54 protein-coding genes and 1 pseudogene (2 of these 55 only partly in view) are annotated in these 54,256 nt (G+C 71.4%); 21 read left to right on the forward strand and 34 right to left on the reverse strand.

Annotated features, from left to right (window positions below):
- Both nirB and LPC04_RS04750 read right to left on the reverse strand, forming a co-directional pair.
- Positions 1–284 carry the 5' portion of a nitrite reductase large subunit NirB gene (nirB, locus tag LPC04_RS04745; RefSeq protein WP_275681033.1) on the reverse strand. It extends 2,155 nt beyond the left edge of the window, so the window shows 284 of its 2,439 coding nt (coding positions 1–284); it begins with the start codon at positions 282–284; its stop codon lies beyond the left edge, outside the window.
- Positions 285–305: 21 nt separating this feature from the next.
- A complete protein-coding gene (locus tag LPC04_RS04750) occupies positions 306–1,580 on the reverse strand; it encodes an MFS transporter (protein WP_275681034.1) in 1,275 nt (424 codons plus the stop codon).
- A gap of 321 nt (positions 1,581–1,901) precedes the next feature.
- Here LPC04_RS04750 and LPC04_RS04755 point away from each other — a divergent pair, with 321 nt between their 5' ends.
- A complete protein-coding gene (locus tag LPC04_RS04755; RefSeq protein WP_275681035.1) occupies positions 1,902–3,185 on the forward strand; it encodes an ANTAR domain-containing protein in 1,284 nt (427 codons plus the stop codon).
- On the opposite strand, the gene LPC04_RS04760 is transcribed toward LPC04_RS04755, so the two are convergent.
- From LPC04_RS04760 to LPC04_RS04790, 7 genes are all read right to left on the reverse strand, one after another.
- Positions 3,182–4,297 (reverse strand): HPP family protein, encoded by a 1,116-nt coding sequence (locus LPC04_RS04760; protein WP_275681036.1) that lies wholly within the window; start codon positions 4,295–4,297, stop codon positions 3,182–3,184. The genes LPC04_RS04755 and LPC04_RS04760 overlap by 4 nt on opposite strands.
- Before the next feature lies 1 nt (position 4,298).
- A complete protein-coding gene (locus LPC04_RS04765) occupies positions 4,299–6,140 on the reverse strand; it encodes a chloride channel protein (protein WP_275681037.1) in 1,842 nt (613 codons plus the stop codon).
- A gap of 8 nt (positions 6,141–6,148) precedes the next feature.
- Positions 6,149–6,565, reverse strand: a complete 417-nt coding sequence (locus tag LPC04_RS04770) for a MarR family winged helix-turn-helix transcriptional regulator (RefSeq protein ID WP_275681038.1) — start codon at positions 6,563–6,565, stop codon at positions 6,149–6,151.
- A gap of 47 nt (positions 6,566–6,612) precedes the next feature.
- Positions 6,613–7,527, reverse strand: coding sequence for a CPBP family intramembrane glutamic endopeptidase (locus tag LPC04_RS04775; RefSeq protein ID WP_275681039.1), 915 nt, complete (start codon positions 7,525–7,527; stop codon positions 6,613–6,615).
- Between the two features lie 140 nt (positions 7,528–7,667).
- Complete coding sequence (locus tag LPC04_RS04780) at positions 7,668–8,162, reverse strand: hypothetical protein (RefSeq protein ID WP_275681040.1); 495 nt, start codon at positions 8,160–8,162, stop codon at positions 7,668–7,670.
- A gap of 49 nt (positions 8,163–8,211) precedes the next feature.
- Positions 8,212–8,628 (reverse strand): hypothetical protein, encoded by a 417-nt coding sequence (locus tag LPC04_RS04785; RefSeq protein ID WP_275681041.1) that lies wholly within the window; start codon positions 8,626–8,628, stop codon positions 8,212–8,214.
- Positions 8,629–8,656: 28 nt separating this feature from the next.
- Positions 8,657–9,244: a Crp/Fnr family transcriptional regulator gene (locus tag LPC04_RS04790; protein ID WP_275681042.1), complete on the reverse strand. Its 588-nt coding sequence runs from the start codon at positions 9,242–9,244 to the stop codon at positions 8,657–8,659.
- A gap of 190 nt (positions 9,245–9,434) precedes the next feature.
- Between LPC04_RS04790 and LPC04_RS04795 the strand changes: the two genes are divergently transcribed.
- The gene (locus tag LPC04_RS04795) at positions 9,435–10,394 is read left to right on the forward strand and encodes an FHA domain-containing protein (protein WP_275681043.1); all 960 of its coding nucleotides are present in this window, start codon (positions 9,435–9,437) and stop codon (positions 10,392–10,394) included.
- Between the two features lie 15 nt (positions 10,395–10,409).
- Here LPC04_RS04795 and LPC04_RS04800 read toward each other — a convergent pair whose 3' ends face one another.
- From LPC04_RS04800 to LPC04_RS04815, 4 genes are all read right to left on the reverse strand, one after another.
- Positions 10,410–11,450 carry a serine/threonine-protein kinase gene (locus LPC04_RS04800; protein ID WP_275681044.1) on the reverse strand — a complete coding sequence of 347 codons (1,041 nt, stop codon included), beginning with the start codon at positions 11,448–11,450 and terminating at the stop codon, positions 10,410–10,412.
- Positions 11,451–11,553: 103 nt separating this feature from the next.
- Complete coding sequence (locus tag LPC04_RS04805) at positions 11,554–11,700, reverse strand: hypothetical protein (RefSeq protein ID WP_275681045.1); 147 nt, start codon at positions 11,698–11,700, stop codon at positions 11,554–11,556.
- A gap of 53 nt (positions 11,701–11,753) precedes the next feature.
- On the reverse strand, positions 11,754–13,874 hold the full coding sequence (locus LPC04_RS04810; RefSeq protein WP_275681046.1) for a putative bifunctional diguanylate cyclase/phosphodiesterase: 2,121 nt from the start codon (positions 13,872–13,874) through the stop codon (positions 11,754–11,756).
- Between the two features lie 50 nt (positions 13,875–13,924).
- The gene (locus tag LPC04_RS04815) at positions 13,925–16,048 is read right to left on the reverse strand and encodes an HDOD domain-containing protein (protein ID WP_275681047.1); all 2,124 of its coding nucleotides are present in this window, start codon (positions 16,046–16,048) and stop codon (positions 13,925–13,927) included.
- 328 nt (positions 16,049–16,376) lie between these two features.
- Here LPC04_RS04815 and LPC04_RS04820 point away from each other — a divergent pair, with 328 nt between their 5' ends.
- The gene (locus tag LPC04_RS04820) at positions 16,377–16,745 is read left to right on the forward strand and encodes a hypothetical protein (protein ID WP_275681048.1); all 369 of its coding nucleotides are present in this window, start codon (positions 16,377–16,379) and stop codon (positions 16,743–16,745) included.
- A gap of 38 nt (positions 16,746–16,783) precedes the next feature.
- Here LPC04_RS04820 and LPC04_RS04825 read toward each other — a convergent pair whose 3' ends face one another.
- Complete coding sequence (locus LPC04_RS04825; protein WP_275681049.1) at positions 16,784–17,728, reverse strand: alpha/beta fold hydrolase; 945 nt, start codon at positions 17,726–17,728, stop codon at positions 16,784–16,786.
- Between the two features lie 291 nt (positions 17,729–18,019).
- Here LPC04_RS04825 and LPC04_RS04830 point away from each other — a divergent pair, with 291 nt between their 5' ends.
- Positions 18,020–20,575: a protease pro-enzyme activation domain-containing protein gene (locus tag LPC04_RS04830; protein WP_275681050.1), complete on the forward strand. Its 2,556-nt coding sequence runs from the start codon at positions 18,020–18,022 to the stop codon at positions 20,573–20,575.
- Between the two features lie 52 nt (positions 20,576–20,627).
- On the opposite strand, the gene LPC04_RS04835 is transcribed toward LPC04_RS04830, so the two are convergent.
- Together LPC04_RS04835 and LPC04_RS04840 are read right to left on the reverse strand one after the other, a co-directional pair.
- Positions 20,628–20,945 carry a c-type cytochrome gene (locus LPC04_RS04835; protein ID WP_275681051.1) on the reverse strand — a complete coding sequence of 106 codons (318 nt, stop codon included), beginning with the start codon at positions 20,943–20,945 and terminating at the stop codon, positions 20,628–20,630.
- Positions 20,942–22,225: a PQQ-dependent sugar dehydrogenase gene (locus LPC04_RS04840; RefSeq protein ID WP_275681052.1), complete on the reverse strand. Its 1,284-nt coding sequence runs from the start codon at positions 22,223–22,225 to the stop codon at positions 20,942–20,944. The genes LPC04_RS04835 and LPC04_RS04840 overlap by 4 nt, the downstream gene beginning before the upstream one ends.
- Positions 22,226–22,479: 254 nt before the next feature.
- On the opposite strand from LPC04_RS04840, the gene LPC04_RS04845 reads away from it, so the two are divergent.
- Entirely contained in the window at positions 22,480–24,342 is a 1,863-nt protein-coding gene (locus tag LPC04_RS04845; RefSeq protein ID WP_275681053.1) for a sigma-54-dependent Fis family transcriptional regulator, read from the forward strand.
- Here LPC04_RS04845 and LPC04_RS04850 read toward each other — a convergent pair whose 3' ends face one another.
- The 4 genes from LPC04_RS04850 to LPC04_RS04865 form a co-directional block, all read right to left on the reverse strand.
- Positions 24,343–26,496: a TonB-dependent receptor family protein gene (locus LPC04_RS04850; RefSeq protein WP_275681054.1), complete on the reverse strand. Its 2,154-nt coding sequence runs from the start codon at positions 26,494–26,496 to the stop codon at positions 24,343–24,345.
- Positions 26,497–26,600: 104 nt separating this feature from the next.
- Positions 26,601–26,888, reverse strand: coding sequence for a GIY-YIG nuclease family protein (locus tag LPC04_RS04855; protein WP_275681055.1), 288 nt, complete (start codon positions 26,886–26,888; stop codon positions 26,601–26,603).
- Positions 26,888–27,283, reverse strand: a complete 396-nt coding sequence (locus tag LPC04_RS04860; protein ID WP_275681056.1) for a GFA family protein — start codon at positions 27,281–27,283, stop codon at positions 26,888–26,890. Before LPC04_RS04860 ends, LPC04_RS04855 begins: the two co-directional genes overlap by 1 nt.
- A gap of 25 nt (positions 27,284–27,308) precedes the next feature.
- The gene (locus LPC04_RS04865) at positions 27,309–27,914 is read right to left on the reverse strand and encodes a TetR/AcrR family transcriptional regulator (RefSeq protein ID WP_275681057.1); all 606 of its coding nucleotides are present in this window, start codon (positions 27,912–27,914) and stop codon (positions 27,309–27,311) included.
- Between the two features lie 66 nt (positions 27,915–27,980).
- On the opposite strand from LPC04_RS04865, the gene LPC04_RS04870 reads away from it, so the two are divergent.
- From LPC04_RS04870 to LPC04_RS04880, 3 genes are all read left to right on the forward strand, one after another.
- Positions 27,981–28,982 (forward strand): saccharopine dehydrogenase NADP-binding domain-containing protein, encoded by a 1,002-nt coding sequence (locus LPC04_RS04870; protein WP_275681058.1) that lies wholly within the window; start codon positions 27,981–27,983, stop codon positions 28,980–28,982.
- A 97-nt stretch (positions 28,983–29,079) separates the two neighbouring features.
- Positions 29,080–30,060, forward strand: a complete 981-nt coding sequence (gene epsC, locus LPC04_RS04875; RefSeq protein WP_275681059.1) for a serine O-acetyltransferase EpsC — start codon at positions 29,080–29,082, stop codon at positions 30,058–30,060.
- Between the two features lie 128 nt (positions 30,061–30,188).
- Positions 30,189–30,455 (forward strand): hypothetical protein, encoded by a 267-nt coding sequence (locus LPC04_RS04880; RefSeq protein WP_275681060.1) that lies wholly within the window; start codon positions 30,189–30,191, stop codon positions 30,453–30,455.
- Positions 30,456–30,464: 9 nt separating this feature from the next.
- Here LPC04_RS04880 and LPC04_RS04885 read toward each other — a convergent pair whose 3' ends face one another.
- The gene (locus LPC04_RS04885; protein ID WP_275681061.1) at positions 30,465–30,842 is read right to left on the reverse strand and encodes a hypothetical protein; all 378 of its coding nucleotides are present in this window, start codon (positions 30,840–30,842) and stop codon (positions 30,465–30,467) included.
- A gap of 123 nt (positions 30,843–30,965) precedes the next feature.
- On the opposite strand from LPC04_RS04885, the gene LPC04_RS04890 reads away from it, so the two are divergent.
- Together LPC04_RS04890 and LPC04_RS04895 are read left to right on the forward strand one after the other, a co-directional pair.
- Entirely contained in the window at positions 30,966–32,228 is a 1,263-nt protein-coding gene (locus tag LPC04_RS04890) for a serine hydrolase domain-containing protein (RefSeq protein ID WP_275681062.1), read from the forward strand.
- A 41-nt stretch (positions 32,229–32,269) separates the two neighbouring features.
- Positions 32,270–32,785 carry a GNAT family N-acetyltransferase gene (locus LPC04_RS04895; protein WP_275681063.1) on the forward strand — a complete coding sequence of 172 codons (516 nt, stop codon included), beginning with the start codon at positions 32,270–32,272 and terminating at the stop codon, positions 32,783–32,785.
- Here the strand turns inward: LPC04_RS04895 and LPC04_RS04900 are convergent.
- Positions 32,782–33,525, reverse strand: coding sequence for an SDR family oxidoreductase (locus LPC04_RS04900; protein WP_275681064.1), 744 nt, complete (start codon positions 33,523–33,525; stop codon positions 32,782–32,784). The genes LPC04_RS04895 and LPC04_RS04900 overlap by 4 nt on opposite strands.
- A 168-nt stretch (positions 33,526–33,693) precedes the next feature.
- On the opposite strand from LPC04_RS04900, the gene LPC04_RS04905 reads away from it, so the two are divergent.
- A complete protein-coding gene (locus LPC04_RS04905) occupies positions 33,694–34,062 on the forward strand; it encodes a response regulator (protein WP_275681065.1) in 369 nt (122 codons plus the stop codon).
- On the opposite strand, the gene LPC04_RS04910 is transcribed toward LPC04_RS04905, so the two are convergent.
- Positions 34,059–34,961 (reverse strand): LysR family transcriptional regulator, encoded by a 903-nt coding sequence (locus tag LPC04_RS04910; RefSeq protein ID WP_275681066.1) that lies wholly within the window; start codon positions 34,959–34,961, stop codon positions 34,059–34,061. The genes LPC04_RS04905 and LPC04_RS04910 overlap by 4 nt on opposite strands.
- A 105-nt stretch (positions 34,962–35,066) precedes the next feature.
- Here LPC04_RS04910 and LPC04_RS04915 point away from each other — a divergent pair, with 105 nt between their 5' ends.
- Positions 35,067–35,789: an SDR family oxidoreductase gene (locus tag LPC04_RS04915; protein ID WP_275681067.1), complete on the forward strand. Its 723-nt coding sequence runs from the start codon at positions 35,067–35,069 to the stop codon at positions 35,787–35,789.
- A 3-nt stretch (positions 35,790–35,792) separates the two neighbouring features.
- Here LPC04_RS04915 and LPC04_RS04920 read toward each other — a convergent pair whose 3' ends face one another.
- Entirely contained in the window at positions 35,793–36,293 is a 501-nt protein-coding gene (locus LPC04_RS04920; RefSeq protein ID WP_275681068.1) for an Lrp/AsnC family transcriptional regulator, read from the reverse strand.
- 116 nt (positions 36,294–36,409) lie between these two features.
- Between LPC04_RS04920 and hppD the strand changes: the two genes are divergently transcribed.
- The 3 genes from hppD to LPC04_RS04935 all read left to right on the forward strand — a co-directional run bounded on the left by hppD (position 36,410) and on the right by LPC04_RS04935 (position 38,980).
- Positions 36,410–37,495: a 4-hydroxyphenylpyruvate dioxygenase gene (gene hppD, locus LPC04_RS04925; RefSeq protein ID WP_275681069.1), complete on the forward strand. Its 1,086-nt coding sequence runs from the start codon at positions 36,410–36,412 to the stop codon at positions 37,493–37,495.
- A gap of 115 nt (positions 37,496–37,610) precedes the next feature.
- A complete protein-coding gene (locus LPC04_RS04930) occupies positions 37,611–38,474 on the forward strand; it encodes an intradiol ring-cleavage dioxygenase (RefSeq protein ID WP_275681070.1) in 864 nt (287 codons plus the stop codon).
- 59 nt (positions 38,475–38,533) lie between these two features.
- The gene (locus LPC04_RS04935) at positions 38,534–38,980 is read left to right on the forward strand and encodes a hypothetical protein (RefSeq protein ID WP_275681071.1); all 447 of its coding nucleotides are present in this window, start codon (positions 38,534–38,536) and stop codon (positions 38,978–38,980) included.
- A gap of 5 nt (positions 38,981–38,985) precedes the next feature.
- Here LPC04_RS04935 and LPC04_RS04940 read toward each other — a convergent pair.
- The 5 genes and pseudogenes from LPC04_RS04940 to LPC04_RS04960 all read right to left on the reverse strand — a co-directional run.
- Positions 38,986–40,161 (reverse strand): annotated as a pseudogene (locus tag LPC04_RS04940) (pyridoxal phosphate-dependent aminotransferase); the annotation flags it as partial.
- Positions 40,162–40,189: 28 nt separating this feature from the next.
- Positions 40,190–41,944 (reverse strand): LuxR C-terminal-related transcriptional regulator, encoded by a 1,755-nt coding sequence (locus tag LPC04_RS29040; RefSeq protein WP_338055425.1) that lies wholly within the window; start codon positions 41,942–41,944, stop codon positions 40,190–40,192.
- Positions 41,945–42,034: 90 nt separating this feature from the next.
- Positions 42,035–42,757, reverse strand: a complete 723-nt coding sequence (locus LPC04_RS04950) for a hypothetical protein (RefSeq protein ID WP_275681072.1) — start codon at positions 42,755–42,757, stop codon at positions 42,035–42,037.
- A gap of 93 nt (positions 42,758–42,850) precedes the next feature.
- Entirely contained in the window at positions 42,851–43,831 is a 981-nt protein-coding gene (locus LPC04_RS04955; RefSeq protein WP_275681073.1) for a glycosyl hydrolase, read from the reverse strand.
- Positions 43,828–46,224 (reverse strand): di-heme oxidoredictase family protein, encoded by a 2,397-nt coding sequence (locus LPC04_RS04960; RefSeq protein ID WP_275681074.1) that lies wholly within the window; start codon positions 46,222–46,224, stop codon positions 43,828–43,830. Before LPC04_RS04960 ends, LPC04_RS04955 begins: the two co-directional genes overlap by 4 nt.
- 435 nt (positions 46,225–46,659) lie before the next feature.
- Between LPC04_RS04960 and kdsA the strand changes: the two genes are divergently transcribed.
- Positions 46,660–47,511 (forward strand): 3-deoxy-8-phosphooctulonate synthase, encoded by an 852-nt coding sequence (gene kdsA, locus LPC04_RS04965; protein ID WP_275681075.1) that lies wholly within the window; start codon positions 46,660–46,662, stop codon positions 47,509–47,511.
- A gap of 47 nt (positions 47,512–47,558) precedes the next feature.
- Positions 47,559–48,077 (forward strand): nucleotidyltransferase family protein, encoded by a 519-nt coding sequence (locus LPC04_RS04970; RefSeq protein WP_275681920.1) that lies wholly within the window; start codon positions 47,559–47,561, stop codon positions 48,075–48,077.
- Here LPC04_RS04970 and LPC04_RS04975 read toward each other — a convergent pair whose 3' ends face one another.
- Positions 48,078–49,292, reverse strand: a complete 1,215-nt coding sequence (locus LPC04_RS04975) for an MFS transporter (protein ID WP_275681921.1) — start codon at positions 49,290–49,292, stop codon at positions 48,078–48,080. It lies immediately after the preceding gene.
- A gap of 116 nt (positions 49,293–49,408) precedes the next feature.
- Between LPC04_RS04975 and LPC04_RS04980 the strand changes: the two genes are divergently transcribed.
- Complete coding sequence (locus LPC04_RS04980; RefSeq protein WP_275681922.1) at positions 49,409–49,870, forward strand: Lrp/AsnC family transcriptional regulator; 462 nt, start codon at positions 49,409–49,411, stop codon at positions 49,868–49,870.
- Here LPC04_RS04980 and LPC04_RS04985 read toward each other — a convergent pair.
- On the reverse strand, positions 49,867–50,682 hold the full coding sequence (locus LPC04_RS04985; RefSeq protein ID WP_275681076.1) for a sulfite exporter TauE/SafE family protein: 816 nt from the start codon (positions 50,680–50,682) through the stop codon (positions 49,867–49,869). The genes LPC04_RS04980 and LPC04_RS04985 overlap by 4 nt on opposite strands.
- 113 nt (positions 50,683–50,795) lie before the next feature.
- On the opposite strand from LPC04_RS04985, the gene LPC04_RS04990 reads away from it, so the two are divergent.
- Entirely contained in the window at positions 50,796–51,767 is a 972-nt protein-coding gene (locus LPC04_RS04990; RefSeq protein WP_275681077.1) for a sensor domain-containing diguanylate cyclase, read from the forward strand.
- Here the strand turns inward: LPC04_RS04990 and LPC04_RS04995 are convergent.
- Positions 51,764–52,150 carry an HPF/RaiA family ribosome-associated protein gene (locus LPC04_RS04995; RefSeq protein WP_275681078.1) on the reverse strand — a complete coding sequence of 129 codons (387 nt, stop codon included), beginning with the start codon at positions 52,148–52,150 and terminating at the stop codon, positions 51,764–51,766. The genes LPC04_RS04990 and LPC04_RS04995 overlap by 4 nt on opposite strands.
- 114 nt (positions 52,151–52,264) lie before the next feature.
- Here LPC04_RS04995 and LPC04_RS05000 point away from each other — a divergent pair, with 114 nt between their 5' ends.
- Positions 52,265–52,528: a hypothetical protein gene (locus LPC04_RS05000; protein WP_275681079.1), complete on the forward strand. Its 264-nt coding sequence runs from the start codon at positions 52,265–52,267 to the stop codon at positions 52,526–52,528.
- Here LPC04_RS05000 and LPC04_RS05005 read toward each other — a convergent pair.
- Positions 52,525–53,235, reverse strand: a complete 711-nt coding sequence (locus LPC04_RS05005; protein WP_275681080.1) for a GNAT family N-acetyltransferase — start codon at positions 53,233–53,235, stop codon at positions 52,525–52,527. The genes LPC04_RS05000 and LPC04_RS05005 overlap by 4 nt on opposite strands.
- A gap of 80 nt (positions 53,236–53,315) precedes the next feature.
- Between LPC04_RS05005 and LPC04_RS05010 the strand changes: the two genes are divergently transcribed.
- Positions 53,316–53,840 (forward strand): GNAT family N-acetyltransferase, encoded by a 525-nt coding sequence (locus tag LPC04_RS05010; protein WP_275681081.1) that lies wholly within the window; start codon positions 53,316–53,318, stop codon positions 53,838–53,840.
- Here LPC04_RS05010 and LPC04_RS05015 read toward each other — a convergent pair.
- On the reverse strand, positions 53,833–54,256 hold the 3' end of the coding sequence (locus tag LPC04_RS05015) for a sensor histidine kinase (protein WP_275681082.1). 1,085 nt of this gene lie beyond the right edge of the window; 424 of the gene's 1,509 nt are visible here — the last part of the coding sequence; its start codon lies off the right edge, out of view; the stop codon is at positions 53,833–53,835. The genes LPC04_RS05010 and LPC04_RS05015 overlap by 8 nt on opposite strands.

Genomic DNA, 54,256 nt, shown 5'->3' on the forward strand with positions numbered 1-54,256 from the left:
GCTGCATGCACGACGCGCCTGACGCGGTCGATGCGCGCCACCGCCTTGCCCAGGTGCAGCGTGATGCCGTGCTCCGAGTACCAGGCCAGCGGGTTGAGCACGATCTCGGCAATCGTCTGCTCGCCCGCGAGCACCGGCGACAGCAGGATGCGGTTGTAGTTCGGATGCGGCTCGGCGCCGAACACGGTGATGTCGTACAGGTCGGGCGCGATCTTCAGCAGCTCCTCGAGCGTGCGCACGCCGGCCATGCCGTTGCCGATCATCACGAGCTTCATCTTCTTCATGGCGTGAGCCTTTCTGCGCGATCAGGCCGCGTCGGCGAACACGTTCGAGGCGACGGGCATCGCCTCGCGCGGCGGCGGCGCGACGACGCCGCGCGCGCGGCCGCCGGCCCCGACCCAGCTGCTCGTCCAGCCGGCCTGCAGCGCACGAAGCAGCCCCAGCGTGACGAGCGCGCACGCCGCGAAGAACGCGAAGCCCCAGGCATAGGCGCCCAGGTATTGGCGCGCCAGGCCCATCGTGCTGGGCACGAGGCCTCCGCCCAGCGCCCCGAGCTCGCCGATCATCGAGCCGGCGACGGCGGTGGTCAGCGGCCAGCGCAGCGGCACCAGCTGGTAGACCGCGCCGTTGCCCGCGCCCAGCGCCGCGAAGCAGCCGATCAGCAGCGCGGTGGTCAGGCCGACCGAGCCCGTCGCGAGGCCGCAGCAGCCGAGGCCGACGGTCACCGCGAGCAGCACCGCGGTCAACGTGTTGATGCCGCCGAAGCGGTCCGACAGCCACCCGCCGACGATGCGCATCGCCGCGCCGGTGAACGCCGCGAGCATGGTCAGCTGGCCTGCCTGCACCTTCGAGACGTTGAACTGGTCGTGGTAGTACGACGGCAGGAAGCTCGTGAAGCCGATGAAGCCGCCGAAGGTCACCGCGTAGATCACGCTGAACGCCCAGCCGTCGCGCTGCACCAGGCAGGCGAGCTGCGCGCGCAGGCCGGCGTGGGGGTCGATGTCCGCGGGCTCCTTCGCGAGGAAGATCACCGCGGCCATCGGGATCGCCATCGCGACCGCCGCGACGGCGTAGACCGTCTGCCAGCCCAGCCACTGCGCGAGCGGCGGCGCAAGCAGCACGGCCACCGCGGTGCCGACGTTGCCGGCGCCGACGATCCCCATCGCGAGCCCCTTGTGGCGCGCCGGGAACGAGCCCGAGCCGAGCGACATCGCGACGCCGAAGCTCGCGCCCGCCACGCCCAGCAGCACGCCCATCGCGAGCAGCGCGCCGAAGCTGTCGACGAAGAAGAAGCCCAGCAGCATCGCCACCGAGATCAGCGTCATCTCGACCAGCGTCGCGCGCTTGCGGCCGATGTATTGCGACAGCACGCCCAGCGGAAAGCGGAACAGCGCCCCCGCGATGATGGGCACCGACAGCATCAATCCCTTCTGCGCCGGGCTCAGGTGGAAGGCGTCGCTGATGAACGGCGCCATCGCCCCGTTCAGCACCCACGTGCAGCACGAGAACGCGAAGTACAGGAAGGCGGCGAACAGCGTCGGCGCGTGGCCGGTGCGGAGGAAGTTCCTGAAGTGGGTCATGGCGTTGATCCAGGTGGGTTGAGCAAAGCAACGGCCGCACCAGCGCGATGGACGCGGGCGTGGACGATGGACGGAAGGGGAAGCGGTGTGGCGCGCCACGCACGGAGGAATCCGGGCGGCGAGGCCTGAGGACCGGTGGATGGCCAGCGCCTGCGGAGTCGCAGGCGGCTCGCCGGCGGGGGCCGGGATCCATTCACCAGGGCGGTGCTTCGTTGCACCGCGTACCTCCTGTCATGCAAGCTCCGTGCCGCGATTGCGCGGCACGGAGCTTGCGACATGTCGAACCAGCCCGCCCGGCTCTCGCCTCTCCTCGTGCCACCGATGTCGCCCACCCTGTCGCTCGATCTCACCGGCCCCGCCGACCGGGCCTGGCGCGCCGCGTTCGACACGCTGGCCGTGCCGCTGGGCGAGGCATGCGGCGGCCACAACTTGGTGCAGCGCACCAACAGCGCGCTGCCCGAGTTGCTCGTCTGCCTTGCGCCGACGTTGACCGCCGAGCTCGCCGCGGCGCTATCCCCGTGGGGCGGCGCGCCGCCCTGCGCCGTCCTGCTGCTGACGCCGCCCGTCGCGATCGATGCCGCAATGGCGGCACGCGCGGCCGAGCTGGGCATCCATCACTGGCAGTGGTTCGGGCAGGAAGAAGACGCCGCGGCCGCTCTTGCATCGGGCCGCTCGATCGCGCAGGCCAGGCATGGCCGGGAGACCGCCCTGCGACGCGCGCTCGCACGCGCGCACGGGCAGCTCGACGAACGCCGCTGCGTCGACCGCGCGAAGGGCGTGCTCATGAGCGCGCGCGGCCTCGACGAGAGCGAGGCCTTCGGCCTGCTCCGCAGCGCGGCGATGAACGTGAACCTGCGCCTGGGGGAGGTGTCGCGCTCGGTGGTCGAGGCGGCCCAATGGGCGGACGCGATGAATCGCGCGGGGCAGCTGCGCATGCTGTCGCAGCGGCTCGTGCGCGTCGTCGCGCAGCGGCTGCTCAGGCTCGACGCGCGATCGGCCGCGGAGATCGCCGCGCAGTCGACGCAGCGGGTGCACGACAACCTCGCGATGCTGGCCCGCCAATGCGCCGGCACGTCCGCCCAGGCGGCGCTGGCCGAGGCAACGCGCTGCTGGGAGGCGCTGGCGGCCGCGCTCGCGCCCGCGCGCGTCGCGCTCGACGAACTGGCGCACATCGATGCGCTCGCCGCCCGCTTGCTGGAGGCCGCCGAGCAGCTCACGCAGGCCTTGCAGGAGGCCTCGGGCCGGCGCGCGCTGCACATCGTCAACATCTGCGGCCGGCAACGCATGCGGGCGCAGCGCATCGCCAAGCTGAGCCTCGTCTGCGCGCTGTCATCGCCGCGCGCGCCGTCCGACGCAGCGGCGGCGCTGCTCGACGAGTTCGAGGCGGCGCAGCGCGAGCTGGAACAGGCGCCGCTGCGCTCGCCCGAGATCCGCCAGGCCCTGGCCGCGATCGGCGACGAGTGGCTGCGGCTGCTGGCCGGATTGCGGACGGCGCAGACCGCGGACGGCCGCCGCGCGCTGGTGCATGCGAGCGAGACGATGCTCGAGCGCCTGGACGCGCTGACGAACGCCTACGAGCACAGCCTGCAGGTGATCCTGGGCTAGTGTCGCTCCAGCCCCGCGCGGAACAGCGCCGCGACCATGTCCGACTGCGTGACCATGCCGACGGGCCGGCGCTCGCCGTCGATGACGGGCAGGTGGTGGCGTCCGCCCTCCGAGAACGCGGACATCAGGTCGACGAGCTCCTGGCGCGGACTGGCGGTGAGCACCTCGTGCGTCATGATGTCCGCGACCAGCCAGGCCGCGTCGCCCGCGGCGCCCGGCGCCAGGTCGCGGCCGAGGAAGAAGTCGTGCAGCGTCACGATGCCCAGCAGGCGGCGCTGCGCGTCGACCACCGGCAGCGCCTTGACCGCGTGGTCGATGAGCAGCTGCCACGCCTGGCGCGCCGGCGTCGACGGCAGCACGCACACGACGTCGCGCGACATCACGTCCTCGCAGCGCAGGCTGCCGAAGCGGCGCGTCCAGGCGCGCCGCTCCGCCTCGAGGAACAGGGCCTCGAGGTCGTCCTGGCTGACGTCCAGCAGCTCGCCGCGCGCGCGCAGCGCGGCGTCCAGGTCCTGCGCCGTCAGGCCGACGCGCGCGGCCGGCGGCTCGTCGCGCGTGTGATGGGCGTTGGCCGGCGGCGCCGCGTGGTGCGGATAGCGACGCCGCGCGGAGACGTTGAAGACCAGCGCCGCCAGCAGCAACAGCAGCGTGTCGACCGCGACGGGCCACAGCACGAATCGATAGCCGAGCGCCTTGATCGCCGGGCCTCCGAGCACCGCCGTCAGCGCCACCGCGCCACTGGGCGGATGCAGGCAGCGCAGCGCGAACATCGCCGCGATGGCCAGCGCCGCGGCCAGGCTCGCGGCGATGGCGACGTCGTCGATGTGCGCGGCACACGTCACGCCGATCAGCGCCGAGACGAGGTTGCCGCCGACGATGGACCACGGCTGCGCCAGCGGGCTCGCGGGCACCGCGAACAGCAGCACGGCCGACGCACCCATCGGTGCGATGAACCACGGGTTGAAGCCGGCCAGGATGCGATGGCTCAGCCACGCGGCGCAGAACACGCCCAGCAGCGCGCCGAGGCAGCCGAGGAAGATCTCCCTGCTCGACACGTTCATCGGCGCCGGCACGAACGTGGCCAGCCACTGTCGGACGTCGAGTCCGTCCATCTCAGGCGTCCTCGCCGCGGTCGGCGCCGCCGCCCGTCAACGCGCGGAAGCGCGACCGCGCGGCGCCCAGTGGCAGCGCGAGGAAGCGCTCGTGCACTGCCTCCTCGTCGCCGACGGCCAGCGACGGCTTGACGAGGTCGCTGCGTGCGATCAGTCCCACCAGGCGGCGCGATTGCGGGTCGCTCACCACGGGCAGGCGCTCGAGGCCGTGGACGGCGAGCCGGGTCGCGATGATGCGGCAGTTCTCGGCCGGCAGCGCCATCGCGGGCACGTTCGCGCCGAACAGGTCGGCCACGCGCGCGTCGCCGAGGCGGCGCAGGCCGTCGGCGAGCGTCTCGCGGTCGACCATGCCGATGAAGCGCGCGCCCACGAGCACGGGGAAGGCGCGATGCGCCTGCGTGGCGCCGAAGTGGCGCCGCAATGCGTCGGCGATGGCCGCCTCGCCGTCGATGGTGACGACGTCGCGCGTCATCACCTCCGAGACGACGTGGCGCTCGAGCGGATCGATGCCGTACTCGCGGTAGATGTGGTGGCCGCGCCGCGAGATCTTCTCAGTCAGGATCGAGCGCGGCATCGTCACCACCGTGAAGCCGTAGGCCACGGCCGAGGCGACCAGCAGCGGCAGCAGCGCGTTGACGTCCTGCGTGAGCTCGAGCGCGAACATCACCGACATGATCGGCGCACGCATCATGCCGCCCAGCGTCGCGGCCATGAACACGAGCGGCCACAGCGCCGGCTGGCCGCCGGGCAGCCACGGGCCGACGAGCACGCCGAGCGCCGCACCCATCATCAGCAGCGGTGCCAGGACGCCGCCGGACGTCCCCGAGCCGAGCGCGACGACCCACATGACGGCCTTGCACACGATCAGCCCGAGCACCACGCCGACGGCGAGGCGGTTGGCCAGCAGGTCGGCGATGACGTCGTAGCCCACGCCGAGCGCGCGCGGCTCGAGCCAGCCGCCGATGCCGACCACGACGCCGCCGAGCGCGGGCCACCACATCCAGTGGATCGGCAGGCGGCCGAAGGCGTCCTCCACCTTGTAGAGCGTCGTCGAGACCGTCCACGACAACGCACCCGCCGCCAAGCCGGCCGCGACGCAGGAGCCCAGCGTCGCGAGGCCGGCGACCGCGGTGTGCAACGGAAACAGCGGCCCGCCATCGAGCAGCAGCGGGCGCACCGCCGCCGCCACGCAGCAGGCGACGGCCACCGGCAGCAGGCTGCGGGGCCGCAGCTCGAACAGCAGCAGTTCGACCGCCAGCATCACGGCGGCGATCGGGGTGCCGAACACCGCTGTCATCCCCGCCACCGCACCGGCCACGAGCAGCGTCTTGCGCTCGCCCCCCGTGATGCGGAAGAACTGGCCGACGAGCGAGCCCAGCGCGCCGCCGGTCATGATGATCGGGCCTTCGGCGCCGAACGGGCCGCCGCTGCCGATCGCGATGCCCGACGAGATCGGTTTCAGGATCGCGACCTTGGGCGACATCCGGCTCTTGTTGAACAGGATGGCCTCGATCGCCTCGGGAATGCCGTGCCCGCGGATCTTCTCCGAGCCATGGCGCGCCATCAGTCCGATGGCCAGTCCGCCGACCACCGGCACCGCGATCACGAGCAGGCCCAGCGTGTTCGCGGCCGGCGACTGGTTGCGCGTCGACAGCACCTGGAAGAAGAACAGGTTGGTGAACAGGCGGATCAGGTGCAGCAGCAACCACGCCGCGAGCGCGCTGATGCCGCCGATGACCGCCGCCAGCGCGACGACGCGCGGCAGCCGCTCCGCGGGCGCGAAATCGCGCCGTTCGTCGTGGGCGCGCTTCGGATCGCGCGCGAAGCTGGCTTGATCGCTCACGGCCGCCCCTATCGGTTGATGCTGGGAATCGTGAACACGCTGCCCAGCGATTCCAGCTCCGTGCGATGCAGTTCGGCCAGGTGCGCGAGGACGCGCTCGCCCTCGGGCAGCAGGTGGATCTCGACGCGGCGCTTGTCGGCCTCGCCCTGGCGCCGCTCCACGAAGCCGCGCTCCTCGGCCCGCGTCACGAGCGCCACGACGCCGTGAGGCTTGGCCTGCAGCCGCTGCGCCAGCTCGCCGACTGTCGCGAAGGTGCGGCCGGGATAGCCCTTGATGTGCAGCAGCATCAGGTACTGCAGCGGCGTGATGCCGAAGCGCTGCACGACGTCCTCGGAGAAGCGCTCGAAGCGGCGGATCTGGAACCGGAACTCGGAGAGGGCTTCGAATTCCCTCTTGGTCAGGGGCGGGCGTTGGGGACTGGGCATGGCGTCGCGCTCGGTGAGTCGACGCAATTATGTCACATCGTGATATATCAGCCGACCGCCCTCGTCGCCGCGACCACCGGCCGCGGCGTCGCCGCGCGGGAACGCCACGCCACCAGATGCCCATGCGAGATCGCGTGGGCCAGCAGCCATGTCCCGGCCGCCGCGAGGAAGGCCAGCGTGAGCACCGAGGCTTCGAGGCCGTAGGCGCCGCCGGTGACCCAGTCGGGCCCCTGCAGGTGGCCCTCGACCAGCCCCGGCGTGCGTTCATGGCCGGAGACCGCGGCCGAGAACACGTGGCCCAGCGTGAAGTTCCAGCCGACGTGCAGGGCCGCGCAAAGCCACAGGCGGCGCGTCGCGAGCCAGGCCGCGCCGAAGAAGGCACCGGCGACGATCGCGATGACCAGCGCGAGCGTGCCCGCGCCGTTGCCCGGCAGGTGCGCGAGGCCGAACAGCAGCGAGGAGATGACCAGCGCGGCCCAGCTGCCCAGCGATCGCTCGAGCAGCCGGAACAGGACGGCGCGCATCAGCAGTTCCTCGAACACGCCGACGAACATCATCTGCGCGAACCCCGCGACGAGCCCCGACGCCGCGGCGGCATTCACGCCGTCGATCCGGTAGATGCTGACCAGCACGAGGCTGCCCACGACGGCCCCGACCAGCGCGGCGCCGCCGGCCAGTCCCGCGGCGATCTCCGCGACCGCGCCACGCCAGCCCAGTTCGGCGACGGCTCTTTGTTCGACGACGCGCACGTAGAGCGCATAGCCCGCGAGCGCCGCCAGCGCGCCGCAGGCGTCGGGCCAGCCCGCGTGGAAGCGCCGGTGCGCCACCTCGCCGACGAGGGCCTGCGCGAGGCCGCCGGCCAGCGCGGTCGTGAAGAGGGCAAGGACGATGCGGACGATCGTGAGATCGAGAACGCGACGGATGCCCGACGGGGCACCGGCGTCGACGGAAACGGGATTCATGGCGTCGGGCGCCGCGGCGGCAAGTGGCTGACGCGGCGGACTCTAGGGGCAAGCCGACGCGACCGCGCCGGGAAAGCGACGAAGCGCCGTCCCGGCGGGACAAGTTGCGGCGGGCGTCGACGGCCCGCACCCCGTGCCAGTCAGCGAAGCAGGCGCGCCTTCGTGATCGCCGCGACCTTCGGCCCGCCGTTCTGCACCGCGTTCTGGACGACCGTGATCGCATAGGTCTGCAGGTCGGCGGTGATCAGGCCGTAGACGCCCAGCAGTGCCGCCCCGCCGGTCTCGACGAAGTCGGACGGCTTGAACTCGAACACCGAGGTCGCCCCGGCCTTGACGCGGTTCCATTCGTCCTTGCAGTCCTGCCCCGGCCCGGTGGACACGTGGCAGACGCGGAAGACGCCGCCCACCTTGTAGACGGCCATGATGCAGCCGGAGAAGTTGTAGCTCACGACGTCCACGCCGCCCTGGTCGACGGAATTGATGCCGTTGACGACGAAGGGCAGGTGCTTGTAGGTCGCGGCGCCGAGCGTCTCGATCTGGACGCCGCGCGAGCACACCGTGCCGGCGCCGCCGTTCGAATCAGGGGTGACCGGCAGAGGGGACGGCGCGCCGACGCGCAACAGGTTCTCGAGCATGGCGATATTCCTTGAAGAAGAAGAAAGGTGGGAAGGTGGCGCGGCCGGTTCAGGCGCGCGCGACGCGCGAGCGGACGGCCGCGCCGAACGCGAACTTCGAGGCGCGGCCCGGGCACTTCACCTCGCGCCCGAGCGCCGCGATCTGGGCCACCACGTCGGCCGCGAATTCGTCGCTGTCGAAGTCGGCGAGGACGACGCCCGCGCCGTCCTGGATGTCCAGCGTGCGCACCAGCAGCGCCGCGAGCGCCTGGGGGTGCCGCGTGACCGAGGCGCAACGGGTGTCGACCTGATCCAGCGAGCCGTGGCCGGTGATGACGATGCTGTCCGTTCCCGCCAGGTCGGCCGCGGGTTTCTCCCGCACGCTGCGCGAGATCGAGACCATCCTGGCCTTGCGGAAGGTCGCCCAGTGCGTGGCGTTGGCGGCCTTTTCCTCGTCGCCGGTCAGGGACAGCACGTACGTCGTCATGGCGTTTCTCCGAAGTGGATGTCTGGAATCAGTGCGTCGCGAATTCGCCGTGCGTCTCAGGCGCGCGGCCGCGGGCGGCGACCACCGCGCCGGCGGCGCGCAGCAGCTCGAAGGCGATGGCGGGGCAGATGGCGATCAGCTCCATGCGGCGCGGCAACGAGAGCTCGAGGATCAGCGAGTCCTCGAGCGTGCGGACGTCCAGGCCGCCGGGCGCGTCCGAGAACAGCGAGTCCTCGCCAACGATGGTGCCGGGGGGCAGCAGCGTCGGTTGGCCGTCGGCCGCCTGCCAGAAGCCGCCTTCGACGACGAAGCGCAGCGTGCGGTCGGTGCGGCCCGGGATCAGCAGGCGCTCGCCGGCCGGGATCCGGCGGACGACGCAGAAGCTGGCGAACGCGCGCCAGTCGGCGGCGCTGAACGCGGGCTTGAACGCGTGGGGCGAGGTCGACTTGCGCGCCTCGGCCGCGAAGCGCGTCGCCTCGCATTCCCGCGAGGCCGGCACCTGGTCGCGGCACAGGTCGAGGTCGAAGGCGGACGGCAGCGGCTTGCCGACGAAGGCCATCATGTTCTGCACGGACGGCGAGATGCGAAGGCGGGGTTCGATGGGCGTGTTGAACATGGAAGTCTCCTGGGATTCGTCGGATGGTTCGTGCTTGCGGGCTGGCATGGAACGCATGTTCGGCCGGCCGTCGCGTTGAATCCATTACGGGAGATAACGCGTGAACCCCGCCCTCGCCCGGCGCCGTCCGGCGGGGCCACTACACTTGGCGCTGTGCCGATGCGTGAAGTCGGCGCGGAGAGTTGCGCGAATGGGTACGTTGCTGGATCCCCGCACCGGCGAACGCGTGGTGCTGCGTGCCGAACACGTGTTCGGCCGCAATGCGCTGCGCGCCGATACCGCGATCGACGATCCGGGCATCTCGTCGATGCACGCCGTCGTGCGCTGGCGCAACGGGCGCTGGCTGCTGTCCGACCACAGCCGCAACGGCACCTTCGTCGACGGCCAGGTGCTGGCGCCCGGCGAGCCGTTCCCGCTGGCCGTCGGCGCCGAGGTGCGCCTGGGCCGCGGTCCGGGCGTGGCCTGGCGCGTGCAGGACGTCGACGAACCCGCCGACGCCCTGGTGCCCCAGGACTCGAGCCAGCCGGTCATCGCGCTCGCGCCGCACAACCTGCTTCCCAGCAGCGAGGCGCCGGAACTGTGCATCTACCAGGCCAGTCCCGGCCTGTGGATGCTGGAGCAGAACGGCGAGACGCGCGCGCTCAAGGACGGCGACCGCCTGCAGGTCGGCGGCGCCGGCCCGCACCGCTTCGTGGCCGCGGCGCCGATGGACGACACGCAGGTCGTGGAGATCGGCCGCGAAGCCGACGCGCCCTGGCTCGTCATGCGGCTCAGCCTGGACGAGGAGCACGCCCGCCTCGAGGTCAAGGACGGCACCGTGCGCACCGACCTCGGCGAACGCACGCACCACTACTGCCTGGTGACGCTGGCGCGCCGCCGCGTGGCGGACCAGGAGCGCGGCCTCGAGCCGGGGGCGCAGGGCTGGCTGGGCAGCGCCGAGCTGTCGCGGATGCTGGGCATGGAGCCGACGCACCTCAACATCCAGATCTTCCGGGCGCGCGAGCAGCTGATGACGGCGCGGCCGGGCGTCGCCGCGCTGTCGCGCCTGATCGAACGCCGCCGCGGCGAGCTGCGCATGGGCGAGCTGCCGTTCGAGATCTACCGGGGCGACAGCCTGGAGTGCCTCTACCGGCCGACCGCGCGCCGCTGAGGCTTGGGAAGAAGGCTAGCGCTTGCTCGCGTCCGGCGCATAGAGCGCGAACGCGTCCACCCGCGCGGCGCGTTCGGGCGCCTCCTTCATCACCACCGGCTCGACCTGGCGATCGACGGGCACCTTGTCCTCGCCCGAAGGACGCGGCTTCGATGCATCGGCCGACGGCACGACGGGGCGCACGGCGGTCTGCACCACCGTCTTGACCACCGTGGCGAGCGTCGATTCCGCGGCCCGCAACGCCGCGATGCGCAACGCGTCGCGCATCTCGCCGGCGCTCGAGAAGCGCTCGTCGGCGCGCTTGGCGAGCGCGCGCGAGACCACGTCGTCGTACGCGCGCGCCGCCATCCCGCCGGCGGCCTGGCTGAGGAGCGGCGCCTCCTCGTGCAGGATCTGGTGCATCACCGCGGCCGGCGGCCCGGAGAACGGGCGGCGCCCGCTCAGGAGCAGGAACAGCAGGACGCCGCAGCCGAACAGGTCGGCCCGGTGGTCGAGCGCGCCGCCGGTGAACTGCTCGGGCGCCATGAACGCGGGCGTGCCGATGATGGTCGACACGCGCGTCAACCCGAGGTCGCGCAGCCGCGCCACGCCGAAGTCGGTGAGCTTCACCCGTCCTTCGCTCGTGACCATGATGTTGGCCGGCTTCAGGTCGCGGTGGCAGATGCCCTGGGCGTGCACGCAGGCGAGCGCGTCCAGCAGTTCGTCCATCAGCGCCGCGGCGCGCTCGTGGCCTGGCAGCGGGTTGCGCAGCAGGATCTCGTCGAGGTTGCGGCCCTCGACATACTCCATCGCGATCCAGCTGTGCAGGCCGTCCTCGCCGAACTCGTCGACGGCCACGACACCCGGATGGCGCAGGCGCCCGATGGTGCGCGCCTCGTTGCGGAAGCGCAGCAGGATCGCTTCGGCGTCTCCGTCGGCGTCGGCCTCGCTGCGCTGCAGCGTCTTGATGGCGACGACGCGGCCCGTCGCCGGGTCGACGCCCTTGTAGACGATGCTGGTGGCTCCGCGCCCGAGCTCGGCGGAGATGTCGTAGCGGCCAATTCGCGGGGGAAGCATGCTGAAGGACCTCGGCGATGCGCGTCCGCTGCCGTCTGGCCGTCGCGCTGGCGCTATTGTGCCCTGCGCGACGGCAGCGATCTCACTCCTTGGGCGCGTAGTCTCAGTGCTCCGCGATCCGGCCGTTCTCGATGCGGAACATGTCGAACCAGGTCGTCGTCGCCTTCTTGTCCGCGCCCGTGGGCCGCACGGACGTGACGATGACCGCGAGCAGCGCGGACTGGTCGGCCGCGGCCTGGACGGGTTTCATGCGTGCCCTCCTGGATTGGCGTGACGGATTTTCAGGCCGCGCCTGGCGCGTGCTCAGCCCGCCGCGTGTTCCCAGCGGCGCGTCGCGTCCATGTCGATCGCGGGCGTCGGGCGCGCGAAGAGGTAGCCCTGCATCTCGTCGCAGCCCAGGCGCGCGAGCACGCGGCGCTGCATGTCGTTCTCGACGCCCTCGGCCACCAGGTCGAGGTTGAAGCCGCGGGCGATGCCGACGATGGCCACGATGATGGGGGAGACGCTGTCGTCGCCCTCGATGTCGCGGATGAAGGACTGGTCGATCTTGATCGTGTTGATCGGAAAGCTGCGCAGGTAGTTCAGCGACGAGTAGCGCGTGCCGAAGTCGTCGATCGCGATGCGGATGCCGGTCTGGCGCAGCAGGCGCAGCTTCTCGACGACGCCGGGAACGTCCTGCAGCAGCACGTTCTCGGTGATCTCGATCTCCAGCGCCTCGCGCGGCAGGCCGTGGCGGGCGACGATCTCCGAGACCCGCTGCACCAGGTCCGGCCGGCTGAACTCGTGCGGCGAGACATTGACCGCGACGCGCAGGTCGGTGCTGCCCGCGGCGTGCCACAGCGACAGCTGGCGGCACGCCTCCTCCATCACCCAGGCGCTGATCGCGCCCATCAGGCCGGTCTCCTCGGCGAGATCCATGAAGCTGCCCGGGTTCATCAGGCCGTGCTGCGGATGGCGCCAGCGGATCAGCGCCTCCGCGCCGACGACGCGGCCGAGGCGCAGGCTGTATTGCGGCTGGAAGTGCAGCACGAACTCGTCGTTGGGCAGCGCGCGGCGCAGGTCGCGCTCGAGCTCCAGGCGCGGCAGGAAGCCGGTGCGCATGTCGGCCGAGAACGCGCGCGCCGCGTTCTTGCCCTTGGCCTTGACCTCGTACATCGCGGTGTCGGCGTTGTGCAGCAGTTGCTCGGAGGCGTCGCCGTCCTCGGGCGACACGGCGATGCCGATGCTGGCCGTCGCGAAGAACTCGCGGCCCGCCACCTGGAACGGGCGCCGCAGTTCGGTCGAGATCTTGTCGGCGATCAGCATCGCGTCCGCGGCGGCGTTCAGGCCCGGCAGCAGCACGGTGAACTCGTCGCCGCCCTGGCGCGCGACGGTGTCGCCCGCGCGCACGCAGTCGCGGATGCGCTGCGCGCACTGGCGCAGCAGCTCGTCGCCCTCGAGGTGGCCGTAGGTGTCGTTGACCAGCTTGAAGCGGTCGAGGTCGATGAACATGACCGCGACGCGATCCTGCCGCCGCGCCGCCTGCACCAGCGCGAGCTCGAGGTGATCCTTGAACAGGCGCCGGTTGGGCAGGCCGGTGAGCTGGTCGTGGAACGCGTGGAAGCTGATGATCTCCTCGATGCGCTTGCGCTCGGTGATGTCGCGCGCGACGCCGTAGCTGCCCGCGAAGACCGGCGCGCCGCCGGCGTCGGCCTCGTCGTACAGCGCGATCGCCGACACCATCATCACCATGGGCTGCGACGCCGCGACACCCGGCTCGGCGGCGCGGCACTTCAGGCGCAGTTCCACCGTGGCCGTGCCGCTGGCGTCGGTGTGCGGCGACGTCGAGATCTGCACGGCGAGCCGGTGGTCGGCCTCGTCGACGACCGACGAGAACGTGCGGCCATACAGCTCCTCGCGCCGGACGCCCAGCAGGGCCTCGGCGCGCGTGTTGAGGAAGGTGAAGCGGCCGTCGGCGTCGAGCGCGTAGATGACGTCGGGCGAGTTGTCGACCAGGAAGCGGTGCAGGCGTTCCGACTGCGCCAGGCGTTCGGCCATGCGGCGATGCTCGCGCTGCAGCCGGCGGCGCGACAGCGCGTCGGCCACGCGCGCGAGCAGGAACTCCGAATCCTCGCCCTTGCGCACGAACTCCACGGCGCCATCGCGCAGCGCGCGGATCGCCGAATCGATGTGGACGTCGCCGCTGACCACGATGACGGACGTGTCGGGCCGATGCCGGGAGATCCAGCGCAGCAGGTCCAGGCCCGACGCGTCGGGCAGGCCGATGTCCAGCAGGGCCAGGTCGACCTCGTTGGCCTCGAGCGCCTGCACGCCCGCGGCGACCGAGCCCGCCTCGAGGAACACGCGATCGGGATGCGCCAGCAGGCGCCGCATGCTGCTGCGCAGCCGCTCCTCGTCGTCGACGATGAGGATTCTCTCCGGCATGCTCGCATCGGCCCCGCTGTTCGAACCGAAAGCAGTCAGGAGTTGCTTCATCAGAGAGTCCTCTGGGGTTCGGGAACCAGGATGGTGAACGTCGTCCCCCGTCCCGGCCGGCTCAGACAGCTGATGCTTCCGCGCAGCCGTTCGACCAGCGCGAGCACGATGGACAGGCCCAGCCCCGCGCGGCCGTCGGTCCGCGGCGCGCCCTGGGCGGTCGGCAGCGGCCGGTACAGCGAGCCGAGCACCGCGGCGGGCAGGCCCGGGCCGGTGTCCTGGATCACGATGCTGGCGTACATGCTGCCGTTCTGGTTGACGTGCGCGGTCAGGCTGGTTCGCACGACCTCGCCCGGCCTGAGCGCCTGCGCGGCGTTCTTCCAGAGATTGAAGATGATCTGCTTGACCTGGTCGCGGTCGACGCTCGCGAAGACCGGCTCGGGCGGCAGCTCGAGCTCCAGGCGCACGCTGGCGGCGCCGAACAGCGAGGCCTCGTAGACCGTGCGCATCGCCTCGACCAGCTGGTTGAGGTCGATCGCGCCGCCCGGGGCCACGGGCGCGGCGGTGTCGAAGGTCAGGTTGGTGACGATGCCCGAGAGCCGCTCGATCTCCTCGCGCAGCACGGCGATGTCGGCCTGCTGCACGGACCCCGAGCCGCCGCCTGCCGCGTCGTTGGAGATCAGCGTGAGGTAGTTGCGGATGATGGCCAGCGGGTTGTTGACCTCGTGGGCGACGCGCTGGCCCTGCAGCACGAAGCGCCCGCCGACCTCGGCCGCGACCTGCGCCTCGCGCTCGCGCATCTGGCGCCACGCGCCGAGGTTGGCGGCGGCGACGCTGGCGAAGTTCTCCAGCAGCGCCGAGCGCCCGGACAGCCGCGTGCGCTGCACCGGCGACACGCCGAACGCCATCACGCCCACCAGCGCCCCGCTGGCCAGCAGCGGCAGGTAGATCAGGCTGTCGGCGCCCAGCGCGCGCGCGACCTGGCGGTCGGTCGGCGTGGCCTCCGGCCCGTCGACGTTGGAGGCCACGATCAGCTCGCGCGTGAGCGCCGCGCGCGCGCACTGGCTGCCGTCCGCGTCGAGCGCGATCTCGAGCCGCTGCAGGGCGCCGCGGCCCAGGCCCGTGCCGGCGGCCGACAGCACCTGGCGCTGCGGCTGCAGCAGGAAGAACGCGAGCTGACGCACGCCGAACAGGATGCGCGCGGCCTCCTGCAGGCACAGCAGCAGGTCGGTCTCGCCGTGCACGGCCGACAGGTCCAGCGGCAGCGCCTGCAGCGCCGTCATCGGCAGCGTGACGGCCTGCAGCGCGGCGTCGTGCTTGTCGACGGGCGGCGGCTCGCGGGCGTCCGGCAGGCGCAGCGCGACGCGCAGCGGCACCGTCTGCTGGCGCGGCGCCTTGGCCACGTCGAGCGCCGTCGCCAGCGCCTCGACGCGCGACAGGGCCGCATCGTGCAACGCGTCGAGGCGGGCCGCGTCCAGGCCGATGAGTCGTTCGATGCCCTGCAGCCCGATGCGCTGCGAGCCGAGCTTGGCGGTGCACACGGCGTGGGCGCACCAGAGCAGGCGGCCGAGGCGATCCAGGCCGGCCACCTTGTCGGCGGCCAGGTGGTGGAACAGGATGGCGTCGGCCATCAGCGAGGGCAGCTCCCACTGGTCGACGAACCAGGCGCCGACCGCGCCGTGGTCGGTGTCGAGGACGGCGTGTTCCAGCTCGGACAGCCCGTCCTCCCCCGGGTCGCGCGCGAGGATCGCGCCGTAGGCGTCGCCGAGGCCACCCAGCAGCAGCAGCTGCCCGACGTCGTGCAGCAGGCCGGCGAGGTAGGCCTCCTCGGCCTCGTCGTCGCCGAAGCCCAGCTCCGCCGCGAGGCCGCGCGTCAGCTCGGCCACCAGCAGGGAATGGCGCCAGAAGCCGGCCAGGTCGCGCGCGTCCGAGCCGGGCACGCGCTGGAACGCCGACTGCACCAGCAGGCACGAGGCGATGGTGCGCACCATGCGCGTTCCCAGCACGAGCAGCGACTGCTTGATGCTGCGCAACTCCGCGCCGCGGCGAAAGGCGGCGGCGTTGGCCGCGGTGAGGATGCGGGCGCTGAGCGCCGGATCCTGCAGCACCAGGTTCGCGAGCGCCTCGGTGGACGTCGTCTCGCTGCCGGCCGCGTTGAAGAAACGCAGCAGGACCTGGGGCATCGCTGGCATGTGCAAGGACTCGATCGCCCGCAAGACAGGGCCGGGCACGCCTCCCACTGGTCCGTTCCGTCCAAACTTCACTGGTCTTCTCGGTTTACCGCTCCAAAGGGATGAGTTTATGCGGCATTGATGACTGGATGCAGCAAACGTAATACTTTGTTCATCTTCAAAACTCCCCCATTCTGGGAAGGAACGCTTGTTCGGCGGCGCCTGGCCGCCCAGGCCGGGACGGTGGATCTGCGGCGTTCTCCCGCCGAGGGCATGCGCATTGCCGTGGATGGATCCTGACCACCGTCGGTGTGGACCCCTCATGCAACAGGAGATCAAGATGAACGCAATCACGAAACTGGCCGCCGTGGCGCTTGGCGCGATGAGCATCGCCGGGGGCGTCGCAGTCGCCCAGAGCACCTCGCCCGACGACGGCCGCGCCGCCACCGCCAACTACGGCACGCCTCCCGGCGCTCCGCTGAAGCGCGACGGCAGCCTGCGCGCCGACCCGACGCCGGCGCCGGTTACCAGCGCGCCGATGGACACGTCCAGCACGACGACGACCACCACGCAGTCGACGACGTGGAACAACCCGCCGGCCGCCGCGCCGGTCGACGCCGCCCCGGTCGCCGCCGCGCCCGCGCCGGCGCCGGACACCTCGACTGCCGTGACGGACACCACGCCGGCACCGCGCGCCGATCGCAACTGACCGGGCTGGCGCTTTCGCCAGCAAGAGGGGCCGCTTTCTCAGCGGCCCTTTTCCTTTGCCGCGGCGGACGGCACCAAGCTCGCCCATTCGTCCACGTCGCACACGGCGCGCGCGAAAGCCTCGGGTGCCTCCTGCGGCAGGTTGTGCCCGATGCCGCCGTCGAGCCGGCGGTACTCGCAACGTCCGGTGAACTGCCCCGGTCGCGGCTCGCCGCCGGCCGACACGCCGTCGGCATCGCCATCCAGCACGATCGTCGGCACGCCGATGCCCGGCTGCGCCGCCAGCCGGCGCTCGATCTCCTCGAGCTTCGGATCGCCCGCGACCAGCGCGAAGCGGTGGCGGTAGGAATGGATGACGACGTCGACGAAGTCGGGGTTGTCGAACGAGGCCGCCGTGCGCTCGAACTCGGCTTCTTCAAACTGCCAGCGCGGCGACCACAGGCGCCACAGCAGGCGCGCCATCTCGCGCCGGTTGGCCTCCAGCCCGGCGCGCCCGCGCTCGCCGTGGAAGTAATACTGGTACCAGAGGCGATGTTCCTTCTCCGGCGCGACCGGCCGGCCCGACTGCGCGATGTGCTGCAGGTTGTAGCCGTTGACGGTCACCAGCCCGCGCACGCGCTCGGGCCATAGCGCCGAGACGACGCAGGCCGCGCGGCCGCCCCAGTCGTAGCCCGCGACGAGGGCCGAAGGAATGCCGAGTGCGTCGAGCAGTGCGAGCAGGTCGGCGCCCAGCGCGGCTTGCTGCCCGGATCGCGGCGTCTTCGTGGACAGGAAACGGGTCGGCCCATAGCCGCGCAGGTACGGCACGATGACGCGCAGGCCCCTCGCGGCCAGCAGCGGCGCGACGCCGTCGTAGGCATGCACGTCGTAGGGAAAGCCGTGCAGCAGCACGACCGGCCGGGCCGCGCTGTCGCCGGATTCGAGCCAGGCCACGCGCAGGTCGCCGGCGTCGATGGATCGCTCCGTTGCTTGCAAGTGCTGCATGAGGCCGGCTCCGCGAATGCGCGATGCCGCATTCTCGCGCCGCGCCGCGGCGATCGATGCAAAGGGGTCGATCGACTCGAGGGCCGCGCGATAGAGGCAGGCTACGACGCACTTCCGTTCGACAGCCTCGCGCGGCCTGCAAGCTGGGGAGGCGCGCGCGATTCCCTCACTGCGGGGGATATCGACAGGCCTGGCCGTCGCGCACGATGCGCCCCGCACCTCGACGCCGCGCGAGATCTCTCGATCCCCGAGAAGACGCGGCGAAGTCATCGCAAGCCAGGAGCACTCGCCATGTCCACCCAAGCCATCCCCGCCCACTACCAACGCGTCGCCGGCACGCTGCGCAACCCGGCCGCGGCCGCCACGCGGCAAGGCCCCGCCGACGCCGGCGAGACCGTGCAGGTCACGATCTCGCTGCGCCGCCGCGTCGACGGACCGCCCGCCCCCGACTTCGACGCCGTCGCCTCGATGCCGCTGAACGCGCGCAAGCCGATGTCGCAGGACGAGTTCGCCGCGAAGTACGGCGCGCATCCCGCCGACATCGCGAAGGTCGAGGACTTCGTGCAGACCGCGGGCATGAAGGTCGTCGAGACCAACGCCGCGCGGCGCACGGTCGTCGCGGCGGGCACCGTGGCGCAGATGAACCGCGCCTTCGCGGTCGACCTCGGCCGCTACACCGCGCCCGCGCCGGCGCGCACGCGCAACGAGCAGCCGCGCATGGAGACCTATCGCGGCCGCGACGGCTACGTGCACGTGCCGGCGGCCCTGGCCGACATCGTCGTGGGCGTGTTCGGCCTCGACAACCGCACCATCATCAAGCGCAACAGCGCCGATCCGGCCAACACGCACACGCTGACGATCCCCACGCTCAAGCAGCTGTACAACTTCCCGACCAACTCCGCGCAGGGCCAGACGATCGGCATCGTCTCGATGTCGGGCTACGCGATCCACGACGTGCAGCTGCTGTTCAACGGCCTGGGCGCCGGCTACACGATGCCCGCGGTGCACGACGTGCCGGTGCACGGCAGCAACTCCGGCAGCGACCCGTTCGGCGAGACCACGCAGGACATCGGCATCGCCGCCGCCGCGGCCAACGGCGCGGCGATCGCGGTCTACATCACGCAGGGCTCGCAGGCCGGCTGGGTCGACATGATCCACCGGGTCGCGCATCCCAACGCGGGCGATCCGTCGTGCTCGGTGCTCTCGAGCAGCTGGTACCTGTCCAACGGCGACGACGCGGCGACGCTGGCCGCCGAGGGCATCACCACCGCCTTCATCAACGCCGTCTCCGCCGCGTTCCAGGACGCCGCGATCCAGGGCATCACCGTGTGCATCGCGTGCGGCGACACCGGTTCCAACTCCAAGATGAACAACGGCGCGGCGCACGTGCAATACCCGGGCAGCGATCCGTGGGTGCTGTCCGTGGGCGGCACGACGGTGGGCAACGTCGCGGGCTCCAGCTTCGAGGAATACGTGTGGAACGACCCGAGCCCGACCGACCCGTCGCACTGGGGCACCACCGGCGGCGGCGTCAGCGATTTCTTCGCGCTGCCGTCGTACCAGGTCGATGCGCGCGTGCCGGCCTCCGTCAACGCGGGCCATCACGTCGGGCGGGGCCTGCCCGATGTCTCCGCCAACGCGAGCTACCACGCCGGATACGCCGGGCTGTATCTGAACGGCCAGCCGATGATCGGCAACGGCACCAGCGCCTCGGCGCCGCTGTGGGCCGGCTTTGTCGCCACGCTCAACGCCGCGATGGGCACGCGGCTGGGCTTCATCAACCCGATCCTGTATTCGAAGGGCTCGAACGCGTTCCGCGACATCGTGCCCGGCGCCGGTCCGGCCAACAACGCCAACGGCGGCGTCGCGGGTTACCCGGCCGGCCCGGGCTGGGACGCCTGCACCGGCTGGGGCAGCATCGACGGCGCCAAGATGCTCAACATGCTGCGCGGCGTCGGCCAGCCGCCCGGACTCGCCGTCTTCAACAGCCGGCTGTTCATGGCGTGGAAGGGCATCGAGCACGACCAGCGCATCTGGTTCTCGAACTTCAACGGGGCGAGCTGGGCGCCGCAGCAATTCGTCGCCGGCGTCGCCACCAGCTGCGGGCCATCGCTGGCGATGCACAACGGAACGCTGTTCATGGCCTGGAAGGGCATGAACGCCGACGAGGGCATCTGGTACTCGAGCTACAACGGCTCGACGTGGGCGCCGCAGAAGAACGTGCCGGGCATCGCCACCAGCACCGGCCCGGCGCTGGCCGTGTTCAACGGCAAGCTGTATATGGCGTGGAAGGGCATGGTCAGCGACCAGGCCATCTGGTGGTCGAGCTTCAACGGCACGAGCTGGGCGCCGCAGCAGTTCATCCCGGGCGTGGCCACCAGCGTCGGCCCGCAGCTGGCCGAGTTCCAGGGCAGCCTCTACGCGATCTGGAAGGGCATGAACCAGGACCAGGGCCTGTGGTACTCGCACTTCAACGGCACGGCCTGGGCGGCGCAGAAGCAGGTGCCCGGCGTGGGCACCAGCGAGGGCGCGTCCATCGCCGTGTTCAACAACCGGCTGCACGCCTGCTGGAAGGGCATGAACGACGACCAGCGGATCTGGACGTCCAGCTTCGACGGCACGTCGTGGACCGCGCAGCAGCTCATCCCCGGCATCGGCACCAGCGTCGGCCCCGCGCTGACGGTGTTCAACGGCCGTCTCACCATGACCTGGAAGGGCATCACCGGCGACGACCGCGTGTTCTATTCGAGCTTCAACGGCAAGACGTGGTCGCCGCAGGCTCAGATCGTGGGCATCGGCACGAACCCGTTCGACATCCGCGAGCCCGAGTCCGCGCTCACGGCGTAAAAGGCGACCGGCCTCGTTCCCATTCGAACGAGGTCGGTCGAAAGAGCAACGCTCACTTTGGCGCCGTCGCCTCCACCTTGATCGACGAGAACCACGCGGCCAGGTTGGCGATGTCGGCGTCGGACAGCGGCCTGGCCATCAGCGACATCACCTCGTGCTTGCGCGACCCGCCGCGGTAGGCCTTCAGCTGCTCCTCGATGTAGCTGGCCGGCTGGCCGGCGAGATTGGGCGTGTCGGGCGCGGCGGCGATGCCCGCGGGCCCGTGGCACATCGCGCAGGCCGCCGCCCTGGCCTTGCCGGCCGCGGCGTCCTGCGCGTGCGCGCCCGCCGCGCACGCGAGCGCGAGCACGATCGCCGCCCTGCCCTTCATTGCGGCGCCGCGTAGGTGATGCGGTAGATCGCGCCGGCGTAGTCGTCCGAGACTAGCAGCGAGCCGTCGTGCAGGACCGCGACGTCCACCGGGCGGCCGGTGTAGGTGTTGTTGTCGTCGCGGAAGTTGTCGGCGAAGACCTCCGACTTGCCCGCCTTGTCCGGCCCCTCCAGCGGCACGAAGTTGACCAGCGCGCCGGTGGGCACCGTGCTGTTCCACGAGCCGTGCGCCGCCACGAAGATGCCGCCGCGATAGCGCTCGGGGAACATCTTCCCGTTGTAGAACGTCATCCCGAGCTGCGCCTGGTGCGCGGGGAACTCGACCTGCGGGAAGACGGCGCCCTTGGGCTCGGGCAGGTCCTTCAGGTCGGGCGCCGCGGCCGAGCCGGCGACCTTGACGTGGCCGTTCCAGTACGGGTAGCCGAAGTCCTGGCCCATCCTTGTCGCGTGGTTCAGCTCGCCGGGCGGGATGCCGTCGCCCATGCCGTCGGTCTGGTTGTCGGTGAACCACAGCGTGCCGTCCTTCGGGTTGAAGTCCTGGCCCACCGAATTGCGCACGCCGACCGCGTAGATCTCGCGATGCGTGCCGTCCAGATCCATCCGCACGATGCCGCCGATGCCCAGCTTGCGGAACTCGGCCACCTTGTCGGCGGGCGGCACGTTGAAGGGCTGGCCCAGCGTGATGTAGAGCTTGTTGTCCGGCCCGATGCGGCAGGTGCGCGCGCCGTGGTTGTAGCTCTCGTCGTCGACGGGCACCAGCTGGCCCTGCGGCACGATCTCGCCGACGGCGACGTCGGGGCTCTCGTAGAAGAACTCGGCGGCCGGGAAGATCAGCACGCGGTTGTGCTCGGCGAGCACCAGCTGGCCGTCCTTGGTCCAGCACACGCCGTTCGGGTTCTTGAAGTTCAGGCTGGGCGCGAACGACTTGACCTCGGTGGCCATGTCGCCGTTGTTGCGGTTGGTGACGGCCCACACGGTGGTCTTGCGCGTGCCGACGAACAGCATGTTGGTGGCCGGCGCGACGGCCATGTGGCGCGCGTCCGGCACCACGGCGTAGAGATCGATGCGGAAGCCCGGCGGCAGCTTCACGCGCTTGAGGTTGGCGCGGATGGCGTCGGCGTTCTTGCCCGTCTGCGGCACCAGCGGGATGTCGAGGCTGGAACTCGCGACCTTCATCTGCTTCAGCTTGTCCATGTTGGACTGCGCCGTCGCCGGCGACGTCGCGAGAGTCGCGAGCGCGGCGGCCGTGAGCGCGAAGGCAAGGGATCGTGTGCGTGCCATGTCGGGAGTCTCCTGTTGGTTGTCGTGCGCGGCGCGGCGAGGCGCCATCACCGGTTCCGCAAGTCGCGTTCCATCGCGGGTAGACCCTGAAGCGTGCCCGGCGGCGAAGCGGATGCGCTGCACCGCGCCGTTGAACAGGTGGACAGTCCTGTCCAGAAAGTGTGCAGTTGCGCATCGCCGGCCCGGCTGCTAGCGTTGCCTACGCGATCCAGCCCACGAGTCGGCGCCGAAGCCGGCCAGACGGAGACAAGCGCATGACCTTCGGTTCCGAGCGCCAGCTGGCCCACGCGCGCGTCCTGCGCGCCCGCGGCAGCGCCATGCCGCCCGACGGCCTGCCGGCGGGCGACATCCTCGACAGCTGGGCGCGCTGCCTGGAGGCCGGCCTGGACTTCGCCGGCGCGACGCCGCTGCAGGTCGTCGAGGCGCACGAGCTCGCGCGGCGCCGCGACCGCGCCGCCGTCGTGCGGCGGCTCGCGCAGGCCGAACTCGAGACGCTGTCGCAGCAGATCGCCGGCTCCAACTTCCTGCTCGCGTTCGCCGACCCCGAGGGCATCATCCTCGACCTGTTCGCCGACAACCGCTTCCAGATGAGCGGCTCCGGCGCGGGCATCGTCGTGGGCAGCAACTGGAGCGAGGGCGTCTGCGGCACCAACGGCACCGGCACCGCGCTGCGCACCGGGCGCCCGGCCTCGGTGAGCGGGCTCGAGCACTACTTCCTCGGACTCGGCGACATCTCGTGCAGCGCGACGCCGGTGCGCGACGCGCAGGGCGAGATCGTCGGCGTGCTCGACGCGTCGTCGTACTTCGAGTCGCGCCAGCACCACACGCACGCGCTGGTGCAGATGGCCGCCACGCAGATGGAGAACGGCCTGCTCGCCCACCAGATGCGCGACCACCTCGTGCTCGCGATCCATCCGCGCGCGGAGTTCCTCGGCACGCTCAGCGCCGGCCTGCTCGCGTTCGACGGCGACGGCCGCATGCTGGCGCACAACGCGCGCAGCCGCACGATCCTGCAAGGCCTCAGCCTCGCCGGCACCAGCTTCGAGGAGCTGTTCGGCGAGCCCATGGATCTCGCGCTGGCGCGGCTGCACCACGGCGCCGACGTGCGCCTGCGCGACGTGCTGGGCAGCGCGCTCGTCGCGCGTTGCGTGGCCCGGCCGACGCCGCGTCGCACGGTGGCCGCCGCGCCGCAGCGCCCGCGCAAGTCCACCGCCGCCATCGCGACCGAGGCGGACATCGTGCTGCACGATCCCGAGGCCGTGGCCGCCTTCGAGCTGGTCGAGTCCGCGGTGCGGCTGGCCGCGCCGGTGCTGATCGGCGGCGAGACGGGCACCGGCAAGGAGGTGCTCGCGCGTCACGCGCACCGCGCGAGCGGACGCTCGGGCGCGTTCGTCGCCGTCAACTGCGGCGCGCTGCCCGACGAGCTGTTCGAGTCCGAGCTGTTCGGCCACGTCGGCGGCGCGTTCACCGGCGCGCGCCGCGAGGGCAGCCTCGGCCTGATCGCGAGCGCCGACGGCGGCACGCTGCTGCTCGACGAGGTCAGCGAGCTGCCGTTGCCGCTGCAGGCCGCGCTGCTGCGCTTCCTCGACGACGGCCTCGTGCGCCAGGTCGGCGGCACCGTCTCTCGCAAGGTCGACGTGCAGCTGCTGGCAGCGACCAACACCGATCTCGCCGACGACGTCGCCGCCCGGCGTTTCCGCGCCGACCTGTTCTACCGCCTCAGCACCGTGTGCGTGACGCTGCCGCCGCTGCGGCGTCGGCGCGACTTCGCCGACAGCGTCATCGCGCTGCTGCGGCGCATCGACCCGCGCGCCGCGATCGACGACGCCGCCGTCGACCGCCTGCAGGCGCACGCGTGGCCCGGCAACTTCCGCGAGCTGCGCTCGGTGCTGACGCGCGCGCTGCTGGCGGGCGACGGCCATCCGATCGCGCTGGCCGACGTCGAGCGGCTGCTGCCGCCCGCGCAGCGCACGGCCACCTCGGCGCTGCAGCAGGCGGCGGCCGAGACGATACGCCGCGAGTTCGAACGCACCGGCCACAGCGTGAGCCAGACCTCGCGCAACCTCGGCATCTCGCGCACCACCGTCTACCGCCATCTCGCGCCGGCGCGCGACTGATCAGAAGCGGTAGCTGCCGGTCAGCCCCGCGAAATACGCCCGGCCGGGCGCCGGCTCGAAGTAGCGGCCATTGCCCTCGTTGACGATGACCGAGCCGATGTAGCGCCGGCCGGTGACGTTGTCGACGCGGCCGAACGCCGACCACTGCCAGTGCCCGAGCGGCCACAGGTAGCCCCCGGACAGGTTGGCCGTGACGAAGGACGCGGCGGGGTCGGCGTTGGTGTCGTTGACGAAGACCCGGCTCAGCGCCCTCGCCTCGACGCCCGCGCGCCAGCCCTGCGCCGGCGCCCACGCAAGCGAGGCGAACAGCGCGTTGCGCGCCACGCCCGGGATGCGGTTGCCCGAGGCGACGTGCGTCGACGCGCAAGGCGTGGTGACGCACTCGGCGAACGCGTCGGTGTACTGGGCGTCGAGCAAGGTGTAGGCGACCTGCGCGTTGAGGTCGTGCGGCAGCGGCTTCGACCATTCCAGCTCCAGCCCGAGCCGCCGCGTCGATGCGGCATTCTGGTACGTCGAACGTCCGCCCGTGTTCGACAACGTGACAATCTCGTTGGTCGTGCGCGTGCCGAAGACGGCGGCGTCGAGCACGCCCCACGTCGCCGACTGCGTCTTCACGCCCAGCTCCAGGTTCTTGCTGCGCGAGGGCTTCAAGTCGAAGTTCAGGCCGGTCAGCTTGTCGGGCCGGTAGGCGATCTCGTTGAGCGTGGGCGTCTCGAAGCCCTTGCCCGCGGTGGCGTAGAAGTGCACGTCGGGTCGCAGCGCGTAGAGCACGCCCAGCACCGGCAGCGTCGCCGAATAGTTCGCGCCGCCGCTGTCGTTCGGGTTGGTTCCGACGATGTACTCGTCGTGCGAGACGAAGCGCACGCTGCTGTGGCGCACGCCGGCGTCCAGCGTCCAGGCGTCGGCGGGGTGCCACTCGCCCTGCAGGTAGGGATCGAGATCCTGCACGTCGTTGATCTCGTTGCGGCGCAACGCGCCCTGCACGCCCACGACCTGCGCGCCGCCCGTGCCGATGAAGCTCTGGTAGCCGTAGCGATGCTCGCGCAGCTTGTCGTAAGCGAGGCCGCCGACCAGCGACCAGCGCTGCCTGTCGACGATGCCCTGCGTCGTCCAGCGCAGGTCGGCGCCGTCGTAGTCGCGACCGAGCTGGATCACGCCGCCCGGCGCCGTCGCGCTTGCCTGCGAGGTCACCGGGATCGATTGGAACTGCTCGGTGTCGCGATGGCCGCCGTAGACCATCGCGCGCAGCGCGTTGTCGGCGTCGACGCGCAGGTCGTAGATCACGCCGGCCTGCGTCTGCGCGAGCGACTTGCGCGTGTTGAACTGGATCGCCGACGGATCGGCGGCACGCGGGCCGATCGTCTGCAGCTCGACGCGGCTCAGGCCCAGCGCATCCTGCGCGTAGGGCAGCTCCACGCCGTTCCCGACGATGGTGATCCTGCTGCGCTCGTCGAGCCGCAGGCCCAGCTTGACGTTCTCGATGTCGCGCCGCGCGGCGCTGTGCTGGCGATACCCGTCGGTCTCGAAGTGCGACACGCTGGCCACGTAGTCGAGATTGCCCTCGGCGCCCGTGAGCTTGCCGTCGTAGCGCAGCTCGTGGTTGCTGCCCGCGCCGCCGCCGAACGTCCACTTCGGGCTGCCGCCGCCGTCCTCCGTGAACACCTGCACGACGCCGCCCGAGGAGTTGCCGTACAGCGCCGAGAACGGCCCGCGCAGCACCTCGATCGCCGCGGCCGTGCCGAGGTCGACGTTGGAGATCTGGCCCTGGCCGTCGGGCATCGTGCCGGGGATGCCGTCGATGTAGACGCGCACGCCGCGGATGCCGAACGTCGAGCGCGCGCCGAAGCCTCGCACGGAGATCTGCACGTCCTGCGCGTAGTTCTGGCGGTCGCGCGCGAGCAGGCCCGGCACGCCGCCCAGGGTCTCGGAGATGTTGATGCCGGGACGCGTGTCGGTGTCGGGCGACAGCGTGACGAGGGTGATCGACGCCGGCACGTCGAAGGCCGGCGTCGCGATGCGCGTCGCGGTGATCGTCACGCTTTGCGCGGCTGGTGTGTCCGGCGCTTGCGCGGCGCACAAGGCGTAGGTCGCGCTCGCGACGGCGGCTGCCGGCCGCAGCCAGCGCGCGCGGCCGAACTCGGTTCCTGTCTCCATTCCTGTCGTCCTTTGGTAGTGCCCGCGCCGTGCGAACGACGAGTCGAAGAAGCCGGGTCGCGGGGCGCAGGATACGTCAGGGTTGCAAGAGTCGTTCCAATCGATCAGGGCTGCGGCAACGACAGGAGGTCGATGGCCACGCCGCAGCTCGCGAGATAGCGCAGCTTGTCCGCGCGCGGCCGCTGCTTCAGCGCGTACTCGGCCTTCAGCGCCTGCGAGCGCGACGGCAGCTCGGCCGCCGCGACGATGCGCAGCGGCGCGAAGGCCTTCGTGAATCGCGCGCCGCGGCCGGCGCAGTGCGCGGCGAAGCGCGCGGCCAGGTCGTTGGTGATGCCGGCGTAGAGGCGGTCGCCGGCGCACTCGATGAGGTAGAGCACCCAGGGCTCGGCCATCACCACACGTGCTCGGCGCCTTCCGGCACGCTGACCCACGGATGGCGCCGTTCCTCGTAGACCGAGTAGACGGGCGGCGGGAACGTCGGATCGGCGAAGGCCCCGACCGGCACGGCGACGAAGCTGCGGTCGTCGCCAAGCCAGTAGTACACCGTGGCACCGCACGTCGCACAGAAATGGAAACGGCACGCGGTTCCCTCGTCGCCGATGCGGACGAACTCGGTCGAGTCGCCCGCGATCGCGACGTCCTGCGCCGCGAAGCGCGCCTGCGCGCCGTAGGTGCTGCCGGTGCGGCGCTGGCAGGCGAAACAGTGGCACATCGCCACGCGGATCGGGTCGCCGCGCGCGACCAGCGTCAGCTGGCCGCAGGAACAGGAGGCGTGGTGGTCGGGCATGCGCAGACTTTAGCGTCGCCGCGGCTCATTTGGAAGCCGACGCCAGCAGCGCCCGGGCCGAGGCCAGCAGCACGCGCGTCGCCTCGTCCGGCGCCAGCATCGAGGCACTGACGAAGGCGCCGTTGACGAGCACGCCCAGTTGCGCCGCGAGATCGTTCGGACGCGCCGCGCCGAAGCGCCGCGCCAGCTCCGCCAAGCGCTTGCGCATCGCCTGCATGTGGCGCCGCGAGACCTCGCGCGCCGGGTGCCCGGCCTCGGCGAACTCGGCGGCGACATTGATCTGCGGACAGCCGCGGTAGTTGGCGCGCGCCAGGCGCTTGCCGATCCAGCGCATGTGCGCCTCGATCTCGGCCGCCGGATCGCCGGCGTGGCACGCGGCGACGTCGTCCCACTGGGCCCAGAACTCGGCATCCTCGCGCTCGAGGAAGGCGACGATCAGGTCGTCCTTGGTGCGGAAGTGGCGGTAGAGGCTGGTCTTGGCGACGCCCGACTCGTCCACCACCAAGTCGACGCCCACGGCGCGCACGCCGCGTTCGTAGAACAGCGCCGACGCGGTGTCGAGGATGCGCTGGCGGACGTCTGACGGCATCGCGACGGATTCCGCGGTCTCGGTCGAAGTTGTTCTGGCCATGTTGACATGATACAGACCTGTCTTTATCCTTGACGCTACAGACCTGTCTGTTTCTAGGAGAACACGATGTCCCTCGCCCAATCGCCCCGCCCGATCGCCGTCTACGGCGCCAGCGGCCACACCGCGCGCTTCGTGCTCGCCGAGCTGGGGCGCCGCGGCCTGCCCGCGATCGCCGTGGGACGCAGCGCGGGCACGTTGCCCTCGGGCGTCCCCGTGCGACAGGCCGCGATCGCCGACGCCGCGGCGCTGGACGCCGCCTTCGCGGGCTGCGCCGTGGTCATCAACTGCGCGGGCCCTTTCCTCGACACCGCCCTGCCCGTCGCCGAAGCCGCGATCCGCGCCGGCGCCGCCTACATCGACGTGACGGCCGAACAGGCCAGCGCGATAGCGGCGTTCGAGCACCTGGACGCGCCGGCGCGCGCCGCGGGCGTCGCCGTCATCCCGGCGGCCGGCTTCTATGGCGGCCTGGCCGACCTGCTCGCGACGTCGCTGCTGGGACCGGACGGCGCGGCCGACGAGCTGACGGTGGCGATCGCGCTCGACCGCTGGTGGCCGACCGCCGGAACGCGCAAGACCGGCGAGCGCAACACCGTGCCGCGGCTGATCGTCGACGACGGCCGGCTCGTCGCGATGCCGCTGCCCGCGGCGCTCTCGACCTGGCGTTTCGACGAGCCGCACGGCGAGCAGGCCATGATCGAGCTGCCGTTCAGCGAGACCATCACGATCTCGCGCCACCTGCGCACGCGCAGCCTGCGCGCGCACCTGACGCGCTCGTCGCTGGACGACATCCGCGACGAGACGACGCCGCCGCCGGCCGCGGCCGATCCGCTGGGGCGCTCCGAGCAGCGCTTCGAGATCGTCGTGCGGGCACGCGCCGGCGACACCGTGCGCACGGCGACGGCCAGCGGGCGCGACATCTACGCCGTCTCCGCGCCGCTGGTCGTCGAGGCCGCGTCGCGCCTGCTGCGGCCAGGAGCCCCACGCGCCGGCGCGCTCTCGCTCGGCGAGGCCTTCGACGCCGACGACTTCCTGCGCGCGCTCGCGCCCGAGCCTCTGCGCCTGGGCTGAGCGCCGGCCTGCGGCAAAAGAGGATTTCCGGCCGCGTCGCACCGGCGCGGCCCGAATGCGGCAGGATGTCGCCAGGCCTTCGCTAACATCCTCCGACATGACCTTCGAACACGACCCCTCGCGCGCCGACGCATCGGCCACGACACCCACCGGCGGCTCGCTCGACCTCGCCAGCATCGTCACGCAGCTGCGCGCGACGCGCGAACGCTGGCGCGAGCAGCAGGGCCGCTCGCGCGAGATGGGCGTGCGCGAGCTGCCGTCGCGCGAGTCGCTGGCCGCCGTCCTCGACGGCCTGCGCGGCGCGCTGTTCCCGCTGCGCCTCGGGCCGCCCGACCTGCGCCAGGACAGCGAGGATTACTACGTCGGCCACACGCTGGACACCGCGCTGCACGCGCTGATCGCGCAGGTCCGCCTGGAACTGCGCTCGCAGGCGCGGGTCAGCGGCGGGAGCGTCTCGCCGGCGCTGGACGAGCGCGCGCTGGCCATCGTGCGCGAGTTCGGCGCCGCGCTGCCGCGGCTGCGCGAGCTGCTCGACACCGACGTGCTGGCCGCCTACCGCGGCGACCCGGCCGCGCGCAGCGTCGACGAGGTGCTGGTGTGCTACCCCGGCGTGCACGCCATGATCCACCACCGCATCGCGCACCTGCTGTACGAACTGGGCGTGCCGCTGCTGGCGCGCATCGTCGCGGAACTCGCGCACGGCGCCACCGGCATCGACATCCACCCCGGCGCGACCATCGGCTCGCACTTCTTCATCGACCACGGCACCGGCGTCGTCATCGGCGAGACCGCCGTCATCGGCAACAACGTGCGCGTCTACCAGGCCGTCACGCTGGGCGCCAAGCGCTTCGAGACCGACGCCGACGGCGCGCTGCACAAGGGCGGCCCGCGCCATCCGATCGTCGAGGACGACGTCGTGATCTACGCCGGCGCCACCGTGCTCGGGCGCGTGACGATCGGGCGCGGCGCGTCGATCGGCGGCAACGTCTGGCTCACGCGCAGCGTGCCGCCGGGCAGCCGCATCGCGCAGGCGATCGCGCGCGACGACCGCGTCGACGAGGGCGGCGGCGGGCGCTGAGCGCCGCCAGGATGCGCGCGCCGCGGGCATCGTTCACGCCGCGGCCGATTTCGATCGCGCGCGGGACCGCCCGCCGGCGATCCGCGTGAGAGCATCGCGCGACCCCTCCTCCACGTCCGAAGATCCGAATGTTCAAAGCATCGTGCGCCCTCGCGCTGGCCGCCCTGTCCTTCGCGGCCCAGGCCCAGGTCAACAAGTGCCCGCAGGCCGACGGCTCGGTCAGCTACCAGTCCACGCCCTGCGGCGTCGGCGAGGCGCGCGCCGAGCGGGTGTCGGCGGCGCAGCTCAACGCGGCGCAACGCGCCAGGGAGGCGCGCGCCCATCCGAAGCCCGCGGCCGCCAGCGGCGCGCATGCGCGCCCGCGCGCCTCGAAGCCCGCGAGCAGCGCTCGCTGAGCGGACGCGCTAGCCGCGCCAGCGCGCGACGGCGTCGGCGGTGTCCTGCGGCGTCGTGTTGAAGGCGATGGCCGCCTGCGGCGCGGCCCGGTGCACGGCGTTGAGCACGCGCTCGAACAGCGGCAGGCTGCGCGGCGGCAGGCGCAGTCCGCCGCCGATCACGACGCAGTCGACCTCGCCGCCGGCCAGCGCGCGTTCGACCGCGGGGCCGGCGCTGTCGTCGGGCTGGACGGGACAGAATTCCGCCTGCCAGCCGCGCTCGCGCATCTGGCCCAGCGACAGATCGATGCCGGCCTGGATCCTGTCGGTGGTCATGCCGGGCGGCAGCGCCGGATCGCTGAAGTCGACGGTGGCCGGATCCTGGCCGATGTACAGAACGCGCGTCATGGAAGCTCCTGGAGTGACGTGACGGGGCCGGCAAGCCTCGCACCCGATGCGCGCGTGCGCAACGCACGATGGCCACCGCCGCGCTGAAACAAGGCATTTACAGGCGCGCCCGACAGTACCGGCATGCCGATCCCCACGCGCGCTTCGCTAACCACCCGATTCACCGGCGCGGCGCTTCTGGCCGCCTGCACGCTGGCGCTCGCCGCGCCGGACGAGTCGACGCTGGGCCGCGACGCCGGCTATCCCGTGGCGCCGCGGCTGTCGCGGATCCATGACGATCGCTTCATCGTCGGCTCGTTCAGCGCGCTGGACACGCTGTCGCCGCACTGCCTGCTGGCGCCGTCGCCGCACCCGCTGGCGCTGCCGGTGGCGCCGTCGGCGCCCGAGTTCTCGTACCGGCTGGCCGGCCAGTCCTTCACGCTGGGCGACTACATGGACCGCCAGCGCGCCACCGGCGTGCTGGTGCTCAAGGACGGCCAGGTCGTGGCCGAGCGCTACAACTACCGGCGCCGGCCGGATATGCGCATGCTGTCGAACTCGATGGCCAAGACGCTGGTCGCGCTGGCGATCGGCCAGGCGCTGGACGACGGCGCGATCCACTCGCTGGCCGACACCGCCGCGCGCTACGTGCCCGAATTGAAGGGCACGCTTTACGGCGAGACGCAGCTCGCCAACCTGCTGCGCATGGCCTCCGGCGCGCGCTATGTCGAGGACTACACCGACCACGACGACCGCGCCGCCTTCAACGCGATCGTGCGCCGCGAGGGCGTGGTCGCGGCCGCGCGCTCCGTCACCGACCGCGCGGACCCGCAAGGCGCGCGCTTCAACTACGCCGGCGCGCAGACCGAGGTGCTGGGCCTGGTGCTGCGCGCGGCCACGGGGCACAGCCTGTGCGAGTTCGTCGACGAGCGCCTGTGGCAGCCGATCGGCGCCGAGTCGGCGGCCAGCTACCTGCTGCACCCGCACGACCAGGTCGAGGAGGCGGCGGGCGGCTTCAATGCGACGCTGCGCGACTACGCGCGCCTGGGCTGGATGCTGGCCAACGACGGCCGCGTCGGCGACCGGCAGGTCGTGCCGCGCGACTGGCTGCTCGCGATGACCGACGCCGCGCGCCATCCGCCGCAGTTCCGGCCGGGGACGATGGACTCGCACGGCAGCCACTACTTCGGCTACGGCTACCAGGTCTGGCTGATGCCCGGCACACACCGGCGCTTCGTGCTGCTGGGCGTCTACGGCCAGGCGATCTACGTCGACCCCGAGCTGAAGCTGGTGATGGTGCACCTGGCCGTCGGCGCCGACGCGCGCGGCGACGCGAGCGGCGCGCACATGGGCCTCGAGCGCGACGCACTGTGGCGCGGCGTCGTCGCCCGCTACGGCGCCTGGTGAGCGTTCAGGCGTTCCGCGCCGAGTGCCGGTATAACGTCGGCATGCGCATCGCCTTCGTCGTGCCTGACCAGCACGAGGCCCTGGTCGACCTGATGCACGAGATGTGCGTCTTCTACAGCGAGGAAGCCCCCGCCGCGCGCGACGACGTGCGCTCCAACCTGCACGAGAACCTGCTGGCACCCGGATCGCCCGTGCGCATCGTGGTCGCGGCCGACGAGCTCGGCGACGTCGTCGGCCTCGCCGCCATCGCGCTGTTCCATTCGCTGGTCGACCCCGCGCCGCGGCGCCGCGGGCAGTTGCTGCTCAAGGAACTCTACGTGCGCCGGGCGCGGCAGGGCGAGGGCATCGGCAGGGCCTTGATGTCCTGGGTCGCGCGCCACGCCCTCGAGCACGGCTGCGCGCGCATGGACTGGAACGTCAGCGCGTCGAATCGCGAGGGGCTGGCGTTCTACCGCTCGCTGGGCGCGCTGCACGTGGCCGGGCGGCTCAGCTTCCGGCTCGGTGGCGAGTTCCTGGCGCGGCTGGCGAACGGCGACCAGGACGATACCCGGTACTAGTATTCCTGCTTCGTCGGCCGGAACAGGATCTCGTTGATGTCGACGTCGTCGGGCTGGCTCAGCGCGTAGACGACGGCGCGCGCGAACGAGTCGGCGGGAATCGCGATCTCGTAGAACGCCTTGACGCCGGCCTGCACGTCGGCCTCGGTGATGCTGTCCGGCAGCTCGGTGGCGACCGCGTCGGGCGAGATGATCGTCGTGCGGATGTCGTACGCCTTGACCTCCTGGCGCAGGCCCTCGGTCAGCACGCGCACCGCGTGCTTGGTGGCGGAATAGACGGCCGTGCCCGCGCGCACCCTGTGCCCGGCCACCGACGACACGTTGACGATGTGGCCCGACTTGCGCGCCTTCATGTGCGGCAGCGCCGCGGCGATGCCGTACAGCACGCCCTTGATGTTGACGTCGATCATGCGATCCCAGTCCTCGATCTTCAGGCGTTCCAGCGGCGAACTGGGCATCAGGCCGGCGTTGTTGACGAGCACGTCGATGCGGCCGAACTTCTCGACGGCCGCATCGACCAGTCGCTGCACGTCGGCGGCGCGCGTGACGTCGGTCGCCAGCGCGAGCGCCTTGCCGCCGGCGCCCTCGAGTTCGCGGGCGAGGGCCTCGATGCGGTCGACGCGGCGCGCACCGAGCACGACGGTCGCGCCGTGCGCCGACAGCATGCGCGCCGTCGCCTCGCCCAGTCCGCTGCTGGCGCCGGTGATGACGACGACCTTGCCTTCGATGTTGTTGCTCATGACCGTTCCTGGTACCGGGGTGGGCATCGATGCTGCCACTGTTCGATCGACGCCGCGTCGCCCGTCGCGCATGGCCCCGCGCATCGTTCGGGTTCGGCCGAAGTTCGATAGGATGTCCCCACAAGCAGAACAACGCGCACGGGAGGCTTCTCGAGAGGAGCCTGGTCCATGAAGATTCTCGTGGTCGACGACCACCACGACAGCGTCGACTCGCTGAGCCGGCTGCTGGAAGCGCACGGCCACGAGACGGCCCGCGCCTATGACGGTCGGCAGGCGCTGGACGTGTTCCGGCAATTCGAGCCGGCGGTGGTCGTGCTCGACATCGACATGCCCGTCCTCGACGGCTACGGCACGGCGCGCGCCGTCCGCCTGACGCCGTCGCATCGGCTGCCGGTGCTGGTGGCGCTGACCGGGCTGACCGGCCACGAGACGCGCCGGCTGGCCTTCGACGCCGGCTTCGACGCCCACGTCAACAAGCCCGCGCGGATCGAGGCCCTGCTCGAGCTGATGGACAAGCTGCTGCGCGAGCGATCCTAGGGCGCCGCGCGCGCGAAGTGCGCGGCGAGCGCGTCGATGAACAGCCGCGTGCGCCGCGGCAGGTGGCGGCGCGACGCGTAGATCGCGGAGATCGGGGCGTCCTCGTCGCTCCAGTCGCGCAGCACCTCCACGAGCCGCCCGCTGGCGAGTTCGTCGGCGACGTCCCAGATCGACCGCCGCGCCAGACCGTGGCCCGCGAGCATCCAGTCGTGCACCTGCTGGCCGTTGTCCGACACGAGGCGGCCGCGCACGCGCACGTGCGTGGCCGCGCCGTGCGGCGGCCGGAAGCGCCAGTCGGCGTGCAGCGCGGGGCCGGCGCTCAGCACCAGGCAGGCGTGGCGCGCGAGCTCGGCCGGCGTGGCGGGCGTGCCATGCGCCTTCAGGTACTTCGGTGTCGCGCAGACGACGCGCCGGTTGTCGGCCAGCTTGCGTGCGATCAGGCGGTCGTCGGCGAGCGGGCCGACGCGCACGGCGCAGTCGACGCCGGACTCGACGAGGTCGACCAGGCGATCGCTCAGCGACAGGTGGATCGCGAGCTCGGGGTGCTTCGCCGCGAACGCGGCGACGGCCGGCCCGACCCAGCGCCGCCCCAGCGCCGACGTGGCGGACACGCGCAGGTTGCCGCGCAGCCGGCTGTCGTCGCTGCCCAGCAGGTCTTCCGCTTCGGCCACGTCGGCCAGGATGGCCTGGCAGCGCTCGAGATACAGCGCGCCGCCGTCGGTGAGGCTCAGCCGGCGCGAGCTGCGCTGAAGCAGGCGCGCGCCCAGCCGCGCCTCCAGCCGCGCGAGCCGCTTGCTGGCGACCGCCGGCGACAGCCCCAGCTCGCGGCCGGCCGCCGACAGGCTGCCCGCCGCGACGGCGCGCACGAAGAGATCCATGTCCTGCAGGTCGGCGCTCATTTCTATCTTTAATTTATTGGAGAAGTTGCTTGCGCATTCTGATGGATTCCGTTCCTTGACGGAATAGTCCAAAGTCGCGCCATGTCACTTCACCGGAGCCTTGCCATGACCACCTCATCTCTTGCCAACCAGGCCGTCGCCGTGTTCGGAGCCAGCTCGGGCATCGGCCTCGCGGTCGCGCGCGGGGCGCACGCGCTGGGCGCGCGCGTGATCGCGATCGGGCGCGACCGCGCGCGCCTGCAAGCCGCCGCCGACCAGGGCCTGCGGGTCGCCACGTGCGACATCGCCGACGAAGCGCAGGTCGAGGCGTTGCTGCGCGACATCGGCGCGCTCGACCACGTCGTCGTCACCGCCGGCGGCGTCGTCGGCCCGTCGCCGTTGACCGCGCTGGACTTCGACGCCGCGCGCGAGGCCATCGCCACCAAGCTGCACGGCAGCCTGCTCGTCGCCAAGCACGCGGCGCCGCGGCTGGCGCGCGGCGGCTCGATCGGCTTCACGACGGGGCTGCTGGGCCGCAAGATCGCCGCCAACACCGTCGTCAAGACCGTCATCAACGCCGGCCTCGAGGCCGCCGTGCGCCAGTTGGCGCGGGAACTCGCGCCGGTGCGCGTCTACGGCGTCAGCCCGGGTCCGGTCGACACGGCCAACTGGGGCCCGCTCAGCGACGACGCGCGCCGCGAGCGCGCCGCCAAGCTCGCCGCGACGCTGCCCGTCGGCTTCATGGCCAGCGCCGACGACACCGCGCAAGCCTACCTGTTCGCGATGCAGGCGCGCGCGCTGACGGGCACCGTCATCGACCTCGACTCGGGCGCGCTGGTCGGCGCGTGAAGCCTAGCGGCTCTTCGATTCGGGCAGCGGCACCGCCGTCGTCTGCTTGACGCGATCGAGCACGAAGCTGGTCTTGCAGTCCTGCACGCTCGGGTGCTTGAGCAACGTGTCCATCACGAAGCGCGAGTAGTGCGCCATGTCGCTGACCAGCACGCGCAGCAGGTAGTCCATCTCGCCCGTCAGCGAGAAGCACTCGACGACGTCGGGCCAGGTCTGCACCGACGCCCGGAACGCGTCCATGGGCTTGCGCTTGTGCGTCTCCGAGTGCTTCTCGAGCCGCACCGTGATGTAGGCGGTCAGCGCCAGCCCGACCGCTTCGGGCTGCACGAGCGCGACGTAGTTGCTGATGACGCCGGCCTCCTCCAGCCGCTTGACGCGGCGCAGCGTGGCCGACGGCGACAGGCTCACCGCGGCGGCGACCTCGTCGTAGGTCGCTCGGCCGTCGGCCTGCAGCACGCGCAGGATGCGCAAGTCGACAGTGTCCAGCTTGAAATCTGTGTCCATCCGCCAATCTTGCAGGTTTCCTGCGTATGGCGCCACCCCTGACGCGGATTTGCAGAAATGCTGCGAGGCGAATTCCCTATGATTCGTCTGAGCAATCCACGCATCCGGAGACCGCCATGAACGACCTGTACGACAACCCGATGGGCCTGCAAGGCTTCGAATTCGTCGAGTTCGCCTCGCCCACGCCGGGCCTGATCGAGCCGTACTTCGAGATGCTCGGGTTCACGCTGGTCGCGAAGCACCGCTCCAAGGACGTGCTGCTGTATCGCCAGGGCGACATCAACTTCATCGTCAACCGCGAGCCCAAGAGCCAGGCCGCCTACTTCGCGGCCGAGCACGGGCCGGCGGCGTGCGGCATGGCGTTCCGCGTGAAGGATTCGCACAAGGCCTACAACCGCGCGCTGGAGCTCGGCGCGCAGCCGATCGAGATCCCCACCGGCCCGATGGAGCTGCGCCTGCCCGCGATCAAGGGCATCGGCGGAACGCCGATCTACCTGATCGACCGCTTCGAGGACGGCAAGTCCATCTACGACATCGACTTCGAGTTCATCGAGGGCGTCGAGCGCCGCCCGGCCGGCCACGGCCTGAAGGTGATCGACCACCTGACGCACAACGTCTACCGCGGCCGCATGTCGTTCTGGGCCGATTTCTACGAGCGGCTGTTCAACTTCCGCGAGATCCGCTACTTCGACATCCAGGGCGAGTACACGGGCCTGACGTCGAAGGCGCTGACGGCGCCGGACGGCATGATCCGCATCCCGCTGAACGAGGAATCCAAGAAGGGCTCGGGCCAGATCGAGGAGTTCCTGATGAAGTTCAACGGCGAGGGCATCCAGCACATCGCGCTGCTGTGCAACGACATCGTCCCGGTGATCGACCGGCTGCAGATGGCGGGCGTCGCGCTGATGGCCGCGCCCAACGACGTCTACTACGAGATGCTGGCCGAGCGCCTGCCCGGGCACGGCCAGCCGGTGGCGGAGCTGCAGTCGCGCGGCATCCTGCTGGACGGCTCCACCGAAGGCGGCAAGCCGCGCCTGCTGCTGCAGATCTTCTCGCAGACGCACCTGGGCCCGGTGTTCTTCGAGTTCATCCAGCGCAAGGGCGACGACGGCTTCGGCGAGGGCAACTTCAAGGCGCTGTTCCAGTCGATCGAGCGCGACCAGATCAAGCGTGGCGTGCTGAAGGCCGAAGCGACGGCCTGAGGCCGCGCGGCCCCGGACTGCAAGCGGCGCCTGCGGGCGCCGTTCCCGTTTCCGCACGGCAACGCCGGATATCCGTTGCCTGTACAACGGCGGTCTGGATCTGGACGGACACGCCATGCGCAACATCGACGAACACACGATCACCGACGCCGTGCTGCAAAGCATCGCCGGCACCAAGGACGCCCGCCTCAGGCAGGTCATGACGTCGCTCGTCACGCACCTGCACGACTTCGTGCGCGAGGTGAAGCTGACCGAGGCCGAGTGGAAGGCCGGCATCGACTTCCTGACGGCCACCGGCCAGAAGTGCAGCGACACGCGCCAGGAGTTCATCCTGCTGTCGGACACGCTGGGCGTCTCGATGCTGACGATCGCGCTGAATCACGCCAAGCCCGCCGGCGCGACCGAGGCCACGGTGTTCGGGCCGTTCCACACGATCGACGCGCCGCATGTCGAGCAAGGCGCCGACATCGCCCACGGCGCGCCGGGGCTGCCGATGTTCGTGCACGCCGTCGTGCGCGGGCCGGACGGCGAAGCCGTCGCGGACGCGGAGGTCGATGTCTGGCAGGCCGACGACGACGGGCTCTACGACGTGCAGCGCCCCGAGCTCGGCGATGCGCGGCGCGCCCGCGCGGTGCTGCGCACGGACGCGCACGGCGCCGTGCGCTTTCGCAGCATCGTGCCGACGGCCTATCCGATCCCGGTCGACGGCCCGGTCGGCGCGATGCTGGCCGCCACCGGCCGCCATCCGTGGCGCCCGGCGCACCTGCACTTCATGATCCGCGCCGACGGCTACCAGCCGCTGACCACGCACATCTTCCGCGACGGCGACGCGTACCTCGATTCGGACGTCGTGTTCGGCGTGCGCTCGTCGCTGGTGGGCGACTACGTCGAACACGCACCTGGCTCGGCGCCGGACGGGTCGGTCGTCGACACGACGTTCTTCACGCTGGACCAGGCCTTCACGTTGGCCCGGGCCTGAACGGGCGCAGGCCGCGGCTAAGATCCGCGGGCCGTTGTTGGCCGCTCCGAAGATCCGCCATGCGCCCTGCTTTCCGAATCCTTGCCGCCTGCCTTTCCGCCGCGATCGCGTTGCCCGCAGCCGCGAGCCAGGCCTCCGATGCGGCCGCGTCCTGCCTCGTGGATCACACGAACGGCCGCGACCGCAAGGATCTCGCGCGCTGGTTCGTGATCGCGATGTCGGCCCACCCCGAGATCAGGACGATGATGACGATCAGCCCGCCGGTGCATGAAGAGGCGGATCGCAAGACGGCCGCGCTGTTCACGCGCCTGATCGCCGTCGATTGCACGGTCGAGATGAAGGCGGCGATGCAGGCCGACGGCCAGCTGGCCTTCAAGGTCGCGTTCGGAAAGCTCGGCGAAGTCGCCGTCCAGGAACTGATGTCGGACCCCGGCGTCACCGCGTCGCTGGGCGCCATCGACAAGTACATGGACAGCGCCAGGATCAGGGACGCGCTGGCGCACTAGCGACTTCAGGCGGCGCGGGCCTGCGTCTCCAGCCAGGCACGCAGCCGCCGCACGCCCTCGACCAGCCGCGACGTGTCCTTCGCCGCGAAGCACCAACGCAGCCAGCCCGCGGACTCCGGCGCGAACGCCGCGCCCGGCGCGAGGCCGAGGCCGGCTTCGATGACCAGTCGCTTCGCGACCGCCAGCGAGTCGTCGAAGCCCTCGATGCGGAAGAACGCATACATGCCGCCGCGCGGCACGGCGATCTGCACGCCGGGAATCGCGGCGAGCAGCGGCACCAGCGTGTCGCGGCAGTCCTTCAGGTGCGCGACGATCGCCGGCGTGATCTCCTCGCGGTGCGCCAGCGCGGCGAGCGCGGCACGTTGCGTGAAGACGCTGGCGCAGGACGTGTTGAACTCGATCAGCTTGCCGAGCGCGTCGGTCAACGCCGCGGGCACCACCAGCCAGCCCAGGCGCCAGCCGGTCATCAGGAAGCTCTTCGAGAAGCTGTGCGCGATGATCAGGCGGTCGTCGGGCGACGCGACGTCCGCGAAGCTCGGCGCGCACGCGTTGTCGGTGGTCTCGAAGTACAGGCGCTCGTAGACCTCGTCGGCCAGCAGCCAGGTGCCGGTGGCGCGGCAGTGGTCGAGGATGCGCTGCTGCTCGGCGCGCGTCAGCGTCCAGCCGGTCGGGTTATTGGGCGCGTTGATCACGAGCAACCGCGTGCGAGACGTGACCGCGGCCAACAGCGCGGCCATGTCCAGCGTCCACGCGCCGTCGACCGGCTTCAGCGCGACGCAGCGCACCGTCGCGCCCATGATCGCGGGCTGGGCGACGAGGTTGGGCCAGACGGGCGTCACGACGACGACCTCGTCGCCCGCGTCCACCAGCGCCTGCGCCGCCAGCATCAGGCCGTTGACGCCGCCGGACGTGACGACGATGCGCCCCGCGTCGACCGGCGGATGCAGCGCCGAGGCATAGCGCGCCAGGCTCTCGCGCAGCTCGGGCAGGCCCAGGTTCTGCGAATAGAACGTCTCGCCGCGTTCCAGCGACTCGATGGCGGCGCGCCGGATCAGCTCGGGCGTCACCTCGTCGCTCTCACCGAACCAGAACGCCAGCACGTCGGCGCGGCCCATGCCGGCGTTGGCGATCTCGCGGATCAGCGAGCCCTGGAGGTGTTCGATGGCTTGGCGCATGGCGGGTCCGACGGAAGCGACCGCCGATTGTGGGCTATGCGCTGAAACTGATGAAGCCGAGCGACCTAGCGCGCGTCACCGCGTGCTTGCGCGACCCTGCGTCCAGCTTGTTGAACAGGTTCTTGAGATGCCACTTGACCGTCTCGTCGCTGACGTCGATCGACTTGGCGATCTCCTTGTTGGAGAAATTGCGCGCCAGCAGCAGCAGGATGCTGCGCTCCTTGGGCGTCAGCGTGCGCGAGCCCTGGCGGCGTTGACGCTCCTCGCCGGCGTCCAGCGCGGCGGCCGTCACGCCCGAAGCCGAGCCGGCAGGGATGTCGATCTGGCTGCCGCGCCGGCGCAGCCGCACCAGCGCCAGCGGATAGTTCATCTTCTGCGTCGCCTCGGTCTCCTTGGCCGACAGCGCCGCGCGCGCGTACCCGTAGGCGCGCGCGTGGTCGCCGGCCTCCGCCCAGCGCTCGGCCAGGAAGGTGTAGAGCCGCGCGGGGGCCTTCCAGCCCTCGACGCGGCGGCCCTCGGCCAGCGCGGCCTCGGCGTAGTGCAGCGCGGGCGTCGGCAGCGTCATGCCCGGCGGCGCGGGCAGCTCGAAGCGGTGGTGCAGGTCGGCCAGGACGTCCGTCACGCCGACGTGCAGCGAATGGAGATCGGACTCCTCGATCAACGCCCGCGCCTCGCTGCAGACGGCCAGCGCGCGCTGCGCCAGGCCCGCGGCGACGAGCCCGCGTGCGTGGAAGATCAGGTTCAGCGCGAGCGAGTGCCGGAACCCGACCTCGCGATACAGCGCGATCGCGCGCTCCATCGGCTCCAGCGAATCCTCGATGCGGCCCATCGCCCGCAGCGTCTCGGCCAGCGAGGCATAGGCGATCGCCAGGTGCGCGCCCGGCGCGCCGATCGACAGCGCGACGATCGCCTCGCTCAGGATGCTGCGGCTCTCCTCATAGGCGCCGAGCGTCTGCATCAGCTCGCCGACGCGCGTGTTGGCGGTGCCGATCAGCGTGGGCCAGCCGGTGGCGGCGGCGCGCGCGGCGGCGATCTCGAAGCACTGGGCGGCGAGGTCCATGTCGCCCAGGCCCTGCGTCGCGGCGCCCGCGTTGATCATCGCCACGATCTCGAGCCGCACCATGCCCACCTCGCGCGCGTGCGCGGCCGCCTGGCGATGCAGCAGCGCCGACTCGGCGGGATGGCGGTACGACAGCGCCAGCGCGCGCGACGAGCACCACAACGCGTCCCAGGCGACCCGCGCCTCCGGCCACTCGGGGCCGGGCGGCTGCAGGCCGATGGCGTGGTCGATCTCGGGCTCGGAGTAGGCGCGCTCGAAGCTGAGCCAGATCCGCGCGATCGCCAGTCGATCGGGCGCGAGGATCATCTCGAAGTAGCCGACGGCCCGCTCGTGCGCGGCCATCTCGCGCGCCCGCTGCACGCGCATCTTGGCGAGGACCGCCTCCGCCAGCCACGCGTCGCCCTCGGCGCAGTCGTCGGCGTGCGGATCGAGATGCTGGCGCGCGTCGGCCAGCCAGCGTTCGGCGACGTCGAAGTCGCACAGCAGCGCCGAGGCCTCGCACGCGGCCAGCGCGACACGCGCGCGATGCGCATCGCGCCGACGCGTGCCCTCCGGCGTGGGCGGCAGCAGCGGCACGATGCCGTCGACCAGCCGTAGCGCGCGGGCGCTGTCGCGCTGGCGCAGGTGCCAGGCGAGCGAGACCGTCGCGGCGAGCACGTCCACGCCCCAGGGCTGGGTCAACACCCCCTCGAGCGCCAGGAGCTCGGCATCCGCCGCGAACATCTTCATCCGTGGGATTGTAGGACGCCTGTCCAGGTGGCTCATCGGACGATCGAGACGGGGACGTGCCACAGGCACGGTTGGGCGGCAGCGTCCGCCTCAGCGCGGGACCCGAACCCCCGCCCCGCCACGCTCCGCGGCGCGGCGGCGAACGGCCACGAGGACGCCGGCGCCCAGCAGCATCAGCGCGCAGCCGTCGGGTTCCGGCACGCCGGGAATGACGGTGCTGACGGTGCCCAGGTAGATGTCGTCGATCGCGAAGTCGTTGCCCGCGCGCGCCGTGTTGCGGTTGATCAGGCTCAGCGTCACGCTGGTGCTCGACCCCGAATTCCACGCCTTGCTCAGGCCCTGCCAGGTTCCGGCCAGGGCCAGGTTCGTCGTGGCGGTGCCCAGTGAATCGCCGGACACCGAGAACTCCAGGATCGACGGCGTGTTGCCCGGGAACGGCGAACTGCAGCAGACGTCGGTCACGAAGGCCTCGAAGAAGTAGTCCGTGTTGGGCGCGACCGCGATGGTCGTCGATTCCCAGACCACCGCGCCGTCGACGGCGCTCCCGTTGCCCACGTACATCAGGCCGCTGCCAGTGGTGTGGTCGCCGCCGGAGATGAACAGGCCGTTCCACGGGAACGGGTTCGAGCGGACGGTGTACTGGCCCTCGTCGGTGTTGGCGCCCGGCGAATAGGCGTAGCCCGAAGTGAAGCCGGTGTTGCCCGCCTCGAAATTCCCGTTGGCCACGAGGTTCGGCGCGCTCGCGAAAGCAGCGGACGACAGGCTGGCGGCGAACGCCAGCACGAGGCCGGAGGTCAACACGGAACGGCGCATGGGCGACTCCTGGAGTGTGCCGCTCGTTATCGGCCGTCCAGCCGCCCGCGGCAACCCCCAGGATCGCAGCGCACTGTCGAGCGCGCGCGCCGCTCAGGCCGGCGTGAAGGGCAGCGTCAGGTAGAGCCTGCCGAGGTCGGTCAGGTCGCCAGGGTTCGCGCCCAGCAGGCTCGTGAAGTGCGCGTCGCTGGCCCAGCGCCCGGTGAACCACGCGTAGCGGAACACGTCGGGGCGGGACTCGCAGGTGGCGACCATGTCGGTCATCTGCGCCTGCTGCTTGGCGAGCGTGTCGATCGCGGCGCTGCCGTCGCCGTTGTGCCAGTTGGCCATCTCGGTGACCCAGAACGGCTTGCCGTATTTCTTCAGGCGATCGAGCTGGTCGGCCAGCCCGTAGTCGTACCAGTGGAACGCGATGTAGTCGATCTGCGGGCTGCGGCCGCCGTTGGCCGCCTGGTAGGCCGCGATGAAGGCGTCCAGCCAGACCACCGGATCGCTGAAGCCGGGCATCGTGCCCCAGGTGATCGCCGGTCCGACGATCTTCGCGCCGGTGGCGGCGGCCACGGCCTCGTAGCCGGGCCACGCTGCGGCGGCCTGCGACGGCGACATGTCGGCCTGGTCGACCAGGTTGGGCTCGTTGAGCACGAGCAGGTACTTGATGTCGGCGTTGGCCTTGATGAAGGCCTCGACGGAGGGCGCGTCGTAGCTCGCGTTCCACAGCATCGGCAGGTAGTCCATGGACGCCTGCAACGCCGCGTTCGCCGGCAGCGCGTTGTTCGGGCGCGTGGCCCAGTTGTACCACCAGCTCACGCCGGTCGACAGCGCCTGCAGGTCGGCCAGCGACGCGAAGTCGTAGGCGACGCCACGCTTGGCGCTCTTGACCGGCGCCGGCCCGGGCGCAGGCGGTGGCGGTGGCGGCGGATTCGGGATCGGCGCGGGCGGTGCGGGCGTCGGCGGCGTGGGCGCCGTCGCGGGCGAACCGCCGCCGCCACCGCCGCAGGACACCAGCGCGAAGCCGGCGGCCAGCATCAGCAGGCGCCGGCGGACGTCGCTGTCGGGAAGCGCGTCGCGGCTCATCGCGAGCTCACCATGTCGATCACCTTCTGGCGGTCGTCGGCGCCCAGCGCCTTGAAGCGGTCGCGCGCCGCCGCGGCCTGGCCGCCGTGCCACAGGATGGCCTCCTCGATCGTGCGGGCGCGGCCGTCGTGCAGGTAGCGCACGTTCGGATTGATCGCCGACAGCAGGCCCAGGCCCCACAGCGGCGCGGTGCGCCATTCCTGCGCGCTCGCCTTGCCCTGCGGGAAGGTGTCGGCCAGGTCGGGGCCCATGTCGTGCAGCAGCAGGTCGGTGTACGGCGCGATGGTCTGGCCGCGCAGTTCGGCCAGCCGGTGCGCGGTGCCGGTGGTCAGCGTGGGCACGTGGCAGGCGGTGCAGCGCAGCTGCGCGAACAGGTTCTTGCCGGCCGCGACGCGCGCCTGCATCGCGTTCTCGGCGGCGATCTGCGCGTTGGTCGTCGCAACCGGCTGCGCGACGATCGTCGGCCCGGTGACCCCCAGCGGCTGCTCGCCGGCGAAGTGGCGCGCCGGCGGAACGGCCAGCGTGCTGAGGTAGTGCACCAGCAGGTCGAGGTCCGAGTCGCTCAGCGCGGCCTGCGTCTTGTCGGCGGCGCGGCAGTCGGCACCGGCGGCCGCGGCCGCCAGGCCGCACAGGCGCGTCGGCAGGATGGACGTGGTCACGCCGATGTCGCCGTTCAACGCCGCGGCCGTCTGCTGCTCCACCGTCGCCGACGTCGCGCGCCAGCCGAAGCGGCCGACTCGCTTGAGCGACGGATTCTTCAGGTCGGTGACGATCTGCAGCTTGCCCACGGCGCCATCGGCGTCGCCCTGGCTCGCGGTCGCGAGCGCCTGCAGCGCCGACTCCGGCACCGCCTCGAGCAGTCCCATGCCCACCAGGTGCGGCGCGCTGCGCACCGACATGTGCGCCGGCATGTCGAGTGCCTTGCCCGAGGTGTCGGTCAACGCGTATACCGGCTTCTGCAGCGTGTATGCCGTGCCGTCAGGATAGGTGCCCGGCGTCGTCGTGGTCGACGCGATGCTGAGGATCGCCTGGCGGCCGTCGAAGGTCTTGCCGGCATCGGTGATCAATCCCTGCTCGAGATGGCCGCCGAAGCGCGCATCGGGGACGACGTTGCCGCTGGCGTCCGAGTCGCCGGTCAGCACCACCATCGTGTTCAGCGCGCCGGCCTGCGCGGGCGTGCTCTTGCCGTCCTCGGCGTGGCAGGCGATGCACGACGGCTGCTGGAACCTCGGCCCGGCCTTGCCGGCCTGCGCGGTGAACACGGGGTTGCCCGGCTCCGGATGCGTGCCCGTGAGGAACGACGTGTGGAACAGCCGGCGCCCTTCCTGGAACGGCTGGATGTCGATGCCCGCGATGTTGGTCGCGGCCTGCATCAGGTTCATCTCGGGCTGGTTGGACGTGTCCTCCTGCAGCGTCATCAGCGTGCCGCCGCTGAGCGCCTCGGCGGGGAGCTCGTGCGAGTCCCACGGGATCAGGCTGGCGTCGGACGTCGGGCCCGACGGGCCGCGGTACCACGGCCGCGCGCCGGGGCTGCCGACCTTGTAGACAGTGACGTCGGAGTAGTAGTTGAAGCGGCCGAGGTTGGGGTCGCTCTTGTCGCCGGCCAGGAAGATGCCCAGCTCGAACTCGATCAGGTCGCCGGCCTGCAGCGGCCGCTTCAGCGATGCCGACTGCGTGATCTGCTTGACCAGGACGAACTCGCCGTCCTTGGGCGGCACGGACAGGTCGGTCGTGTAGTTGTCGGACGGATCCGAGGGCAGCGCGTCGTAGTTGGCGAGCGGCGTCTTCAGCTCCTGGTTCGACAGCAGGCTGAAGTTGGGCAGGCGCTTCATGCCGCCGTTGTCGCCATAGAGCGCGACGGCCGTCGGGCCCGGCGCGTCGCCGTCGCGGCGGCCGATGTAGCCGGAGCGGAAGTTGGTGCCGTACAGCCACCACTGCGGACGCACGACCACCGTCAGGATGTGCTGCGTGGAGTTCGTCGGCGAGACGTTGTCGTAGATCGTGATCTGGTGCGAGCGGCGCTCGAAGTAGTGCGCCGCGAACAGGTCATACGGGTCGCCGGTGCCGGGCGTGTCGGGCTGCTCGCGCGCGTGGCGGTCGCGCACGCGGCCGCCGATCTGCGTCACCAGCGTGCCGTCGGCGAGCGTGTACTGCGTCGTCGGGTCGGTCTGCGGCCAGGTGAGCGGCGTGAAGTCCTGCGTCGTGGCGCCGCCGTTACCGGTACCGGTACCGGTTCCCGTACCGCTGCCGGTTCCCGTTCCGGTGCCTGATCCCGAACCCGTTCCGCCTGACGGCGACCCGCTGTCGCCACCACCGGACTTGCCACCGCCGCAGGCCGCCAGAAGCGCCGCGACAATCAGCAGGGACGACGCGGCCTTCCAACGGAAGGACACCGGACTCTCGACGCATTGCATGGCTCTCTCCGATTCTTGTCACATGCGGCCCGGGGTTTCGTGACCCCGGGCCGGGACGTCCCAACGACGTCCGTTCACTCTTTGTTAAGGATTCGCAAATCCCATGCCCGGATTCCGCGCCGGGCCGGCGATGTCGTATCGAAATGAAAGTTAGCGGGCGTCACCCTGTGGAACCGGTTCCTCGCCGGCGTGCGGGCCGCGAAGAAAAAGCCGGAAGCGACCAAATTTGTCACCTTCCGTTGTGACGAATTGAGTCACTTCGACACGCCGGTTGACGCGTCTCGTCCACCGCCCGACCGCCCGCGTATCCGGTTGTGAAAGCGATGAACCGCGCGTGGAGCGGGCGGAATGCCTCGCACCGGGGCGGCCCGGCCGCGCCGTTGCAAAATGCCGGTTGCGAATCAAGGAGACGCCATGTCCACCGTCAAGATCACCCCCGCCATCGAAGTCGCCAACGGCAAGCCGTTCGTGCTGTTCGGCGGCGTCAACGTGCTGGAATCGAAGGACCTCGCGCTGCGCTCGGCCGAGGAGTACGTGCGCGTCACGAGGAAGCTGGGTATCCCGTACGTGTTCAAGGGCAGCTTCGACAAGGCCAACCGCTCGTCGATCCATTCCTACCGCGGCCCGGGCCTGGAGGAAGGCCTGAAGATCCTCGAGGCCGTCAAGACGACCTTCGGCGTGCCGCTGATCACCGACGTGCACGAGCCGCACCAGGCCGCCGCCGTCGCCGAGGTCGTCGACGTGCTGCAGCTGCCGGCCTTCCTGGCGCGCCAGACCGACCTGGTCGTCGCGCTCGCGAAGACGGGCCGCGTCATCAACATCAAGAAGCCGCAGTTCCTGAGCCCGTCGCAGATGGCCAACATCTGCGAGAAGTTCCGCGAGGCCGGCAACGACCAGCTGATCCTGTGCGACCGCGGCACCTGCCTGGGCTACGACAACCTGGTCGTCGACATGCTGGGCTTCGCCGTGATGAAGAAGACGACGGCCGACGCGCCGGTGATCTTCGACGTCACCCACTCGCTGCAGCAGCGCGAGTCCGGCGCCGCGGCCTCGGGCGGGCGCCGCGCGCAGGTCGCCGAGCTGGCGCGTGCCGGCCTGGCCGTGGGCCTGGCGGGCCTGTTCCTGGAGGCGCATCCCGAGCCGGACAAGGCCAGGTGCGACGGCCCCAGCGCGCTGCCGCTCGACCAGCTGGAGCCCTTCCTCGCGCAGATGAAGGCAATCGACGACCTCGTGAAGTCGTTCCCGCCCTTGCACATCCACGGTTGACCGACGCCGAGCGCCTCGTCGCACTTGCCCGCGCGACGCCCTGGTTCATGCAGGCGCTCGCGCAGGTGCGCGCGCTGCGCCTGCGCGCGTGGTGCATCGGCGCGGGCGCGGTGCGCAACATGGCGTGGGACGCGTTGCACGGCCACGCGACGCCCTCGACGCTGGCGGACATCGATGTTGCCTGGTTCGACGCCGGCGACCTCTCGCCCGGGCGCGACGCGGCACTGCAGGCACGCTTGACGGCCGCGTCGCCGGAAACGCCCTGGGAAGTCACGAACCAGGCGGGCGTCCACCTGTGGTTCGAGCAGCACTTCGGACATGCCGTGGCGCCGCTGCGCTCGCTGGAGGACGCCATCGCGAGCTGGCCGGAAACCGCGACCTGCGTCGGCCTCTGGCTGGCTGACGACGATCGCCTGCACGTGATCGCGCCGCATGGCCTGGCCGACCTGTTCGCGATGGTCGTGCGGCGCAACCCGGCGCGCGTGAGCGTCGAGACCTACCGCGAGCGCGTCGCGAGCAAGCGCTACGCGCAGCGCTGGCCGCGCGTCACCGTCGTCGACGCCTGATCAGGCCTCGGTGAGGCTGCGCCGATTGCGCAGTTCGGGGAACCAGCGCATCCACAGGCCGACGACCAGCAAGGTGCCGACGCCGCCGACCACCACCGCGCCGACCGGGCCGAACAGCGCGGCCGTCGCGCCCGACTCGAACTCGCCGAGCTGGTTGCTGGCGCCGATGAAGATCGAGTTGACCGCGCTGACGCGGCCGCGCATCTCGTCGGGCGTGTCGAGCTGCACCAGCGTCTGGCGCACGACGACCGAGACCATGTCGACCGCGCCGTTGATGAACAACGCCACCATCGACAGCAAGAAGGACGTCGACACGCCGAACACGATCGTGGTCAGGCCGAAGATCGCCACGCACGAGAACAGGATGGCGCCGGCGCGGCTGCGGATCGTCCAGCGCGCGAGCACCAGCGACATCAGCAGCGCGCCCATCGCCGGCGCGCCGCGCAGCAGGCCCAGGCCCTCGGGGCCGACGTGCAGGATGTCGCGCGCGTAGATCGGCAGCAGCGCGACGGCCCCGCCCAGCAGCACCGCGAACAGGTCCAGCGAGATCGCGCCCAGCACCACGGGCTTGGCCCGGATGAAGCGCACGCCGGCGAGCAGCGTGTCCATCGTCACCGGCGCGCGCGGCGCGGGCTTGTGGTCGTAGCGCACGCTCCACACCAGCGATGCGCCCAGCACCAGCAGCGCCGCGCATACGACGTAGACGACGCTGGCGCCCGCGGCATACAGGAAGCCGCCCAGCGCCGGGCCGCCGATGATGGCGGCCTGGTTGCCGGACGAGCTGAGGGCCATCGCGCGCGCCAGGATGGCCGAGGGCACCAGCAGCGGCGTCAGTGCCTGCGTGGCGGTCATCTGGAACGAGCGCGCCACGCCCAGCAGCAGCGACACGCCCAGGATCAGGTCGCGCGAGATCCAGTGCTCGTGCGTGGACAGCAGGAGCAGCAGCGCCGCGGCCAGCTGCAGCGTCAGCGCCATCGAGACGATGTGGCGGCGGTCGTGGCGGTCGGCGACATGGCCCGCGACGAGCGCCAGCGCGAGCGCCGGCACGAACTGGAACAGGCCCACCAGGCCGAGGTTCCACGCGCTGTGCGTCAGGTCGTACATCTGCCAGCCGACGGCCACCATCAGCATCTGGTTGGCCATCGTGCCGGCGACGCGGCCGGCCCAGAATCGGAGAAACGAAGGGTAGGACGCGAGGGAGAACGACACCGGCATAGGGCCGAGATCGTCGCACAGCCGCCCTGCCCCGCGCTGACCGAAGGTTGAATCGGTCATCATCTTTCGCGCCGGGGCAATAGAATTTCCTTCCCCGGGAAAGGCTGCGAATGAAACTGGATGCCATCGACCGCAAGCTGCTGGAGATGCTGCAGCTGAATTGCGACACGCCCATCGCCGAGCTCGCCGGCGCGGTGCAGCTGTCGACGACGCCTTGCTGGCGCCGCGTGCAGCGCATGAAGGAGGCGGGCGTGATCACCAGCCACGTCGCGCTGGTCGACCCGAAGAGCGTCAACGTGGGCGTGACGGTGTTCGTCAACATCAAGACGAGCCAGCACACGCAGGCCTGGTTCGACCAGTTCCACGCGACGGTCGACTCGATCCCCGAGGTCGTCGAGTTCTACCGCATGAGCGGCGACATCGACTACCTGCTGCGCATCGTCGTGCCCGACATCGCGGCCTACGACGGCGTCTACAAGCGCCTGATCGCGGGGACGCAGCTGTTCGACGTCAGCTCCAGCTTCGCGATGGAGCAGCTGAAGTTCACCACGGCGCTGCCGCTGCGCTACGCAGACTAGCGAACGGCGAGCCAGCCCGCGCCGCGCGCGAGAAGCAATATCGCCACGCCCACGCTGACAATCGCGAAGCCCTGCTGCAGCCGCGGCCCCGCCACGCGCGCCGCGATCACGCGAGCGAGCAGCGACGCGAACACGGAGCCGATCGCGAAGGGCAGTGCGATGTCCCACGCCATGGTGCCCTTCCACGCCGCGGCGCCGACGCCGCCGATCGATGCGAGCGCGATGACGGCCAGCGAGGTCGCGACGATGCTGCGCGCCGACAGCTCGGTGAAGCGCGTCAGCGCCGGCACGATGACGAAGCCGCCGCCCACGCCCAGCAGGCCGCTGAGGACGCCGGCGGCGACGCCGGTGGCGGCGAGCGCCTGCGCGCAGGGGCGCGTCCAGACGAGGCGGCCGTCGCGCGCGTCGAGCACGCAGGGCAGCGCCGCGCGCGCGGGGGCGTCCGTGCGCGGGCGGAGCGCGTGACGCGCGCGCTGCCACATGCGCCAGGCCGACAGCAGCAGCACCGCGGCGAATGCGATCGTCAGCGGCGTGTTGGGCACGCGCTGCGCGGCGGCCACGCCCAGCGGCGCGAGCAGCATCGCGAGGCCGCCCATCAGCATCGCGGCGCGGTAGCGCACGATGCCGTCGCGCAGGCCCAGCGTCGCGGCCATCGCGGCGGCCAGGCCGACCGCGAGCAGGCCGATCGGCGCCGCCTGCGCGAGGCCCAGGTGCAGCGCGAACACGAGCAGCGGCACCGCGAGGATGCCGCCGCCGGCGCCGGTGAGCGCGAGCAGCAGGCCGACGAGCGATCCGAGGACGAAGGACATCATGGACGTATTTGAACAGCGCGCACCGTACGCGAGATTGCAGCGCACGCCCATCGGGTTCGTCCTCACCTGAAAAGGGCTTGTCGGCACCCGGGCGTCGGTGAGAGACTGGCCCGATGGACAGCCAACACGCCACCCTCGATCCGCAGTCCCACACCTGGCTGGAGCTCGGAGAAGTGCAGCAGTTGCTGCTCGACGCCTACCCCGGCGTGGTGCTGGGCGTCGATGCCAACAGCCGGATACGCTGGATCAATCCGGTCGCGGCCGAGCGTCTCGGCTACGGCCGCGACGAGCTCGCCGGCAAGCCCATCGCGGGCAGCCTGATCGCGCTGGAAGAGCTGGAGGCCCGCGCCGTGGAGCTGTCCGCGATCCTCGGCGAACACGTGGTGGCCGATGCGGGCGTGCTGGGCACGGCGCTGCGGCGCGACGGCGTCGCCAGCGAGCACGACTGGGTGCTGCGCCACAAGGACGGCTCGCCCCATCCCACGCGGCTCAACGTCGGCGCGCTGCGCGACGGCCGCGGCCAGGTCACGGGCCTGATCGCCGTCGAGCCGCTGCATCGCGGCAGCGAGGAGTCGCCGCTGCGCCTCACGCACCACGACAGCCTCACCGGCCTGCCCACGCGCGCGGTCCTGCAGGATCGCGCCGAGATGGCGCTGCTGCGAGCCGCGCGGCAGAAGAGCCTGCTGGCGATGATGCTGATCGCGATCGACGGCTTCGACGCGATCTGCGAGCAGTACGGCCACACCGTCGGCGACGACGTGCTGCGCGCCACCGCCGGCCGGCTGCACTTCGAGCTGCGCAAGACCGACACCGCGGTGCGGCTGGATCGCGGCCAGTTCGCGGCGATGCTGGTGGACCTGCACCAGCCCGAGGAGGCGCAGCGCGTGGCCGCCAAGGTCGCGCAGGCGCTCGGGGCGCCGGTCAACGTGGGCGTGGCCAGGCTGACGCTCGCGGCGCGCGTGGGCGTCGTCTGGTCGCCCGCGCACGGCAACCAGCTGCTGCCGCTGCTGCAGGCCGCCGAGGCCGCGCTGGCCTCGTTGCCGGCAGGGCAAGGCGGCGTCGCGTCGCCGCCCGCCAAGGCCTAGAAGGGCGCGGACGACGGCACGAAGTCGTCGTCGGTCGTGTCGCCGACCGGCAGCTGGCGCCCCTCGTGCGCGTGCTTGTCGGCGCGGCCCAGCGCGTGCTCGGTCGCGCGCACCAGCTTGTGCACCGCGCCGTTGACGGCCGCGTCCAGCGACGGCGCGTCGTTGGTCACCGCGACCGGCGGGCGGCCGTTGACGCGCGCCTCCATCTTGCAGCGCAGCACCGCGGCGCCGCCCTTGCCGGCGTTCTCGTCGCTGAGGTGCACCTCGACGCGCGTCACGTTGTCGGCAAAGTGGCTCATCGCATCGTCGACGACGCCGCTGGCCCACTGCTCGCGCGCTTCGCTCCCCTGCAGGTGATGGTCGGTGTTGATCTGGACTTGCATGTTGTTGTTCCTTTGAGTTCGAGTCGGTGCATCGCGGCAGCCGTCGTGCCCAGCGCCTCGTCCTCCACGGCATGTGGATTGCCCGACGGGACGATTCCCACCAAGGCCACCATCATGAGCTCCAACACCTCCGAACCGCGCACCCGCGACGACCTGCCCGACGGCCGCAACGGCCACGTCGTCGGCGAGAACGACGACAACGTGCTCGAATCGATCGGCAAGGCCATCGTCGCGCCGGTCGAAGGCGCCGACGAGGATGCCGAGCCCGTCGACGGCGAGCACGGCCGCGCGTTCGTCGACCTGACGAAGACGCTGCCGCAGGGCCAGAAGGAAGTCGGCGCGCCGAACGCGCCCAAGCCCCAGGGCAAGGCGCTTTAGGCCGGCACCGGCCTGCCGTTGCGCTGCAGGATCGTCAGGCGCGTCCGCAGCCGCGGGCGCAGGCCCAGCTTGCCGTAGAGCGCGATCGCCGACGCGTTGTCGGCGAGCACGTGCAGGAACGGCGTCTCGCCGCGCGCGACGATGGCCTGCGAGACCAGCCGCATCAGGTCGGCCGGCAGGCCCTGGCCGCGCCAATCGGGGTGGCAGCAGACGGCGCTGATCTCCGTGTGGCCGGGCACGCGCATGCGCTCGCCCACCATCGCGACGAGCCGGCCGTCTGCCTCGAAGCCCACGAAACGGCCGAGCTCCGGCGTGCGTTCGAACCACGGGCCCGGCTCGGTCTGCTGCACCAGCGCCGTCATCCGCGGCACGTCGGCCGGGCCCAGCGGACGGAAACGCTGCGGCGCGCGCACGTCGCCGGCGGCCGCGCCCACCATCTGCACGAGGTCCTTGCGGTCGATGGCCTCGAACAGCGGGCCCGGGTCGAAGTCCTCCACGTTCGAGAGGGCGACGACCTCGTCGGGCGCCATGTCGGCCGCGAGCGCGGTCAACGTGGCCTCGGACACGATCGGCACGCCGGCGAAGCGCGCGAACTCGGGGCGGAACCGGCGCGCCAGCGCGTTGCCGCGCGACCAGTCGCGCTGCGCGGTGGTCAGCGCGGTCCACATGACGTTGTCGAGAGGATGATCGGACGAGTTCGAAGTCATGCCCGACAGTGTGCCCGCGTCCGCAAACCCGCGGGCGAGCCCGCATTCCGCCGTGACGCGCGCGGCATCATCATGCGGCCATGTCCGACGCCGTCCTGCAAGTGCGCTGGCCGCTGCCCGACGGCCGCCAGGCCACGCTGCGCCCGATCGCGCCCGGCGACTTCGCGCTCGAGTCGGCCTTCCTCGACACGCTGTCGACGGAGACCAGCTACAACCGGCTGCACTCGGCGCGCCATCCGTCGCCCGAGGAGATCCGGCGCTGGACCGACATCGACCCGGCGCGCGAGGTCGCGTTCATCGTCACCACGCGCGACGCGAGCGGCCACGAGACGATGCTGGCCGTCGGCCGCGCGGTGCACGACGACGACGGTCCCGATACCGAGTTCGCGCTGCTCGTGGGCGACGCCAGCAAGCGGCTGGGCCTGGGCCGGCGCCTGCTCGAGACGCTGATCGCCGCGGCCCGCGCACGCGGCGTGCGCACGCTGTACGGCTCGACGCTGTCGACCAACGCCGCGATGCTGGGCCTGGCGCATCGCCTGGGCTTCGGCGCGCGGCGCGAGATCGGCGAGGCGTTCGTGATGCGGGTGTCGCTGCGGCTCAACTAGCGTCGAACGACACGAGGAACTCGGCGCCGGTCGTGCCGTTGCGCGCGACAAGCGACCAGCCGTGCGCCAGCGCGATCTCGTGGCAGATGGCCAGGCCCAGGCCGGCGCCGGTGTCGCGCCGCGCGGCGCCGCGCCAGAAGCGCTTGAACAGCTCGGGCAGGTGCTCGGGCGGGATGCCGTCGCCCTCGTCGCGCACCGACAGGCCGTTCGCGCGCACGTCCACCGTCACGACGGCGCCGCTGGGCGAGTGCTGGAGCGCGTTCTCGATCAGGTTCTTCAGCAGCACGAACACGGCCCCGCGATCGGCGCGGCGCGCCGGCAGCGCGTCGGCCAGGCGCAGGTCGAGGTGCACGTTGCCGCGCTGCGCGAGCCGCTGCAGGAAGGCGACGGCCTCGCCGGCCACGCCGCCCAGGTCG

Source organism: Scleromatobacter humisilvae (assembly GCF_023231945.1).
Classification (GTDB): domain Bacteria; phylum Pseudomonadota; class Gammaproteobacteria; order Burkholderiales; family Burkholderiaceae_C; genus Scleromatobacter; species Scleromatobacter humisilvae.

What these genes read in the sequence shown, in the direction of transcription:
- LPC04_RS04905 (WP_275681065.1), top strand. Translation starts at nt 33,694, where the DNA reads ATGAAGATTCTCGTGGTCGACGACCACCACGACAGCGTCGACTCGCTG.
- LPC04_RS04930 (WP_275681070.1), top strand. Translation starts at nt 37,611, where the DNA reads ATGCGCAACATCGACGAACACACGATCACCGACGCCGTGCTGCAAAGC.
- LPC04_RS05000 (WP_275681079.1), top strand. Translation starts at nt 52,265, where the DNA reads ATGAGCTCCAACACCTCCGAACCGCGCACCCGCGACGACCTGCCCGAC.
- LPC04_RS04970 (WP_275681920.1), top strand. Translation starts at nt 47,559, where the DNA reads ATGCAGGCGCTCGCGCAGGTGCGCGCGCTGCGCCTGCGCGCGTGGTGC.
- LPC04_RS04835 (WP_275681051.1), bottom strand. Translation starts at nt 20,945, where the DNA reads ATGAAGGGCAGGGCGGCGATCGTGCTCGCGCTCGCGTGCGCGGCGGGC.
- LPC04_RS04820 (WP_275681048.1), top strand. Translation starts at nt 16,377, where the DNA reads ATGAACGCAATCACGAAACTGGCCGCCGTGGCGCTTGGCGCGATGAGC.
- LPC04_RS04950 (WP_275681072.1), bottom strand. Translation starts at nt 42,757, where the DNA reads ATGCGCCGTTCCGTGTTGACCTCCGGCCTCGTGCTGGCGTTCGCCGCC.
- LPC04_RS04870 (WP_275681058.1), top strand. Translation starts at nt 27,981, where the DNA reads ATGTCCCTCGCCCAATCGCCCCGCCCGATCGCCGTCTACGGCGCCAGC.
- LPC04_RS04865 (WP_275681057.1), bottom strand. Translation starts at nt 27,914, where the DNA reads ATGGCCAGAACAACTTCGACCGAGACCGCGGAATCCGTCGCGATGCCG.
- LPC04_RS04805 (WP_275681045.1), bottom strand. Translation starts at nt 11,700, where the DNA reads ATGAAACCCGTCCAGGCCGCGGCCGACCAGTCCGCGCTGCTCGCGGTC.
- LPC04_RS04755 (WP_275681035.1), top strand. Translation starts at nt 1,902, where the DNA reads ATGTCGCCCACCCTGTCGCTCGATCTCACCGGCCCCGCCGACCGGGCC.
- LPC04_RS04815 (WP_275681047.1), bottom strand. Translation starts at nt 16,048, where the DNA reads ATGCCCCAGGTCCTGCTGCGTTTCTTCAACGCGGCCGGCAGCGAGACG.
- LPC04_RS05010 (WP_275681081.1), top strand. Translation starts at nt 53,316, where the DNA reads ATGTCCGACGCCGTCCTGCAAGTGCGCTGGCCGCTGCCCGACGGCCGC.
- LPC04_RS04775 (WP_275681039.1), bottom strand. Translation starts at nt 7,527, where the DNA reads ATGAATCCCGTTTCCGTCGACGCCGGTGCCCCGTCGGGCATCCGTCGC.
- LPC04_RS04790 (WP_275681042.1), bottom strand. Translation starts at nt 9,244, where the DNA reads ATGTTCAACACGCCCATCGAACCCCGCCTTCGCATCTCGCCGTCCGTG.
- LPC04_RS04845 (WP_275681053.1), top strand. Translation starts at nt 22,480, where the DNA reads ATGACCTTCGGTTCCGAGCGCCAGCTGGCCCACGCGCGCGTCCTGCGC.
- LPC04_RS04785 (WP_275681041.1), bottom strand. Translation starts at nt 8,628, where the DNA reads ATGACGACGTACGTGCTGTCCCTGACCGGCGACGAGGAAAAGGCCGCC.
- epsC (WP_275681059.1), top strand. Translation starts at nt 29,080, where the DNA reads ATGACCTTCGAACACGACCCCTCGCGCGCCGACGCATCGGCCACGACA.
- LPC04_RS04800 (WP_275681044.1), bottom strand. Translation starts at nt 11,450, where the DNA reads ATGCTTCCCCCGCGAATTGGCCGCTACGACATCTCCGCCGAGCTCGGG.
- LPC04_RS29040 (WP_338055425.1), bottom strand. Translation starts at nt 41,944, where the DNA reads ATGAAGATGTTCGCGGCGGATGCCGAGCTCCTGGCGCTCGAGGGGGTG.
- LPC04_RS04850 (WP_275681054.1), bottom strand. Translation starts at nt 26,496, where the DNA reads ATGGAGACAGGAACCGAGTTCGGCCGCGCGCGCTGGCTGCGGCCGGCA.
- LPC04_RS04990 (WP_275681077.1), top strand. Translation starts at nt 50,796, where the DNA reads ATGGACAGCCAACACGCCACCCTCGATCCGCAGTCCCACACCTGGCTG.
- LPC04_RS04750 (WP_275681034.1), bottom strand. Translation starts at nt 1,580, where the DNA reads ATGACCCACTTCAGGAACTTCCTCCGCACCGGCCACGCGCCGACGCTG.
- LPC04_RS04830 (WP_275681050.1), top strand. Translation starts at nt 18,020, where the DNA reads ATGTCCACCCAAGCCATCCCCGCCCACTACCAACGCGTCGCCGGCACG.
- LPC04_RS04770 (WP_275681038.1), bottom strand. Translation starts at nt 6,565, where the DNA reads ATGCCCAGTCCCCAACGCCCGCCCCTGACCAAGAGGGAATTCGAAGCC.
- LPC04_RS04955 (WP_275681073.1), bottom strand. Translation starts at nt 43,831, where the DNA reads ATGAGCCGCGACGCGCTTCCCGACAGCGACGTCCGCCGGCGCCTGCTG.
- LPC04_RS04895 (WP_275681063.1), top strand. Translation starts at nt 32,270, where the DNA reads ATGCGCATCGCCTTCGTCGTGCCTGACCAGCACGAGGCCCTGGTCGAC.
- LPC04_RS04825 (WP_275681049.1), bottom strand. Translation starts at nt 17,728, where the DNA reads ATGCAGCACTTGCAAGCAACGGAGCGATCCATCGACGCCGGCGACCTG.
- LPC04_RS04760 (WP_275681036.1), bottom strand. Translation starts at nt 4,297, where the DNA reads ATGGACGGACTCGACGTCCGACAGTGGCTGGCCACGTTCGTGCCGGCG.
- LPC04_RS04890 (WP_275681062.1), top strand. Translation starts at nt 30,966, where the DNA reads ATGCCGATCCCCACGCGCGCTTCGCTAACCACCCGATTCACCGGCGCG.
- LPC04_RS05005 (WP_275681080.1), bottom strand. Translation starts at nt 53,235, where the DNA reads ATGACTTCGAACTCGTCCGATCATCCTCTCGACAACGTCATGTGGACC.
- LPC04_RS04880 (WP_275681060.1), top strand. Translation starts at nt 30,189, where the DNA reads ATGTTCAAAGCATCGTGCGCCCTCGCGCTGGCCGCCCTGTCCTTCGCG.
- LPC04_RS04810 (WP_275681046.1), bottom strand. Translation starts at nt 13,874, where the DNA reads ATGCCGGAGAGAATCCTCATCGTCGACGACGAGGAGCGGCTGCGCAGC.
- LPC04_RS04855 (WP_275681055.1), bottom strand. Translation starts at nt 26,888, where the DNA reads ATGGCCGAGCCCTGGGTGCTCTACCTCATCGAGTGCGCCGGCGACCGC.
- LPC04_RS04975 (WP_275681921.1), bottom strand. Translation starts at nt 49,292, where the DNA reads ATGCCGGTGTCGTTCTCCCTCGCGTCCTACCCTTCGTTTCTCCGATTC.
- LPC04_RS04995 (WP_275681078.1), bottom strand. Translation starts at nt 52,150, where the DNA reads ATGCAAGTCCAGATCAACACCGACCATCACCTGCAGGGGAGCGAAGCG.
- LPC04_RS04910 (WP_275681066.1), bottom strand. Translation starts at nt 34,961, where the DNA reads ATGAGCGCCGACCTGCAGGACATGGATCTCTTCGTGCGCGCCGTCGCG.
- LPC04_RS04935 (WP_275681071.1), top strand. Translation starts at nt 38,534, where the DNA reads ATGCGCCCTGCTTTCCGAATCCTTGCCGCCTGCCTTTCCGCCGCGATC.
- kdsA (WP_275681075.1), top strand. Translation starts at nt 46,660, where the DNA reads ATGTCCACCGTCAAGATCACCCCCGCCATCGAAGTCGCCAACGGCAAG.
- LPC04_RS04840 (WP_275681052.1), bottom strand. Translation starts at nt 22,225, where the DNA reads ATGGCACGCACACGATCCCTTGCCTTCGCGCTCACGGCCGCCGCGCTC.
- LPC04_RS04915 (WP_275681067.1), top strand. Translation starts at nt 35,067, where the DNA reads ATGACCACCTCATCTCTTGCCAACCAGGCCGTCGCCGTGTTCGGAGCC.
- LPC04_RS04920 (WP_275681068.1), bottom strand. Translation starts at nt 36,293, where the DNA reads ATGGACACAGATTTCAAGCTGGACACTGTCGACTTGCGCATCCTGCGC.
- hppD (WP_275681069.1), top strand. Translation starts at nt 36,410, where the DNA reads ATGAACGACCTGTACGACAACCCGATGGGCCTGCAAGGCTTCGAATTC.
- LPC04_RS04780 (WP_275681040.1), bottom strand. Translation starts at nt 8,162, where the DNA reads ATGCTCGAGAACCTGTTGCGCGTCGGCGCGCCGTCCCCTCTGCCGGTC.
- LPC04_RS04860 (WP_275681056.1), bottom strand. Translation starts at nt 27,283, where the DNA reads ATGCCCGACCACCACGCCTCCTGTTCCTGCGGCCAGCTGACGCTGGTC.
- LPC04_RS04985 (WP_275681076.1), bottom strand. Translation starts at nt 50,682, where the DNA reads ATGATGTCCTTCGTCCTCGGATCGCTCGTCGGCCTGCTGCTCGCGCTC.
- LPC04_RS04900 (WP_275681064.1), bottom strand. Translation starts at nt 33,525, where the DNA reads ATGAGCAACAACATCGAAGGCAAGGTCGTCGTCATCACCGGCGCCAGC.
- LPC04_RS04795 (WP_275681043.1), top strand. Translation starts at nt 9,435, where the DNA reads ATGGGTACGTTGCTGGATCCCCGCACCGGCGAACGCGTGGTGCTGCGT.
- LPC04_RS04885 (WP_275681061.1), bottom strand. Translation starts at nt 30,842, where the DNA reads ATGACGCGCGTTCTGTACATCGGCCAGGATCCGGCCACCGTCGACTTC.